The organism is Neisseria sp. WLZKY-1, from assembly GCF_046546535.1.
Lineage (GTDB): Bacteria > Pseudomonadota > Gammaproteobacteria > Burkholderiales > Neisseriaceae > Neisseria.
On the sequence record NZ_JBKGTW010000004.1, the window covers coordinates 54,855 to 112,525 of the forward strand.

Here is a 57,671-nt window from a genome sequence, read left to right on the forward strand (position 1 = left end):
GGCAAAGGCAAATACAGCACGCCGCCCACCGCCAACCTGTTTCTCAAAGGCGGCGTGTTCCGCCAGGTGGAAGGCGCGGCGGTGCTCGGCGGCGCGCAAGAGCCCGAGCTGGCGGCCAAGCTCGTGCAATACCTGCAAAGCCCCGCCGTGCAAAAAGCGATTCCCGGCGAAATGTGGGTTTACCCCGCCGTGAAAAACACCCCGCTGCCCGAGGTCTTCAAACACGCCCAAGCGCCGCAGCACGCCGACAACCCGCCCGAAGCGGCCATCGCCAAAAACCAGCGCCGCTGGGTCAACCACTGGATACGCGTCGTGCTCAAATAAGCCGCGAATCCGCCGACTAAGGCCGTCTGAAAAGACAGAACACCGTTTTCAGACGGCCTCCCCTTATCAGGACACATGCATGGACAACAAACAAAAACTGCAAGCCGGACTGGCCGAAATGGGCATCGCCCTCGACCCCGCCCGCCAGCTCCTGCTGCTCGAATACGCCGCCCTTTTGGGCAAATGGAACGCCGCCTACAACCTCACCGCCCTGCGCGACGAGAGCCGCGTTATCAGCCACCACATCCTCGACAGCCTCACCCTGCTGCCTTATATAGAAGGCGCGTCCTCCATGATGGACGTCGGCTCGGGCGGCGGCATGCCCGGCATCCCCGCCGCCATCTGCCGCCCCGATCTGCCCATCACTCTGCTCGATGCCAACACCAAAAAAACCGCCTTCCTGCAACAGGCCGCCATCGAACTGGGTCTGAACAACGTCACCGTCGCCTCCGGCCGCGTCGAAGCCATGCACGACAAAAAAGTCAACGTCGTCACCAGCCGCGCCTTCGCCGAGTTGCGCGACTTCGCCGCCCTCACCCGCCACCTGCTCGGCGAAAACGGCTACTGGGCGGCCATGAAAGGCGTCTACCCCTACGAAGAAATCGAACAACTCCCCGACAGCATCGAAGTGGTGAAAGTGGAAAAACTCCACGTTCCCATGCTCGACGCCGAGCGGCATATGGTGATCATGCGCCCTAGGGGCTGTTGACATTCAGCTTGCGAAGCGGTTTTTTGAGGAAAAATTCGCGGATGCAAGGAAAAAAGCACAGCAAGATTGGACATCTTGCGAGCATTTTTGACGCGGCAGGCGGGTATTTTTTGCCAAAAACACCGCCGCAAGGCTGATTGTCAACAGACCCTAAGGCCGTCTGAATATCGGTATTCCGCAGATTGGAAAACAGAATACAAAGAGGCCGTCTGAAAAGCCCGAAACAGGGTTTTCAGACGGCCTCTTCGCTATCAACAATCCTTAATCAAACTGCTTTTGCCCGTTGCGTACAAACGGCAGCTTCAACACACGCACGTCAAACTCTTTGCCGCGCATGATCACTTTGGCCGCGTCGCCGTCGAAATCTTTGGGCACACGGGCGATGGCGATGGATTGTTTGAGGCTGGGCGAGAACACGCCGCTGGTGGTGATGCCGCGTCCTGCGTCGGTAACGACTTCCATATGGTCGCGCAGCACGCCGCCTTTGGCGAGCAAGAGGCCGACCTGTTTTACCGCCACGCCTTTTTCTTTCAGGGCAAGGAGCGCGGCTTTGCCGACGAAATCGCGCGCTTCGTCTTTCAAATCCACTGTCCAGCCCATGCCGGCTTCGAGCGGACTCACGTCGTCGTCCATATCGTTGCCGTAGAGGTTCATGCCCGCTTCCATACGCAGGGTGTCGCGCGCGCCGAGGCCGCAGGGCTTCACGCCTGCCGCTTCGAGGGCTTTGAAAAAGGCCACGGCTTCGCTGCCGGGCAGGATGACTTCCACGCCGTCTTCGCCGGTGTAGCCGGTGCGGGCAACAAACCAGTCATTGCCCAAATCCGCGCCCTGGAAAGGCTTGAGATTGTTCACCACATCCGCCCATTCGGGTTTGACGGTCAGGAGTTTTTCAATGGCTTTGGGGCCTTGCACGGCGAGCATACCGAGGTCGTAGCGCGGGTTGAACGCCACGCCGAATTCCGCGCCGATTTTGTGGAACTGGGCGGTGTCTTTTTCGCGTGTCGCGCCGTTGGAGACGATGCGGTATTGCGTTTCGGCTTCGTTGGTGCGGTACACGATTAAGTCGTCAATCACGCCGCCCTTGTCGTTGAGCATGGCGGAGTAAAGAGCCTTGCCGACAAAAGCCAGCTTGGCCACATCGTTGGCAATCAGTTTGCGGAAAAAGGCTTTGGCATTGGCGCCGGCCACATCGGTAACCAGCATATGCGATACGTCGAACATACCGGCGTCGGTGCGCACGGCTTCGTGTTCGGCGATTTGCGAGCCGTAGTGGATGGGCAGCTCCCAGCCGGCAAAGTCAATGAGTTTCGCGCCTGCGTCGATATGGGCTTGATGGAAAGGCGTGGTGTTCAGGGTCATGGGTTTCTCCGTTTGCGGTTTCAGACGGCCTGATTATAGCGGCGCGCCCTGCGGAAACAAGCATTTCTTTACATTTGGCGGGCATGTGGCGGCAAATGCAGTGTTTTATGCGCCAAAGGCCGTCTGAACGGCATTTAATTTTTAAAGAGGGCAGGAATTTAATCTATTGTGCGTTAACGGAATTTACCTTATAGTTCCCCGGCGCTCCCAAGGCGGCCGACAACAGAAGAAAAAAGGAAAAACTGCATGACACAGATTACTTTGGACAAAACCGACCTGAAAATCCTGCAAGTGCTGCAAAGCAACGGCAGGCTCTCCAATGTCGAACTCTCCGAGCGGGTGGCGCTGTCGCCCTCGCCCTGCCTGCGCCGCGTCAAGCATCTGGAAGACACGGGCGTGATCCGCTATCACGCTGCGCTGTTGTCGGCGAAAACCCTGCAACTGGATTTGCAGGTGTTTATCCGCGTCGCCATCGACAAATCCGTCGACGCGCGGGCGCGGTTTTCGCAGGCCGTCAAAGACTGGCCGCAGGTGCTCAGCTGCTTTGCGCTGACGGGGGAAACCGATTATCTGCTGCACGCCTTTTTCCCCGACATGGCCGCCTTTTCTCATTTCGTGCTCGACACGCTGCTATCGCATCCCGGCGTTCAGGACGCCAAATCCAGCTTCGTGCTCGACGAGCTGAAAAACACCACCATCCTGCCGCTGGCACACCTCCAACCCGCGCAGTAACCGTTTTCCGATGCCGCCTGATTTTCTTTCAGACGGCCTTTTCAGACGGCCTCTTTCCCATAAGGAGCATTCCCATGAGCAGCAAAATCGTCTTTTTAGACCGCGGCACGCTGCCGGATGACCATGTTTTCCGTTTCACCTTTCCGCACGAAATTTCCGACTATGCGCAAACCGCCGCCGCCGACACCGCCCTGCGCCTGGCGGGTGCACGCATCGCCGCCACCAACAAAGTCCGCATCAGTGCCGAAGACATCGCCGCCAACCCGCAGCTGGAAATGATCGCCGTGTGTGCCACCGGCTGCGACCACATCGACCTGGCCGCCGCCCGCGCCGCCGGTATTGCCGTCTGCAACGTGCCTGCCTACGGCAGCGAATCCGTTGCCGAACACGCCTTTATGCTGATGATCGCCCTGATGCGCAACCTGCCCGCCTACCGCCGCGACATCGCCGCCGGCATGTGGCAGCAGTCACCCTTTTTCTGCCATTTCGGCGCGCCCCTGCGCGATTTGAACGGCAAAACCCTGGCCGTGTTCGGGCGCGGCAGCATCGGCCGCACGCTGGCCGGATACGCCCGCGCCTTCGGCATGGAAGTGCTGTTTGCCGAACACAAAAACGCCGCCGCCGTGCGCGAAGGCTACGTTTCCTTCGCCGAAGCCTTGCGCCGCGCCGACGTGCTGTCGCTGCACTGCCCGCTCACGCCCGACACGCGGCTGATGATAGGTGAAGACGAATTGCGCGCCCTGAAACCCGGCGCCGTCCTTATCAACTGCGGGCGCGGCGGACTGGTGGACGAAACCGCCCTCTTGGCCGCGCTCAAATACGGCACGCTCGGCGGCGCGGGCATCGACGTGCTCTCGCAAGAGCCGCCCGCAGAGGGCAACCCGCTCCTGTCGGCTAATCTGCCGCACCTGATTGTCACGCCGCACATCGCCTGGGGCAGCAGCGAGGCGCGGCGCAAAATGTGCGAAATCATCGTCGCCAACATCGAAGCCTTCGCCGCAGGCAGGCCGCAAAACGTTATCGCCTAGACAAAAGGCCGTCTGAAACCCTTTCAGACGGCCTTTTCGCATCCGCTTTTTGTTAAAATCGCGCCTTTCCCAACCATCCCTTTCAAAGCAGTCAAAAATGGACAACTCTTTGGCAAACGCATCCGAGAGCGAAAAACAGCGCAATTTCCTTTATCTGATTTACGCCCTGTACATCGTCACCATCTTCACCGCCGGACTGGCGGCGCTGATCGGCGTCATCGTCGCCTACGCCAAACGCGACACGGTTACCGACGCCGTTTATTCCACCCACATCCCCTATCTGATCCGCACCTTCTGGGGTTCGCTGCTCGGCTTTATCGGCGGACCGATACTGCTGGCGATTTTGAGTTATATGTTTGAGTTTCCTATGTTTTTCCTCTATCCGCTGGTCGGCCTCACCGGCCTGTGGTATCTCTTCCGCGTCATCTTCGGCCTGGTGCGCCTGATCGACAACCGCGCGGTCAACCCCTACGGCTGGCTGGCGTAAACCGCCTTTCAGACGGCCTTTCCCATGAACATCATCATCGCCGCCCCCTTCTGCTCGCTGCCCGGCGAGCCTTATTTCAACCGCTTCCGCTATCTGGCCGAGCGGCTTTCCGAGCGGCACGACGTCACCCTGCTCACCAGCCGTTTCCGCCATTTCGACAAGTCTTTCAGACGGCCTGAGGACGCCGCCGCCGCTTCGCAAGGCCGTCTGAAAGTCGTGTTGCTCGACGAAACGGGCTATGAGAAAAACGTCTCGATAGGCCGTCTGAAAAGCCACCACGCCTTTGTCCGCCACCTCGACCAATGGCTAGCGGCGCAGGCGGCGGGGGCGTTTGACGCGGTGTATTCCGCCTACCCGCTGATTGCCTCCAACCTCGTACTCGGGCGGCACAAAGCCCGTTTGGGCTATAAGCTGATTATCGACGTGCAGGACGTGTGGCCGGAATCGTTTTCCGCCGTGCTGCCCGCGCTGAAAAAACTGCCGCCGCGCCTGGTCCCCTTTGGCCGCAAGGCCGACCGCGCCTATGCCTGCGCCGACGCGCTGGCCGCCGTGTCGCACACCTATCTCGAACGCGCCCGCGCCGCCAATCCCGCCGTGCCGCACGAAGCCGTGTACATCGGCGCCGACTTTGCCGCCGTCGCCGCGGCGCCCGCGCAAACCTTCGCCGACAAGAAAACCCGCCTGTTCTACCTCGGCACGCTCAGCCACAGCTACGATGTGGAAACCGTCTGCCGCGGCGTGCGCCTGTGGCAGCGGCAGGGCGAAGCGGCCGAACTGCACATCTGCGGCGGCGGCGGCGATTTCGCGCGGCTGAACGCGGCCTACGCGGGCGGCGGCATCGTCTTCCACGGCTACCTGCCCTACGGCGACATGCTGTCGCTGGCCAAAGGCTGCGACATCGCCGTCAACGCCATCCACGGCTACGCGCCGCAAACCGTCACCAACAAACTGTCCGACTACATGGCGCTGCAAAAACCGATACTCAACAGCCAAGAAGACCCCGAAGTGCGCCGCCTGCTGCACCTGCTGCCGCACGAACACTACACATCGGGCGACGCCGAAAGCTTCGCCGCCGCCTTAGGCCGTCTGAAAAGCAGCACCGCCCCCGTGCAAGCGGCCGAAATCGCCCGCCTGTTCGACCGCGAACAGTCCTACCGCCGCCTGATCGGCCTGATAGAAGGAAGCCTGCCGTGAACGACGCCGCCAAACGCGCCTTCGACATCCTCGCCGCCGCCGCCCTTTTGCTGTGCCTCGCGCCGCTCTTCGCCCTCCTCGCCTGGCTGATCCGCCGCCGCCTCGGTTCGCCCGTGCTGTTTTGCCAAACCCGCCCGGGAAAAAACGGCCGCCTGTTTACCATGTACAAATTCCGTACCATGCGCGACGCGGCCGACGCACACGGCAAGCCCCTGCCCGATGCCGAACGCCTCACCCCCTTCGGCCGCAAACTGCGCGCCGCCAGCCTCGACGAGCTGCCCGAGTTGTGGAACGTTTTGAAAGGCGACATGAGCCTGGTCGGCCCGCGCCCGCTGCTGCCCGAATACCTGCCGCTCTACAACGCCGAACAGCGCCGCCGCCACGAAGTGCGCCCCGGCATCACCGGCTGGGCGCAAGTCAACGGCCGCAACGCGCTTTCCTGGCCGGAAAAATTCCGCCTCGACGTGTGGTATGTCGACCACCGCTCGTTTGGACTCGACCTGAAAATCCTGCTGCTGACGGTGAAAAAAGTCTTCGCCCGCGACGGCATCAACGCCGAAGGCGAGGCCACGGCGGCGAAGTTTGAGGGCAACGGCGAAGAGGACTGAATCCCGAATCATGAGGTAGGGTGTGTCGCCCCGCGACGCACGCGGATACGGAAACAGGCTCAAGTGATGCTTGCGGTCTGATGGGGGAGATGGTATCTACGTGCCTTCCCAAACCTGTTGGGTCTCGACCCAAGCTACCAGTTCTGAAACTGCGCTTTCTTTTTCAAACCAATCAATTGGAGTCTGTGTAATGACAAAATACAGCATGAAAATATATTCGCTGTTTGTGGTTTTTTTATTCGCCACACATGCGGCTGATGCAAAAGGCAGGTCTGCGGCAGCAGTTTCCCACAGCTGTAAAAATATCGCCTTGGTAAGCAGCACAGAGCATTTGCTGTATCAGCTTTATAGCAATTTGGATAGTGCGTGCCTGTTTGAAAGCCCGCCGGATGCGCTGGAGAATGCCTGGGGAATCTATGTAACCGATCTCAGAGATGAAAAACGCAGTTCGTTTTGGGATAGGGTGCAGTCCCACAAACTCCCCAGATACTCAAAATTAAGCAAAAACATCGGTGTGCTTATCAAAAAGTTGGAGAATGGTAAGCTGTGGCTGACGGTTAATCCGATAGCGCAAGGAGAGATACTGCCTGGTTCCATTTTATCGACACAGGATAAGTTCCCAGACCTGCTTCCACCGCCGGAACGGGAATATAACCCCGTCATGATTGTCGGAAAGCCGTGGTTGAAGCCCAGAACTGTTGGCGTATATAGGGGAGACTATTCTTATTACTGGAAAGGGAAAAAACTTACTCTATTAATGAAATCTGCTTTTTTCGGATATGTGGATCGTTTTGAAGTTTTTTTTAATTAATCGTGTAACTGCTATTTACGTAAGCACAGTTTGGTTTACCCAACCCAACGCAGTCTAAAGCAGCCTGAAACCCTAAGCCTCAGGTCGGGCATTTATGCCCGACAAGAAACGGACAATAAAACCAGCAAATGTCGGGCATGAATGCCCGACCTATGGCAATCGCGGGAACGGCCTTCTGCCCCGACAGACAAACAGAGAAGCGTTTTATGGACAGCAAAAACCTCGTCATTATCGGCGCGGGCGGCCACGGCAAAGTGTTGGCGGCCACCGCGCTGGCTGCCGCGCAGTGGGCGCGGATTGTGTTTCTCGACGACGCCCGCACCGCAATGGACAGCAAAAACCTCGTCATTATCGGCGCGGGCGGCCACGGCAAAGTGTTGGCGGCCACCGCGCTGGCTGCCGCGCAGTGGGCGCGGATTGTGTTTCTCGACGACGCCCGCACCGCAGGCGATACCGTTATCGGCCTGCCCGTTTTGGGCGGCACGGAACTGCTCGGCAGCCGCGTTGCCCCCGACGCATACCAAGCCGCCGTGGCCGTCGGCGACAACGCGGCGCGGCGGCGGCTGTTCGGCCGTCTGAAAACGCTGGGATTCGAATTGCCCGACATCGTCCACCCGAGCGCCGTTGTCGCGCCGTTTGCCGAACTGGGCGGCGGCTGCGCCGTGTTCGCCCAAGCCGTCGTCCAGCCCGGTAGCCGCTTGGGCGAAGGCTGCATCGTCAACACCGCCGCCACGGTCGACCACGACTGCACGCTGGGCGCATTCGTCCACATCAGCCCGGGCGCGCATCTGGCGGGCGGCACGGCGGTCGGCGAAGATAGTTGGATAGGCATAGGCGCGTGCACCCGCCAGCAGGTGCGTATCGGCAGCGACGTCACCGTCGGCGCAGGCGCGGCGGTGGTGGGCGATGTGGCAGACGGCCTGACTGTCGCCGGCGTGCCCGCGCGGGTGCTGCGCTGAATATTAAAGAGGCCGTCTGAAAGTATTCAGACGGTCTGTTAGAGAAAAACCCGAAATGTGACTGATTGATGTATTGCTGACTTTGGCCGAAGCGGCCTTGCAGGTTTTCGATATTACGCCGTCTGACAAAAACGACGGATAGGCCATCTGAAAAAAGAAAGAACCTTATGCTGAACACTTCCCTCTCCCCCTGGCCGAGCTTCACCCAAGAAGAAGCCGATGCCGTATCGCGCGTTTTACTGTCCAACAAAGTCAACTACTGGACGGGCAGCGAATGCCGCGAGTTTGAAAAAGAATTCGCCGCCTTTGCCGGCACGCAATACGCCGTCGCCCTCGCCAACGGCACGCTGGCGCTGGACGTTGCCCTCAAAGCGGTAGGCATAGGCGCGGGCGACGATGTGATTGTTACCTCGCGCACCTTTCTCGCCTCCGCCTCCTGCATCGTTACCGCAGGCGCCAACCCTGTGTTTGCCGATGTCGATTTAAACAGCCAAAACATCACCGCCGACACCATTCAGACGGCCTTAACCCCCAACACCAAAGCCGTCATCGTCGTCCACCTCGCCGGTATGCCCGCCGAAATGGACGCGATTATGGAATTGGCCGAAAAACACAATCTGTGGGTCATCGAAGACTGCGCCCAAGCCCACGGCGCACGTTACAAAGGCAAACCGGTAGGCTCTATCGGCCACATCGGCGCGTGGTCGTTCTGCCAGGACAAAATCATGACCACCGGCGGCGAAGGCGGCATGGTCACGACCAACAATAAAGAATTGTGGGAAAAAATGTGGTCGTACAAAGACCACGGCAAAAGCTACGATGCGGTGTACCACCGCCCACACCCGCCCGGATTCCGCTGGCTGCACGAGAGCTTCGGCACCAACTGGCGCATGATGGAAATGCAGGCCGTCATCGGCCGCATCCAGCTTCGCCGTATGGGGCAATGGACGGCGCGCCGCCGCGAAAACGCCGCAAAGCTGGCCGAAACGCTAACCCAGTTTGACTGCATCCGCCTGGTAAAAATCCCCGACTACATCGAACACGCGCAATACAAGTTTTACGCCTTTGTGCGCCCCGAAAAACTCAAACAGGGCTGGACGCGCGACCGTATCATGAACGAATTAAACGAGCGTAAAGTGCCCTGCTATCAGGGAAGCTGCTCGGAGGTTTATCTGGAAAAAGCCTTCGACGGCACGCCGTGGCGGCCCGAAGGCCGTCTGAAAAACGCCGTCGAATTGGGCGACACCAGCCTGATGTTCCTCGTGCACCCCACGCTCACCGACGAGGAAATCCGCTTCTGCTGCGACAACATCGCAGCCGTTTTGGCCGAAGCTTCGGCCTGAGGCCGTCTGAAAATAGAGGCCGTCTGAAAAGCCGTAAAACCGGTTTTCAGACGGCCTTTCGCTCCTTGTGGCAAAAGCGCGTACAATCCGCGCCTTTCTTTTTTGCGAACAACCCTTTTCAGACGGCCTCCATCCCAAACAGAGGCCGTCTGAAACCCCGAAAGCACACCTCCAAATGTCCACCATTGTTTACCCCAAAACCTACGACGTCATCATCGTCGGCGGCGGCCACGCCGGCACAGAGGCCGCGCTGGCTGCCGCACGCATGGGCGCGCAAACGCTGCTGCTTACCCACAACATTGAAACGCTCGGGCAGATGTCCTGCAACCCGTCGATCGGCGGCATCGGCAAAGGGCATCTGGTGCGCGAAGTCGATGCGCTCGGCGGCGCGATGGCGTTGGCGACCGATATGTCGGGCATCCAATTCCGCCGCCTCAACGCCAGCAAAGGCGCGGCGGTACGCGCCACCCGCGCCCAGGCCGACCGCATTCTCTACAAAGCCGCCATCCGCGAGATGCTGGAAAACCAGCCGAATTTGGACTTGTTCCAGCAAGCGGTGGACGACATCCTGCTTGACGGCGGACGCGTGTCGGGCGTGAAAACCGCGATGGGCGTGGTGTTCCAAGCCCGCGCCGTGGTGCTGACCGCCGGCACGTTTCTTGCCGGCAAAATCCACATCGGTTTGGAAAACTATTCCGGCGGACGCGCGGGCGACCCTGCCGCGCAGTCGCTTTCAGGCTGCCTGAAAGAGCTGAAGCTGCCGCAAGGCCGTCTGAAAACCGGCACGCCGCCGCGCATTGACGGGCGTACGATTGATTTTTCCCAACTCACCGAGCAGCCGGGCGACACGCCGACTCCCGTGATGTCCGTGCGCGGCAACGCCGCCATGCACCCGCGCCAAGTGTCGTGCTGGATTACGCATACCAATTTGAAAACACACGACATTATCCGCAGCGGCTTTGACCGCAGCCCGATGTTTACCGGCAAAATCGAAGGCGTCGGCCCGCGCTACTGCCCGTCCATCGAAGACAAAATCAACCGCTTTGCCGACAAAGACAGCCACCAGATTTTCCTCGAACCCGAAGGCCTGACCACCCACGAATACTACCCCAACGGCATCTCCACCAGCCTGCCGTTCGACATCCAAATCGCGCTCGTTCGCAGCATGAAAGGCTTGGAAAACGCCCATATCCTGCGCCCCGGCTACGCCATCGAATACGACTACTTCGACCCGTGCAACCTCAAAGCCAGCCTCGAAACCAAAACCATCCAAGGCCTCTTCTTCGCCGGACAAATCAACGGCACCACCGGCTACGAAGAAGCCGCCGCACAAGGCTTGCTCGCGGGTGCCAACGCCGTGCAGTATGTGCGCGAACAAGCGCCGCTGATTCTGCGCCGCGAACAGGCGTATCTCGGCGTATTGGTTGACGACTTGATTACCAAAGGCGTGAACGAGCCGTATCGTATGTTCACCAGCCGTGCCGAATACCGATTGCAACTGCGCGAAGACAACGCCGATATGCGGCTCACCGAAGACGGCCACAAAATCGGCTTAATCGGCGAAGCCCAATGGCGCGCGTTCAACGAAAAACGCGAAGCCGTCGAGCGCGAAATCCAGCGGCTCAAATCCACCTGGTACACCCCGCAAAAGCTGCCCGAGTCTGAACAACTGCGCGTGTTCGGGCAAAAATTGAGCCGCGAAGCCAACCTGCACGACCTGTTGCGCCGCCCCAATGTGGACTACGCCGCCCTAATGACCCTGCCCGATGCCATGCCGTCTGAAAGCCTTGCCGACGACGTGGTGGAACAAGTGGAAATCCAAGTCAAATACCAAGGCTACATCGACCGCCAGCAGGAAGAAATCAACAACCGCCGCGATATTGAAACCTTAAAGCTGCCCGACGACATCGATTACAGCAAAATCAAAGGCTTGTCGGCAGAAGTGCAGCAGAAACTCAACCAACACCGCCCCGAAACGCTGGGGCAGGCATCGCGCATTTCGGGGGTAACGCCCGCCGCCGTCGCGCTGTTGATGGTGCATTTGAAACGCGGGTTTAAAGACGCTGAATAAGGCAAAAAGGCCGTCTGAAAACGTTTTCAGACGGCCTTTTTATGCCGCTCCTTAGCGGATGCGCTTTACCAGTAGCCCAGCACTTTCCACCAGATGCCGCCGACGATGGTGAACACCAGCAGATTGGCAACGCTCATGACGAAGCCGGTTTTCCACCATTCGCCCAGCGTGGTGTAGCCCGAGCCGAACACCACGGGGGCGGTGCCGGTGGCGTAGTGGGTGAGCGTCATCATCAGGCTGGAAGCGGCGGCCATCATCAGGCCGAACACTATCGGCGGCGCGCCCAGCGCCAAGCCCGCGCCGTAGAAGGCGGCGAACATGGCGGTGATGTGGGCGGTGGTGCTGGCGAACATATAGTGCGCGTACAGATACACCAGAATCAGCAGCGCCGATGCGCCCGCCCAGCCCATGCCGGTTTGCTCGATGCCCGTTTTGAGCGCGTCGGAAAACCAGGCAATCAGGCCGAGCTTGTTGAGGAAGGTAGCCATCATCACGAGGGCGGCAAACCAGGTAATCGTGTCCCACGCGCTTTTTTCTTTCAGCACGTCGTCCCAGCTCAACACGCCCGAGAGCAAAAGCAGCGAGAGGCCGATGAAGGCGGTGGCGGTGGGGTCGACGGCAAAGGCGCTGCCCAGCAGCATGGCGGGCACGCCCGCCCACAGAACGAGCAGCAGGGCGAAGATAGCGAGCATGATTTTTTCGCCGCGGTTCATCGGCCCTGTTCGGTCAGACGGTCTTTGGCAAACTGCGCCGCGTTGGGCGTGGCCTTGATTTCGGGCGGGCAGAGGAAATATATCACCAGCGGCATCAGCGCCATGGCGGCCAGACCCGGCAGCAGCATCGCCAGCGTCCAAGTGCCCCAGCTCAGATGAATGTCGTTGCCGGTAGCTTTGGCGATGATGTCCACCACCAGCGGATTGGGCGCGGTGGCGGTGATGAACATGGCCGAGGTGATGGGGTTGCTGTGGTAGTTCACCAGCGCCAGATATTTGCCCATGCGGTTTTGCGTGCCTTTTTCCGGGTCGGAATCGTAGCTCGAAGCGATGGCCTTCATCACGGGGTGGATGATGCCGCCACCGCGCGCGGTGTTGCTCGGCGTTACCGGCGCGAGTATCAGCTCCGAGAGCGCGAGGCTGTAGCCGATGCCCAGCGTTTTTTTGCCGAACAGGGATATGAAGTAATAGCCGATGCGCGCGCCGAGGCCGGTTTTCAGGATGCCGCGCGAAATCATGATGGACACGCCGATCAGCCAGATAAGCGGGTTGGCGAAACTCGACAGCGCGTCTTTGACCGCTGCGTCGGGCTTGTCGTTGGTTACGCCCGTGACCGCCACCAGCATGATGGCCACCATCGACAGCGCGCCGATGGGCATCGCCTTGCCGATAATCGCCGCAATCACGCCGACAAACATCGCCAAAAGATGCCATGCCTGCGGCGTCACGCCTGCGGGCACGGGAACGGCAAACCAAATCAGCAGCGCCAGCCCCACCGCCACAGCGGCGGGCAGCGGTTTGAAACCGAGCTTGTCCATAATGGAACTCCTTTTTTGCTTGGATGGCGCACGCGAAACGGCGCCTGTGGAAAGAAAAGAGACAGGCGGACTATACGCCTGCCGTGCCGTTTTTGTAATCGGATTACAAAAAAATGCGGGAAAACGGCGGCAAGCGTAAGAGTTGGGAAAGATAGTTACAGAAAATGCTGCGCGCGGCAGCAAGGCCGTCTGAAAAGCAAAAAGGCCGTCTGAAAACCTTTTAATCGGGTTTTCAGACGGCCTCTGTCTGCCGCGGTGTCTTGCGGTTTAGAACGTATGCTTCACCGAGAAGGTGTAGCTGCGCGGTGTGCCGTACACGTGGATGTCGGGCATGGTTTTGTATTTTTTGTCGAACACGTTTTCGGCGTACAGCGAGACGAACGTGCTTTTGCCCAAGCGGTATTTGGCGCTCAAATCCAAAGTGGCGTAGGCGCGTTGGGCAAGGGCGGCGCGGGCGGCCGGCTCTTTGGGGGCGTATTCGTCGATGGTGTCGATCTGGCTCTGCCAGTTGACGTTGCCGCCGAGCGTGAGGCGGTCGGTAACATCGTAGCTGGTGAAGAGTTTGAACAGGTGTACCGGGTACGAGGTTTCGATGCGATTGCCTTTGCTGTCGCGGGTTTTGGAGCGGGCGTAGGAAGTGTTGATGAGCCAGCGCTCGTTCAGACGGCCGCCGAGCGAGAGTTCCCAGCCTTTGTTTTTGGTGTGGTTTTCGGCGCGGTAGTAGTCGCGTTTGTCGATTTTGCCTGCTTTCACGGCCAAGCCGTCGCGGCGGTTGAGGAATACGGCGGCGGCGGCGTTCAGACGGCCTCCGTACCATGCGCCTTTGATGCCTGCTTCGTAGGTTTTGCCGCGCTGCGGGTCGAGCGGGTTGCCGTTGATGTCGAGGGCGTGTACCTGCGGGCGGAAAACGGTGGTGTAGCTTGCGTAGGCGGCGAGGTGGGGCGTGAAATCGTAAGTCGTGCCCAAATAGGGGATGAAAACGCGGCTGGTGCGTGTGTCGTCGGCAAATTTGTTGCGCCGCGTGGCGTAATGGTATTGCCAACGGGTGTAGCGGCCGCCGGCCAAGAGCGACCAGCGGTCGGTCAGGCGCAGGCGGGTGGCGGCGGAGGCGGTGAGGTTGCGGGTGTTTTCAAAGCCGTCGCTCTGGTATTCAAACTCGGGTTTGGCGATGTTGCCGTCAAAGCGGCGTAAATCTTTGATGGGCAAATCGATGTCGCGGTAAACCGATAATTTGTCTTTGCTTTGCAGATAGCCGATGCCGGCGCTGAAGTCGTGGCGGCGGCCGAAAAGGGGATAGCTGCCGTCGAGTTTGAGGCTGAAGTTGTGTTCTTTCAGACGGCCTTTGCCGAAATCGGCGTTGAATTCGCCGGAGAAGTCGCGGTTGATGACAAAGGGGCCGGCGATGCCGGAGAGCTGCTCGTAGCGGCCTTGCGTGTAGCTGTAATCGCCTTTGAGCGTCCAGCCGTTGTCGAATTCGTGTTTGACCGAGGCGAAGATTTCGCTGCTGTTGTCGCGGCTGTATGCCCAGCGGGCGGAGGAGTTGTTGCGCGGCGAGGCGTCAAAGGGGGCGAAGCCGTCGTCTTCGTTGCCTGCGATGGTGAGGTAGCTGAAGCGCGAGCTGCCGCTGCTGCGGTCGGCGTGGATTTCCGCACCGGTGCTCAGGCGGGTTTGCGGGCTTAGGTCGTAGGCCAACACGCCGTAAAGGGTGTGGTTGTGGCGCGAGGAGCGGGGCAGGTAGTCGCCGCCGTGGTCGCTCACGATGACGGCGCGGCCGAGCAGGGTTTTGCTGCTGTTGAGTGCGCCGTTGGCATCGAGGTTCAGGCGGGTGTGCCGCCATGAGCCGAGGTCTGCGCCGATGCTGACGGCGCTCTGCGTGCGCGGCTGTTTGCGCGTGAGGGTAATCGTGCCGCCGGTTTCGCCCATGCCGCCATTGGCAAGGCCGGACGCGCCGCGTATCACGGTGATTTCTTCGTAAAGCGCGCTGTCGAGATTGTTGGTGGCGCGGCGGATGTTGTTGGATTCGTAGAAGAATTTGGATTTTCCGTCCACCGTGATGCTGTCGATGGGAATGCCGCGCGAGGCGAAGTTGCTGTCGCCGGTGGCGTTGTTGCCCATTTTGCTGTGGTAGAGGCCGGGGGTTTGCTTCAAGGCTTCCTGCAGGGTGTCGAGGCTTTGGTCTTCAATCTGCCGCTCGGTCATTACCGAGAGCGATTGCGGCGTTTCACGCTGGGTGAGCTTCATGCCGGTGGCGGCCGAGCTGGCGGGCACGGTGTAGTTGCTGGTGTGTTGTTTGGCGGTTTCGCGCACATGGACGTGTTCGAGCGCGTCGCTTTCGACAACCGCGCCGGTGTCGGCGAGGGCTTGGGCGGGCAGCAGCAGAGCGGCGGCAACGGCGGCAGAGAGTCGTTGCAGTTTATTGCGTTTTGGTAACATATTTTTTCCGTTTAATTGCAAAAAAGCTCGCGATTTTAACCTAAACCGTCTGTTTGCTACATTGGAATTTGCAATGTATAACATTGCCGAGTAACGAAAGAGGCCGTCTGAAAACCCTGTTTTGGGTTTTCAGACGGCCTCTTATCTTGCCAAAGCCGAATGTCAGCCGACCATCTCCAAGGCCGTCTGAACGGCGGTGACGAGGCTGCCGCCGTCGGCTCTGCCCGTGCCCGCCAGATCGAGCGCCGTGCCGTGGTCGACGGAGGTGCGCACGAAGGGCAGGCCGAGGGTGATGTTCACGCCGCGCCCGAAGGAGGCGTATTTCAACACGGGCAGACCCTGGTCGTGGTACATCGCCAGCACCGCGTCGGCATCTTTGAGCATAAAGGGCTGGAACAGCGTGTCGGCGGGATAGGGGCCGCGCACGTCCAGTCCTTCGCCGCGCAGCTTGTCCAGCGCGGGGATAATGACGTCGTTTTCCTCGTGCCCCAAATGGCCGCCCTCGCCCGCGTGCGGGTTCAGCCCGGCCACCAGTATGCGCGGAGCGGCGATTTTGAATTTGCCGCGCAAATCGCGGTGCAGGATGCGCGCGGTTTCGCACACGGCGTCGAAGCTCACGGCGGCGGCAACGTCTTTCAGCGGCAGATGGGTCGTTACCAGCGCCACGCGCAGGCCGCCGCCCGCGAGCATCATCACCACTCGATCCGTGCCGCTTTTTTCCGCCAGATATTCGGTGTGGCCGCTGAAAAACACGCCCGTCGCCTCGTTGATGATGCCCTTGTGCAGCGGCGCGGTCACCATCGCGGCAAATTCGCCGCGCACGATGCCTTCGTATGCCGTGTCGAGCAGTTGCAGCACATAGGGCGCGTTGGCGGCGTTCAGACGGCCTGCCTGGCACGGTGCGGCCAGCGGGATGTGCAGCACTTCCAGCGTGCCCGCTTCGGCGCGGTTGTCCGGCGCGTAATCGCGCAGGCGCACGTTTTTGCCCAACTGCGCGGCGCGTTCGGCCAACAAATGTTTGTCGGCAAGGATGACGGGGCGGCAGGGCAGGTCGTGTTCCGCCAAACCGAGGCAGACGTCGGGGCCGATGCCGGTGGGTTCGCCCGAGGTGACGGCGAGAATGGGGAGGTTCATGGGATTTCCGTTTGCTTGACTGTCGAATCGTCGGCCACCGTGGTTTCAGACGGCCTCAGACACATTTACCAAAAGAAGGTTTGGGCGGGGCTGCCGTTACAGCGGCGCACGGTGATGCGGCTGTCGGAAGCGTCGAGGCACAGAGCCGGATTGGCGGCCGCTACCAGCGCGGCGCCTTCGTCATACCACTGCTGGTTGCGGCCGCCGTGGCAGCGGTAGAGGATAACGGGCGTGCCCTCGCGCTGCTCCCCGCCCGCCACATCGAGGCAGCCGCCGTTTTGGCGGATGGTGCCGCTTGCCGCGTCAAAACGGAACTGCTGGTTGGCGCGGCCGTGGCAGGCGTGGCGGATCAGGGTTTTGCCGTCGCCGCCGTGGACGTCGAGACATTCGCCGCCGCCCGTGCGAATCAGGCCGCGTGCGGGCGTTGCGTCGGGCAAAACAACCAGCGGCGCGCCGCCCGTTGCCGCCTGCTCTGGCAGATAGACGTTGCAGGCCGCCAAAAGCAGGGCGGACAGGATGGTTGCGATGGTTTTCATGGTTGCTCCTTTCATCGGATAAACGGGATGGCCGTCTGAAAAACCTGCGAAGCAGGTTTTTCAGACGGCCTCTTGTTTTTCCAAAAGCCTGAAAAACTCGTGTTTGCTGCGCGGGCGCGCACCCTGCCACAGCACGCGCCAGCCTGCGGGGGCGGCTTCGTCGGCCTGCTCGCTGCGGATCAGGCGGTAGCGGCAGGAGGCTTCGCCGCCGACGGCAAGCGGCAGGCTGCCGTATTCGCCCCAGGCGGTGCGCACGGCGTAGGCGTCGCGGGCGACGGCGAGGCACTCCGTGCCTGATTTGAGCGCGGCGGGCGCGGCGGCTTCCATGCGCTCCACCACAGGGCGGTAGCTTTTGGCCGCGTCGAGCCAGGGCAGAAACAGCGTCATCAGCAGCGCCCACACCAGCGTCATGCCCGCCGCCCAGTTTGTCACCGCCTGCCGCCCGCGCACCTTGCGCCGCCGCACCGCCAGCACCCACAAGGGCGTGAACAGCACGGCGACAATCATCGGCATCCAGTCGAAATCGGGTACGTAATACGGGCTGAAATAGGCCGAGCGTTCGGCCAACTTCGCCGGCCAGCCGAAATTCATCGCCAGCCAGCCCAGCCATAAAAACGCCGCCAAGAGGCCGAAAATCATGATGCCGAACCAGTTGAAAAACGCCGCCGCGCCGCGCCGCAGCGCATCGAGGCGCACCGCGCCCAAAAGCGAGAGCGGCGGCAGCAGCCAGATGAGATTGTCGGCGTCGTGTGCGGGCGTGCACGAGGCCAGCGCCAAGGCCGCCGCAGCCCATAACACGGCGGGCGCCGCCCAGTCTTCGCGCCAAAAGCCGCGGCGGCTGCACGTCCACAAGGCCAGCGGCCAGGCGGGGAAGGCAAACCACAGCAGGTTTTTCAGGTAATAGACGGGCGAAAACGACAGCGCAAACGTTTCCGTACCGCCGAACACGCCGAACGCGTTTTGCCGCAGCCACCAGTCGAAAGCGGCGGGCGAAGCGCGGTGCAGCGAGAGCGGATAGAGCGCCGCCAGCGGCAGCGCCAGCGCCGCCGCGCCCGCCAGCGCCGCTGCGAAACGGCGGCTGCGCCATTGCGGCGCCAGCGGCAGGGCAAAAGCCGAAAACATCAGCACCGCCGTCACCAGCCAGCCCGCCGACACCGACAACAGCGCCCAGCCCGAGCCCAAAAGCAGCGCGGCGAACATCGCCCGCCGCCGCGCCACCGACAGTCCGTACAGGCACAGCCCCAGCGCGGCAAACTGCACCGACACGCCGCCGAGCAGGTGCGCGTTGGTAATCAGCCCGGCGCAGCCGATCAAAATTAGCACCACGCTGCGCCCCTGATGCCGCCCCGCCAGATGGAAGCCCGCCATGCCGCAGCCGCTCAGCCCAATCACGGTGAAAAACACGCCCGCCAGCCGCATCGCCGAATAGGCGTCGGCAAGCCACGGCGAGAACAGCGTGCGGCATTGCGCCGCCAGCCAGACGTAAACAAAGGGCAGACCGGCCTCGGGTGCGCCGTCCAAACCCCGCGCCAGCCACCAGCCGCCGCCCGAAAGCGCGTGTTTCACCGCTTCGTTGGCCGCAATTTCGTCGGGTTTCCACAGGTCGTGCGAAAACACGCCCGGCCACAGCCAGGCGAAGACCAAAAGCAGCAGAATCCACGGTTTTTCATGCGTCGGCGGCGCGGCGCGCATCTCGGGCGGGGTGTAGGTCAGCATCGTTTTTCTATCGGGGGAAAACAACCCCTAGTGTAACAAAAACGGCGTGAGGCCGTCTGAAAGCCTCACGCCGTCGGAATTTCGCTTTCAGACGGCCTGACGTTTGCGCGGCCGTCTGAAAGCGGCGTTTCAAAGCCGGGTTTCGACAAAATCCAAACGCACCGCCCGTTTCGCGCCGCCTGCCGTTCGGGCTAAAATGGCGCGGCCGTCTGTGTTTCAGACGGCCTTATGTCCACAAGAAAAACGGAAGGAAGAAATATGTACCGACTGCATATCGGCAGCAAACACATCTCGTCATGGTCGCTGCGTCCCTGGCTGCTGATGAAGGCCTGCGGCATCCCCTTTGAGGAAGCGCTGCACCATTTTATCGACGACAAAGACGCGCAGCGGGCGCAGTGGCGGCCGTTTTCACCCACTTCGCAAGTGCCCGCGCTGCACGACGGCGGCACGGTGGTGTGGGACAGCCTCGCCATCGCCGAGTATCTGGCCGAGCGCCATCTGCACATCTGGCCGCAGGACGCCGAAGCCCGCGCCTGGGCGCGCTCCGCCGCAGCGGAAATGCACAGCGGCTTCGCCGTGATGCGCAGCGTCTGCAACTTCACCCTGCTGCGCGCCGACACCCCCGCCCTCACGCCCGGCCTGCGCCGCAACCTCGAGCGCATCGGCGCATTGTGGAACGAAGGCCTCGGCCGTTTCGGCGGAGATTTTCTCGCCGCAGAACACTTCGGCGCGGTTGACGCCTTTTACGCGCCCGTGGCGCTGCGTCTGGCCAACCACGGACTGGAAGACGCCCTCAGCGGCGCGGCGAAGGCGTATGCACAACGCCTGTTGGCGCTGCCTGCCATGAAAGAATGGCTTTCAGACGGCCTCAAAGAAATCGAAACCGCACGACAGGAGTAAACACATGAACAAGCAAGACGCACCAACCCGCACCGAACCGCAGGGCAGCCTGCTGCTGCGCACCATGACCCGCCCCGCCGACACCAACCCCAACGGTGACATTTTCGGCGGCTGGCTGATGTCGCAGATGGACATCGCCGGCGGCATCCTCGCCTGCGAAACCGCCCGCGGTCGCATCGTCACCGTAGCCGCCGACAAAATCGTCTTCCACCGTCCCGTCGCCGTCGGCGACATCGTCGGCTGCTACGGCACGCTGGTGAAAACGGGCAACACCTCGATGCAGATACACATCGAAGTGTGGGTGCACTCCGCATCCTTCGCCGATTTCGACGAACAGCGGCTGGTAACCGAAGCCCTGTTCACCTACGTCGCCATCGACGAAAACGGCCGCCCCCGCCCCGTCGGCCAAAGTGCCTGAGCGCGGCCGCAGGCCGTCTGAAAATCCATTGTTCCCGAAGGAAAAGCACCATGAAAACCGTCCTCCTGCTCAACGGCCCCAATCTCAACCTGCTCGGCACGCGCGAGCCGCAGATATACGGCAGCACAACGCTGGCCGATATCGAAAAACACATCGCCGCACTCGGCGCACAGCTCGGCGTGGCCGTTGCCTGTTATCAGAGCAACAGCGAAGGCGAGCTGGTCGGCCGCATCCACCGCGCGCGCGAAGAAGGCGCGGCCGCCGCCATCATCAATGCCGGTGCCTACACCCACACCAGCGTCGCCCTGCGCGACGCACTGGCCGGTACCGCGCTGCCCTTTGTTGAAGTGCATATTTCCAATGTGTACAAACGCGAAGCCTTCCGCCATCACTCTTATCTGTCCGACATCGCCATCGGCGTGATTGCCGGACTGGGCGTTTACGGCTACGAAGCCGCCCTGCGCTTTTTGGTAGAGACAAAGGCCGTCTGAAAGCGTGGTTGCCATAAAGCGCAAACCTTTTCAGACGGCCTTCCCGTCCTCATGGCAGGCCGTCTGAAAGCGGAGCTTCAACGAAGTGAAAACCACCACCGTCAGGAAAAACATGACCGACCAAACCCGCTACACTGCCCGCCTGCACAACCTTTTGCGGCAGGCGCTGGCCGATATCCCCACACAACTGCGCGGCGGCATTTACGCCGTTTCCCTTTATTTCCACTGTGAAGACGACGACGACCGCTACCCCTGCGTCGGCTTCAGTTACAACACCGAAAGCCGCTGCCGCGAACAGGCCGCGCAAGCCTCGTCGCCCGCCGAAGCACGCTGGAACTACGCCTACTGGTTGCAGGAAGACGCTCCGGCTTGGCGTATCATCGGCGGGGAAAACGATGCCGACCTTGCCGCATGGTTTGCCGCCTCGCCGCACTACTACGGCGAAGAAGAAAACCAAGCCGCTTTTGAGGACGACGATGACGAAGCCTTTGCAACCGTATCCGCCAAAGGCGATACCTTTCGCGCCGAATTTGTCGAAGCCGTGATTGCCGCCGTGCAAAAACTGTTCGCCGAAAATGCCGTTGCCGACACCTTCGGCCGCAATATTCCCGTGCTGGTGCATGAGCTTGAATATTATGATTTGCCCAACGGCTGGACAAAACGCGCCAACCCGCCGGGTGTGGCGGACGAATTTCTTGCTTGGGCGCAAAACGGCGGGTATGACGGCGAAGACGAAGACTAAGACTAAGACGCCCGCGATACGGACTACCGGAAAAACCTGCTTGCCGCCCGCCGCGCCGCGCAAAAACCTGCGCCTGTCGGCAGCGTCATTGATTTGGACAGCCCCGCAGAGGTCGAACCCATTATCGAGCAACTGGTCTTCCGCATCCGCGCCTACAAACGCACGCACGGTGCGCCCCAATCCTTCGGTTGGCTTTATGTGCGCGGCTTTGGGGAAGGCGCGTCCTTCGCATTCGGCGCGGGCGCGGCGGCAGACGATCCGCAAGGACTGCTTGCTTACCAAAACGGCGGCGAAGTGTGGGATTACGCCGATGCCTATGAAACCGGCGAAGCCGACGGCGAACCGCCGGGCAGCAGCGAGCCTGCGGGCGTGTATGCTTGGTATCTCGCCGAAGGCAGGTTAAACGGGCGCGGCAGCGTTACCCTGCAATACAGGGACTGGCAGATGGTTTCAGACGGCAGTCTGTGGCAGGCAGTCGGCTTTATGCCCGAGGGGTCGGCGGCAACCGTTTTCTCCCTGCGTTTCTACCGCGCCGTGCTGGCCGAAACCGTCCGCCGTTATCCCGACGAAATCCAAGGCTTCGTGCTGAAAAGCGACGATTGGGAGTATCCGCAGCGCGAATGGGTGGACGGGTGCACAAAGGCCGTCTGAAAACGACTTATGCGAAGCCGTAATCCGTCAGGCCGTCTGAAAGCTGCGCGCGTGCCGCGCCCTTGTTTCAGACGGCCTGAATTTTTCCGCTGCTGTGTTTGGGCGGACGCGGCGGCGCAGGCCGTCTGAATGCGTTGCCGCATCTGCTTGGCGGCAAACGGTAAAAGGCCGTCTGAAAACGTCGCATCCCGAAAGGGGCAGACGTTTTCAGACGGCCTTTTGTTTCGATTGGTTTAAAACCCGGCCTGTCTTTCGAGCTGTTCGACCAGTTGCGGGTCGAGGCGGAAGGCGTCGGCCAGTTGCGAGAGGAAGACGATTTCTTTGCGCGAGAGTTCGCCGCACACCATGCGGGCGGCAAGGTAGGCTTCGGCTGCGGCGGCGGTGTCGCCGCCTGCCAGGGCGGCCAGTTCGGCGGGGACGGCGGGGTTGCGGGTTTCGGCCAGCAGCCATTGGCTCTCTTCGCTGCCGCCGCTTTCCTGTTCGATCAGGCTGCGTTCGGTTTCGTCTATGCTGCCGTCGGCCGCGGCGGCGGCAATCATGGTTTTGAGGATGAGGCGGCCGCTGTCTTCGCTTTGCGTGCCCTGCGGCGCGAAGGCGTTTTGCGCGGGCGGGGCTTCGGTGTTGCGGCTTTGCTGCCAGCTTTGGTAGGCGTGGTAGGCCAGTGCGCCGAGGGCGGCGGACGAGCCGGTTTTCAGCAGGTTTTTGCGGGTTTTTTTACCCAGCAGCATGGAGGCGAGGCCGACTGCGGCCGCGCCGCCGCCGATTTTGCCGAGCAGGTTTTTGTCGCCGGCGGTTTTTTGTACGCCGTCGAGTACTTGGTTAAGCAGGTTTTGGAAGTTCATGGTGCTGTCCTTTCGGTTGGGTGGGAGGCCGTTTGAAAACCGGTTTGACGGGTTTTCAGACGGCCTCTGAGTGGTTTAGGCTTCGGCGAACGCGCGTTGCACTTCGTCGGCGATGGCGGCGATACCTTGTTCCAGCGTCTCTTCGCTTTGGGCGATGCTGATGCGGATGCATTCGCGGGCGTGGGGGTAGTTTGCAGTATCGAAGCCGATAAAGAAGGGCTCGCCGGGGATGATAAGGGTGCCACGTGCTTTGAGGCGCTGGTAGAGGGTTTGCGCGGGGACGGGCAGGCCGGGGAAGTTGAGCCAGAGGAAGATGGCGCCTTCGGGTTGGTGGATAAGCAGGCGCTCTTTCAGGCTGCCTGAAAAGTGTTTTTTAAGGATGGAAACGGCAAGATCGGCCTGTTTTTGGTAGAAGGGTTGGATTTCGTCGGCGGAGAGTTGTTGCAGTTTGCCGCTTTCGATTAAGGGGGCGGCGATGGCAGCGCCGAAGCGGGTGGGGGCGAGGTTGGTGATGGCGTTCAGGCTGCTAATGGCACGGATGACTTCGAGCGCGGCGACGACGATGCCGGTGCGCACGCCGGGCAGGCCGGTTTTGGACAGGCTGAAGCAGAGGATGATGTTGTCGTGCCAGTCAAGACGGGCGGGGACGTGGATGATGTCGGGGAAGGGCAGGCCGTAGGCGTTGTCGATGATAAGGGGGATGTGGTGGGCGCGGGCGAGCTCGTCGAGGCGTGCCATTTCGCTGTCGGTGAGGACGTTGCCGCTGGGGTTAGTGGGGCGGGAGCAGCAGATGGCGCCGATTTGGCCGTTTTGCAGCTCGGGCAGGTTTTCGAGGGCGGGGAAGTCGACGCGGTATTTGAAGAAGCCGTCTTGGCCTTGGTATTCGGTGCGTTCGATTTGCGGGGGGACGGCGATGAAGCGGGGGGCGTCGATGTGGGCGTCGGCGTAGCCGATGTATTCGGGGGCGAAGGGCAGGAGGATGGATTTGTCGCTGTTATCGTCAAATTGGCCGCCGAACAGGTTGAATAGATAGAAGAAGGCGTTTTGCGAGCCGTTGGTCAGGGCGATGTTTTCTTCGCCGATGTCCCAGCCGTATTGGCGGCGGAAGTAGGCGGCCAGGGCGGCGATCAGGCGGGCGTCGCCCTGGGGGGTGGAGTAGTTGGCCAGGCTTTCGATGGCGGCGCCGTTGTCGGCGATTTGGCGCAGGGTGTCGGCAAAGGCCTGCTGCACGGCGGGAATGTGGGCGGGGTTGCCGCCGCCGAGCATGTTGACGGGTTTGCCTTCGGACAGGGCGCGGCCGAGGTCGTCCATCAGTTGCAGGATGCCGCTTTGGCGGGTGAATTTTTGGCCGAATCGGGAGAATTGCATGGCTGGGCTTTCGTGGGTTGGCTTGCGGCGGATTATAACAAGGAGGCCGTCTGAAAGCCGCAAACGCGGTTTTCAGACGGCCTTTCGCTGCGGGATGCTTATTTCAGCGGGCTGGTCGTCCAGATGTTGCGGTAGGAGACGTAGCTGATAACGGGAAGCAGCGGAAACACGACTGCATAAAACAGCAACAGGCTGACCGCAAATATCAGGTTGTTGTGTTCGACTGTCATTTTGGCGGTTTTGAACAACAACAATGTCACTGCGCCATATCCCAGCACGAGCGTTATCAATAGAAAGACGCTAAGCTGGACAATATTTTTCAGGCTGCCTGTCAGGCTCATCCACATGGCTTTGGCAGCAGGCACTCCTTGCAGCATAATCAGCGGCAGCGACATCCAGTTGCACAGGAAAAACAGGGGGAAGATGCCGCCAAGCGCCCAAAAAATCCTGCTCTCGCCGGGATTTTTCAGATTTGCCACTGCCATCAAACAGGCCGTCGCTGCCAAGAACCAAAACAGATACAGCCTCACCAATACCCATTTCCGTTCGCCAAAGCCGCTGAACAGGCGGCCGAAGACAAACGATCGCTCTTCCGACACCCCCGCCGCTATCGAGACGAATCCGGCGGCAAAAAGCAGGGGCAGCATCTGTACAAATAAAAGAACCGCAAACGACAGCACATAAGCCCACCATTTATGCTGCGCTGCTGCCGTTTGTATATCCAGCGCGGCCATCGCAAAAAACGATCCCCATGCCATGACCACAATGCTGACCAGCATCAGCAGTATCGCCAAAATCCACTGGGGCAGCCTACCGCCGACCAGCAGCAGCGTATGTTTGAGCCATACTGCAATGTCGCCTATCGGCCGCCACGAAGGGGCATCGAGCAGATAGGGCGTGCCGTTATCGTAGTCGCTGCCGTAGCCGCCGTAGCCGCCGTAGCCGTAATAGTTTTCTGTGTCGTGCATGATGTTTTCCTTATTAATTGTTGATTGCTTTCGGGGCGTGCATTTTACAACGGAATATTTGGGAATCCGGTGTCCGCCGAGCGCAAAGGCCGTCTGAAAACTTTCAGACGGCCTTTTTGCTACAATGCCGCCTTTGCCCGCACCCGCATCCCTTATGAACCAACCTTCTTCCCGCCGGCGTTCCGCCCTTGCCGCCTACGCCGATTCCCGCGCCATTATCCTGTTTTTCCTCGGCATTTCCGCCGGCATGCCCATTTTGCTGATTTTTTCCAGCCTGTCGCTGTGGCTGCGCGAAGCGGGCGTGGCGCGGGATACGGTGACGATGTTCAGCTGGGCGGCACTGGCCTATTCCTTCAAATTCGTCTGGGCGCCGCTGGTCAATTCCCTGCCGCTGCCCCTGTTCGGCCGCCTGCTCGGACGGCGGCGCTCCTGGCTTTTGCTGGCGCAGGCGGGCGTGGTGTCGGCGGCGGCGGCGATGGCGCTAGTCAACCCCGTCGATCCGCAGGCTTTGCGGCTGATGGCGGCGGCGGCGGTGCTGCTGGGTTTTTCTTCGGCAACGCAGGACATCGTTATCGACGCCTACCGCATCGAGGCGGCGGCGGGCGATGCGGCGATGCAGTCGGTGATGTCGGCCACATACAGCGCGGGCTACCGCGTCGGCATGGTGCTGTCGGGGGCGGGCGCGCTGTTTCTGGCGGCCAAACTCGGCTCGGCGGCGGATCATTATTCTTACGAAGCGTGGCGGCAGACTTATCTGGCGATGGCGGCACTGATGGCGGCGGGCGTGCTGACGACGCTGCTGATGCGCGAGCCGGAAGCGGCTGCTGCCGCGCAAACGCCTTGCCCTCCGCTCGACCATCTGCGGCTGGTGCTGCTGTTTTTGGGCGCAGTGTCGGCCTTTGTCGCCGCCTTTGTTTGGGTCGGCAGCCTGCTGCCCGAGGGCGGCGGCGCGCTGGCCAAACTGGGCTGGGAAACGCTGCGCCTGGCCTCGGCGCTGGCGGCGGCGGGCGCGGCGGGTGCGCTGCTGGTGGCGGCGAAGGTGGCGCCCGCCGCCTTGGCCGTGCAAACCTGGGTGTCGCCCGTAACCGATTTTTTCCGCCGCTACGGCCGCTCAGCCCTGCTGCTTCTGGCCTTAATCGGCCTCTACCGCATTTCCGACATCGTGGCGGGCGTGATTTCCAATGTTTTCTATCAGGACTTGGGCTTCAGCAAAGAGGAAATCGCCTGGGCGGTGAAGACCTTCGGCGTGCTGATGGCGATTGCGGGCGGTTTTGTCGGCGGTGCGCTGTCGCAGCGTTATTCGCTGATGAAAATGATGATGCTGGGCGCGGTGCTGGCGGCGGCCACCAACCTGCTCTTTGTCGCCCTGGCCTACCAAGGCCGCGATCTGACGCTGATGTATCTGGCCGTCGGCAGCGACAATCTTGCCTCGGGGCTGGCGGGCGCGGTGTTCGTCGCCTTTTTGTCGGTGCTCACCAATATCCGCTTCACCGCCGTGCAATACGCCATTTTGAGTTCGCTGATGACCCTGCTGCCGAAAACGCTGGGCGGCTACTCGGGCACGATGGTGGAAAACATCGGCTACCCCGGCTTCTTCCTCTTCACCGCCCTGCTCGGCCTGCCGGTGCTGCTGCTGGTGTATCTGGTGGACAAAAAGATTTACCGCAACAATCAGGCCGTCTGAAAAGGCCGTTTCTGCAAAGGAAAACCCATGACGCAAACCCCGCTCTACGCCGTGTTCGGCAACCCGGTAGCCCACAGCAAATCGCCGCCCATCCACCAAATGTTCGCCGCGCAGGAAGGCGTGCAAATCGCTTACGAGCGCCGCCTGTCGCAGCCGGAAACCTTCGCCCGCGACATCGCCGCGTTTTTCGCCGCAGGCGGCGCGGGCGCGAACGTCACCCTGCCCTTCAAAACCCAGGCCGCCGAACTGGCGCACGAATGCTCCGAACGCGCCGCCGCCGCAGGCGCGGCCAACACCCTCATCCCCCTTTCAGACGGCCTTATCCGCGCCGACAACACCGACGGCCTCGGCCTCGTCTGCGACATCACGCGCAACCTCGGCATTTCCCTTTCTGGCAAACGCATCCTCCTCCTCGGCGTGGGCGGCGCCGTGCGCGGCGTCTTGCAACCCCTGCTGGCCGAAAACCCCGCAGAGCTTATTATTGCCAACCGCACCCACGCCAAAGCCGAAGCCCTCGCGCGGCAGTTCGGCATCGCTGCCGTGGAAACAGGCCGTCTGAAAAGCGGCTTCGACATCATCGTCAACGGCACATCGGGCAGCCTCTCCGGCCAAACTCCCGACATCCCCGCCGCCGCCTTCCAAAACTGCGCCCTCGCCTACGACATGGCCTACGCCGACAGCGCCACCGCCTTTCAGACGGCCGCAGCAAACGGCGGCGCGGCACAAACCGCCGACGGCCTCGGCATGCTCGTCTGCCAAGCCGCCGAATCCTACCGCCTGTGGCGCGGCTTCGCCCCCGACACCGCCCCCGTTATCACCGCATTGCGAAAGGCCGTCTGAAATGCTCAAATGGATACTTGCCCTGCCCTTTGCCCTCTTTATCCTGTTTAACGCCTACGTCTACGGCAGCATCCTCACCTTCCGCGCCGTCGCCCCGCACCACAGCGCCTTCATGACCGCCCGCATGGCCGAGTTTCGCCGCGAAGGGCGCGACATCCCCCTTGACTACCGCTGGCGCGCCTACCCCGACATCTCCGCCAACCTGAAAAAAGCCCTCATCGCCTCCGAAGACGCCGCCTTCGCCGAACACAGCGGCTTCGACTGGAACGGCATCCGCAACGCCATCAACCGCAACGAAAAAAGCGGCAAAATCAAAGGCGGCGGCTCCACCATCAGCCAGCAGCTGGCGAAAAACCTGTTTTTGAGCGAATGGCAGAGCTACATCCGCAAAGGCGAAGAAGCCGCCATCACCGCCATGCTCGAAGCCACCACCGACAAAGATCGCATCTTCGAGCTCTACCTCAACATCATCGAATGGGACTACGGCGTCTACGGCGCGGAAGCCGCCGCGCAGAAGTTCTACGGCAAACCCGCCGCCAATCTCAGCAAACAGCAGGCCGCCGCCCTCGCCGCCCGTGTCCCCGCCCCGCTGTATTACGCCGACCACCCGCAAAGCAAACGCCTGCGCAACAAAACCAACATCATCCTGCGCCGCATGGGCTCGGCCGCACTGCCCGAAGAGTAAGCGGGAAGAATAAGCGAAAGGCCGTCTGAAACGATTTTCAGACGGCCTTTTTGCATCTTATGGCAGGCGGTTTACAGACCCAGTTTTTCTTTCACATGGCGCACATAGCCGTGGTCGTTGCGGCGGATGTGCATGAAGAGCCAGGTTTCCAGAATGTCGAGCAGCTCCTGGCTGACGTCGTCGCCGTTGTCGAAGCGGCCTTTGTACATTTGCACTTTGTCGACGAAGTTTTGATGCACGCGGTGGTGTGCGTCTACCAGCGGATATTCGGCCATTTTCAGCAGGTCTTCTTCGTCGGAGAAGTGTTGGACGGTGTAGCCCAAGAGGTTGTCGAGGGCTTTGCCGACGCCGTTGCGGTCGTTGGCGGTGTGTGCATCGTGCATTTCGTTGATGTACTGCACCAAGATTTTGTGCTGTTCGTCAACCTGCTCAATGCCCGTGTCCAAATCGGAAGTCCAATGCAAAAAGGGTTCAGACATTTTTATTTTCCCGTAAGTGTGTTAATGAAAGCGGTATTATAGGGTGTTTTGTGTAAAGAAAAGATAACTTCGGCATAATATGAAAACAATTACCGCCAAATTTGATTTTTATCAAACGCTTATTCTGACTCGTTCTCAATCATCCGATTGCGCAGCCAGCGGGCGGCGGGGGCGATTTCGCCTGCGGTCAGGCCGCTTTCGCCGATGCCCGATGCTTTGAGCACTTCCGCCGCCGCGCCGTGCAGCCACACGCCCGCGCAGGCCGCTTCGAATGCGCTGACATTTTGTGCCAGCAGGCTGCCGATGACGCCGGAGAGGACGTCGCCGCTGCCTGCCGTGGCCAAGCCCGCGTTGCCGCTGTCGTTTTCGTAAAACGCGCCGTCTGCGCCGCACACCAGCGTGCGGTGTCCTTTTAAGACGGCCGTGGCGGCGAAACGCCGCGCCAGTTCGCGTACGGCCGTTTTTCTGTCGGCTTGGATTTCGGCGGTGGTGCAGCCGAGCAGCCGCGCGGCTTCGGCGGGGTGGGGCGTAATCAGCAATCGGGGGTAACGCGCGGCCGCGTCGGCCAAATCCCTGTGTTGCGCCAAGAGGTTGAGGGCGTCGGCATCGAGTAGCAGCGGGGTGTCGGAGGCCGTCTGAAACAGCCCGGCCAGCAGTTTACGCGCGGCTTCGTTTGTGCCCAAGCCGCAGCCTGCGGCGCGTGCGGACAGGTCGTGCCGCAGCGCCAGGCCGTCGGCGGTGTCGAGCATGATTTCGGGAAAGGCGGCGATAAAGGGCACGGGCAGGGCGGGCTGGTTGAAGCCCGCCCACACTTTGCCGCAGCCTGCGAGCAGGGCGGCGGAGGCGGCCAGCACCACGGCACCGCTCATGCCCGCCGCGCCGCCGAACACGGCCAGCGTGCCGAACGTGCCTTTGTGGCTATCGGCGGGACGCGGGGCAGACAGGGCGGGAAAGCGCCGCGCGGCGGCGGCGAGGGGGAAGTTTTCGGGCAGGCGGTACGCGGCGTGCATGGCGTGTCTCCTTATACATATGGTTTTCAGACGGCCTGTATTGTAAACGACAGCCCGTCCGAACGTTTGCACGGCGCGGCTTTCAGACGGCCTTTGCGCGGGCTTGAAGGCCGTCTGAACGCCGTGTTTGCCCCTTCTGCATGAATTATTTTAATATCGCGCCTTCGCAACCGCCGACGTGAAAGGCCGTTTTATGGAATCCATCATCGAACTGCGCCACCTCAAAACCCTGCTCGCGCTGGAAGAAACCGGCAGCGTGTCGCTGGCGGCGCAGCGCGTTTTCCTGACGCAGTCTGCCCTGTCGCACCAAATCCGCACGCTGGAAAACTATTACGAAACGCCGCTGTTCGAGCGCAAGTCCAACCCGCTGCGCTTCACGCCTGCGGGGGCGCGGCTGCTGAAACTGGCGCGCGAGCTGATGCCTAAGGTGGCCGCCGCCGAGCGCGATATGGCGCAGATTATCGAGGGCGAGGCGGGCGAGTTGCGGCTGGCGGTGGAATGCCACACCTGTTTCGACTGGCTGATGCCGGCGATGGGCGAGTTCCGCCCGCTGTGGCCGCAGGTGGAATTGGACATTGTGTCGGGTTTCCAGGCTGATCCCGTCGGCCTGCTGCTCAACCACCGCGCCGATTTGGCCATTGTGTCCGAAGCCGTGCCGCAGGCGGGCATCGCCTACCGGCCGCTGTTTGCCTACGGCATGGTCGGCATCTGCGCCCCCGACCATCCGCTGGCGGCGAAAGACGTTTGGCAGGCGGAAGATTTCGCGTCCGAAACGCTGATTACCTATCCCGTGCCCGACGATATGCTGGATTTGCTGCGCAAAGTGCTGCTGCCGCGCGACATCAACCCGCCGCGCCGCCACAGCGAGCTGACCATCGCCATCGTCCAGCTCGTCGCCAGCAGGCGCGGCATCGCCGCCCTGCCGTATTGGACGGTGATGCCCTATCTGGAAAAGGGCTACGTCGTTTCCCGCCAAATCACCGACGGCGGCCTGCAAAGCGAACTGTATGCCGCCATGCGCGGCGAAGACGAAGGCAGCAGCTATCTGGCCGACTTCTGCCAAATCGTGCGCGACCAGGGCTTTGCCACCCTGCCCGGCCTGAGCGTGCTCGACAAATAGGCCGTCTGAAAATGCTCGAACTCAAACACATCGTCAAACGCTACGGCGGCAAAACCGTCGCCGACGGTGTTTCCCTCACCGTCGGCAAAGGCCGCCTGCTCGCCGTCCTCGGCCGCTCCGGCTGCGGCAAATCCACCCTGCTCAACATCGCCGCCGGTCTCGCCGTCCCCGACGGCGGCGAAGTGTGGATAAACGGCGAAAACGTCACCGAAAGGCCGTCTGAAAAACGCCGCGTCTCGCTGATGTTCCAAGACTACGCCCTGTTCCCCCACCTCAACCTGCGGCAGAACGCCGCCTTCGGCCTGCGCATGCGCGGCGTCGCGAAAAAGCAGGCCGAAGCGGCGGCCGACGACATGCTGGCACGCGTCGGCCTCGCGGGCGAAGGCAGCCGCAAACCGCACACCCTCTCCGGCGGCGAACAGCAGCGCGTCGCCCTGGCCCGCGCCCTCGCCGCCGAACCAAAAGTGCTGCTCTTGGACGAACCCTTTTCCAGCCTCGACACTGGCCTGCGCCGCAGCCTGCGCGATCTGACGCTGGAACACATCCGCCGCCTCGCCATCCCCGCCGTCCTCGTCACCCACGACCCCGAAGAAGCCTTCCTGATGGCCGACGAAACCGCGCTGATGGCCGACGGTCGCATTATTCAACAGGGTGTTTCGTCCGAACTGGCCGCGCGCCCCGCCAACGCCGCCGCCGCCCGCCTCTTGGGCTGCCGCAACGTGACCGAACGTTTTTACCTGCCGCCCTCCGCCCTGTCGGCCGATGCAAACGGCACGCCCTGCGCCGTGCGGGCCGTGTACCGCCTGCCCGGGCAGACCCGCGCCGAAATCGTCCACCCGCAATACGGCATACTGGAAATGCCCGTGGCCGACGGCTTTGCCGCCGCCGAAATCCGCGTGCGTGCCGATACGGCGAAAATCGTTTTTTTCGACGAAGCCGACAAGGTTTCAGACGGCCTTTCAGACGGCCTCCAAACATACAAAGAGGCCGTCTGAAAACAGAGTTTGAACAAAGTAAAACCCGCTTTCAGACGGCCTCGAACAAAACAACCGCCCCGCCGCATCTTATTTTTTACCCGTCTCGCCGCCGCCCGCGGCAGATTTCGGAATCCTGCCATGCGCCGCCTTACCTCCACCCTCCTGCTCGCCCTGATCCCCGTCGGCTTCCTCGTACTCACCGTTGCCGCGCCGCTGTGGGCGCTGGCCGCTTACGGCGGGGATTTGGCCTGGGCGGAGGTGCTGGGCGACGACTACATCCGCCGCCGCATCGCCTGGACGGCGGCGCAGGCGGGCATCACCTGCGTGCTCACCGTGCTCTTGGGCGTGCCCGTGGCATGGACGCTGGCGCGGCTGGATTTTCGCGGCCGATCGTGGGTGCTGCGGCTGCTGATGCTGCCCTTCGTGATGCCGACGCTGGTGGCGGGCATCGGCGTGCTCTCGCTCTTCGGCGCGCGCGGCCTGCTGTGGCCGGGCTGGCAGGACACGCCCTATCTTTTGGTTTACGGCAACGTGTTTTTCAATCTGCCCGTGCTGGTGCGCGCGGCCTATCAGGGCTTGCGCGCCGTGCCTGCGGCGCGGCTGGCGGCGGCACGCACCTTGGGCGCGGACGCGTGGCGGCGCTTTTGGCGGGTGGAATGTCCCGTGCTGCTGCCGTGGCTGGCGGGCGGCGCGTGCCTGGTTTTCCTCTACTGCTTTTCCGGTTTCGGCCTCGCCCTGCTGCTCGGCGGCACGGACTACGCCACGGCGGAAGTGGAAATCTACCGGCTGGTGACCGTGGAACTCGACATCGCGCAGGCGGGCGTTCTGGTGTGGCTGGTGCTGGGCGTTACCGCGCTGGCGGGCGCGGCCTATGCTTATTTCGGCCGAGCTTCGGCAGCGGGACGGCAGGTCGCGCCGCAGCCTTTGGCCGCCGTGGACAGCACCGCCCGCCGCGCCATGCTGTTTTTTTCGCTGGCCGTGCTGGCGTTTTTCTGCGTGCTGCCGCTGGCAGCGGTGGCCGCGCAGGCCGCGCGCTCGGGGGAGTCGTGGCAGGTGCTGTGGGCGGAGGACACGCGGCTGGCGGCCTGGAACACGCTGCGCTTTACGGCGGCGGCCACGGCGGCGGCGCTGCTTTTGGGCGCGAGCCATGCGGCGTTGGCGCGGCGGCTGCCGTGGATACGCGGCATCACCTTTCTGCCGTTTATGGTGTCACCCGTGTGCGTGGCCTTCGGCATGCTGCTGCTTTATCCCGAATGGACGGCGTCGCTGCCGCTGCTGATTACCGCCTATGCGCTCTTGGCCTATCCCTTTGTCACCAAAGACCTGCTGGCGGCTTGGGACGCGCTGCCGCCGCAATACGCCGCCGCCGCCCGCAGCATGGGCGCAAGCCGTTTTCAGACGGCCTTTTTCGTTACCGTGCCGCTGCTGCTGCCCGCCCTGCGCCGCGGTCTGACGCTGGCCGCCGCCACCTGCATCGGCGAGTTTGCCGCCACGCTGTTTCTGTCGCGCCCCGAATGGCTGACGCTGACGACATTGGTCTACCAATACCTCGGCGCGGCGGGCGCCGACAACCACGACCGCGCCGCCGTGCTCACCGCCGCGCTGATGCTGCTGGCCTCGCTGGTGTTCGTGCTGCTGGACGCGGCGGAAAAACGGGAAACGGCACGGTAACGAAAAAGGCCGTCTGAAACCTTGAGTGGAATTTTCCGGGCTATCTGGGACAAGTCCTTACTTTTTATACGCACGCATAAATTGTTAAAGTTTCAACACACAGCCGCCCGAAGGCGGCTGGCTGGGTGGGGTCATCGCGGCGCAGCCCAAACCGCGTTTCAACACACAGCCGCCCGAAGGCGGCTGGGACGGCCTCTATAATCCCTACCGCCGACAAACGGCAGTTTCAACACACAGCCGCCCGAAGGCGGCTGGTTCAGCGGCACGTCCTTGGGCATCCGCCGCAAGCTCGTTTCAACACACAGCCGCCCGAAGGCGGCTGGCCTCATGTGCGCCGAAGGGGGCAACGCCGATTACGTTTCAACACACAGCCGCCCGAAGGCGGCTGGGTAACCTAGCTCTTCAAGTTGAGATTCAATTTCTGTTTCAACACACAGCCGCCCGAAGGCGGCTGGGTTTTGGGAAAATATTGGTTGATTTCTTTCTCGGGGTTTCAACACACAGCCGCCCGAAGGCGGCTGGCGCAGCGAGACGTTCAAAACCTTCACGGCCCGCCTGTTTCAACACACAGCCGCCCGAAGGCGGCTGGGCAGCGAGACGTTCAAAACCTTCACGGCCCGCCTGTTTCAACACACAGCCGCCCGAAGGCGGCTGGAGCCTCTCTTAAAAGCCTTGCTCCGTCAGGTTTCGCAGCCCCGATTTCGCTAAGCTCCCAAGAAAAGCGCGAACGCGAGTATAACACAGCCTTTTCCGTTACACCCGCATTCACAATATCCTGATTGTTAAAGAACAATCCCAGTTCGCCAACCTTGCAGCATTTTCATGAGAACCGTAGGTTGGCGATTCACACAATCAACGTATCCTTAAACACATCCACCGCCGGTTTTGCGCCGTGGTGTTCCACTTTGCGCCGCCATTTGCTGCCCAGATGGTAAAAGCGCAGGCTGTCGGTTTCGGGGTTGTAGGTTTTCAAAAGTTTATCTTTTAAAACAACCCACTGGTCGGGCGCGATGTCGCATTCGAATACCGAATACTGCACGCGCACGCCGTAGTCCAGACACAATTTCGCCACGCGCCGCAGCCTTGCCTGTCCTTCCGCGTCTTCCAGCGAAATATCGTAAGTAATCAGCATCAGCATTTTGTATTCCCATGTGCAGGCTGCTTTAGAGGTCGTCTGAAAACGTCCAGCCTGTTTTCAGACGACCTGCCAGGCCTATCTCATCAAAAACGGCGGATATTCTGCCAAATCCCCGCGCAAATGCCGCGCCAACAGCATCGCCTGAATATACGGCAGCAGCCCGATTTCCACTTCCTCACCCAAAAACGGATGCACGATTTTCTCCTGCTTTTTCGCCTGCAAAGCTTGGAACAACAGCTTACGCGCCTCCGCTTTCAGGCTAACCGCGCCGCTTGCTTCGGTAACAAAATCCTGCGGTTTGATTTGCCCGCGGTTAATCAGCGACAGCACCAACCTGTCTGCCCACCATGCGCGGAATTCTTCCAAAATATCTTGCGCCAAACTGTCGCGCCCCGGCCGGTCTGCGTGCAAAAAGCCCACCTGCGGATCCAGCCCCACACCTTGCAGCGCACCGCTGATGTCCTTGCCCAAGATGCTGTATACAAACGATAACAGCGCATTCACCCCGTCTCTGGGCGGACGGCGGTTGCGCCCGTCAAAAACAAAGCCGCTTTTTTCGCTCAAAAGCTGTCCGAATACGCCGAAATAACGCGCCGCCGCGTCGCCCTCAATGCCGCGCACCACGTCCAGCTCCGCCGCGCCCTTCAACTGCCGCAGCGAAATATTCAAAGAATCGACCGCACTTTGAATCGCCGCATTCTCGCCGTAATTGCGAATCTGCCGCTGAAGCACCCGCTTACTCGCTTGAATCTTCGCCGCAATGATATTGCTCGCAATCGGCACGGGATTTTGCTCCGACACCCGATACTGCGCCCGACGCAGCAGCACATTGCCGCTCTGCCGCCCCTGAAGCCGCGCCAAGAAACGTCCGTTTTCCGTAAAAAACGCCAAATTCACATTATTTTCACCGCAAAACCCCAGCAAAAACGGCGACACCAACACATTCCCAAAACAGAAAATATGCCCGATGGAATGCACCGGCAACTGCGCCACCTTCTTACGCTCCTGCTCCACCACCAGCGTCTCCCGATCCTTATGCAGATAGCTGCCTTGGGTGGTGATATAGAGCGTGTTTTGCAGTTTGCGCATGGGGAAACTCCTTGGATTTTGACCGCACTTTTTGGGGCGATTGGGCTACCTGAAAAACGGTAGGTCGGATTCTCGAATCCGACATTTTCAAAATTGCAGCAACAATTTCAAATCATATAAATATCAAACAGTTGTCGGATACAAGTATCCGACTACACAAACTAGTGTATGCATACCGTACACGGTTGGTGGGGATACAGGCTACGGTTTGGTATTTTTATTTATATGTATTCCACATATTAACAGGTTGCCCATTCGGGACCCATTGACTTACCTCAGTTTCACTTTCTAAATTTTCTAACTTTTTAGGAATAGTTAGTCGCTTATTTGATTTCTTATCAAAAACCTTCCCAATATATTTTTTATTTTTTAAATCAACTAAATATACCTTATCAAATGGACATCCTTTATCAATACAAAAATGATTTAGATGAAATCTAGTCGCTTCGGACAAAGAAACATCTGAATAACTTTCTGTATGTAGCAATAGAAATACCTCTTTAAAATTTTCATACCCTGCATGCAAATTAAATTTTTTCAATAAAACTCCTTCCCAAGCATCCCTCTTGATACTTGTTGTTTGATTCACGCTTGTATATGGCTTACCATTTAGAATAGCGTTAATTTTTTTTCTTTTGGCATTATTTGGTTTAGATGAATTATGTACATTTCTACTTTCAAGTAATTTACTGTTATCAATTGAACACACCTCAATTCCAATTCTTATCCCCTTCATTACAAAACCAAAATCTGGTTTATCTACTTGATCTGGAATCATACAAACATTTTTATCTACTTTTTTTGCTCGACGAAGTTGTCCATCTAATAAAAATTTAAGAGCTTTCAATTCTTTTATAGTGTGTGATTTTCTCGACATGTTTTCTTATCCAATAAAAATATAAAACACAATTTGTTATTCCCCAAACAACCCCGCCACATACCCCACACTCCTATCCCGTTTCCCCAGCAACTCCGGCTGGCAAATTTCCACCAGTGAGCAGGCTTTGCAGCGTTTACCGTAGTCGGGCGGCGGGGTTTGTCCGCTGTTTAGAAGTTCACGCACGGCGGCGATGGTGGAGAGTGTTTGGGCGCGCAGGTCGTCTGAAAACACGACGGGAACGCGGTGGCGGGTTTGCATATACCACAGCGCGCCCTCAGAGACGGTTTGCCCCGTCATTTCTTCCAAGCACAAGCCTTGGGCGCAAAGCTGGATTTCGTCCATTGGGTCGGGTTTGGGCTTGCCACGTTTGTATTCCACGGGTTTCAGACGACCTGTTTTCGTTTCCACTTCCACCAAATCCAACACGCCGCTGATGCCCAGTTTCTCTGCCGACACATGCACCGTCCGCTCAAAGCGCACGCCTTTGCGCGTTTCCGGCTCGCCCGAATCCACCCGCTCATGCAGCGCCTTGCCCTGCGCGGTCAAATAATTCTCCGCCCACGCCTGCTCGTTGTGAATCAACGCGCATTGACGCGGGCAGAAGGCGTAGTGTTGCAGGGCGGAAAGGGGAATCAGGCGCGAGTCCTGATTTTCCCCTTGGGTTTCGGTTAAAAGTGCGGTCATCTTTTTAAGTGTTTTTAAAGCAGTTCTTCCACACTCACGCCATTGAGGCCGTCTGAAACCACGCTGATTTTGTAATCGCCAAAACCGCTTGCGGGCGTACCTGATTCGCCGTTTACGCGTTCGACTTTTACGGCATCAAACAATTTATGTGCAGGCTGGCTGCCGAGTGCGCTATCATGTTTGAAAACAATCAGTTTGCGTGCCGCCATTTCGCCACGGGCGGCGGAGCGGTCGTGCTCAAACATCAGTTGCAGGGCTTGCCAGAGTTTGGCTAAATCGCCGTCTGAAAAACCGGTTTTAGCGGCAAGGTTGGCGGAGATAAAGCCGTGCACGCGGTAGAGCGCGTAAGGGACGATGTATTTGCGCCCCATAGTGCGTTCTTTTTCCAAGTCTTTTTCGTTGGTTACCGCCATGCGGGTGATGGAAACTTCCAGCGGTACAATCGGGTCGATGGATTGGGCGAACGCCAGTTGTACCGGGCCGCGCACTTGTCCGCTGTTGACTTCGGTGGTCATCACGGCGCCAAAGGTGCGGATATCAAAGAAGTTTTTACACATCCAAGCGGTGATGTCGCGGGCTTTGGCTTCGTCTTTGGGCAGTTTTTTGGCTTCAGATTCAATGCCAAGCGCTTCATAAGCGCGTTTGTTTTGTAGGTTTAACACGCTTTTTTCTTTGACGTAGATTTCGTAACCGGCTTCGTTTTCGCTGCTGATTTCGACAAAATTACGGATTTTGCGTTTCAGGCAGACATCGGTTACTAAACCTTTGCTGGATTCGGGATCAAGGCGCGGCATATTGCCCGCATCGGGATCGCCGTTGGGGTTGCCGTTGGTAACATCAAAAAAGTAAACAAATTCATAGCGGTTTTGAATGGCAGACATTTTCTGGCTCCTTAGTTTTCAATAGTTTCAGCGGTTTCTTTTTTAGCAAAATAGCTTTGTTTTTGATGGTAATAGCCGATGGCGAAGCGGCCTTGCTCGTCAATGCTCAAATGGCGCGGAAAGGTTTCGGGCAGTTTGGCAATGATTTCGCCCAAATCTTTATCCAAATTCACCGCCATGCCGGCTTTGTCTTTACGCAAGCGCGACAAATGGTGTTTTGCACCCGACAAAAGGCGCGGAAAAACCGAAAACGGCACGGCGGATGCAGAACCGTAATAGCGGTCGGCAATGCCGGCGTTTAATTCGCCCAACGCCTGATATTGAATGCGCTCCAACACGGCAAACAGCCGCCCTAAAAGATAGGCGCGATTCGGGCTTTCATTGTTCAAACTCATAGGAACTCCTTCTTCGATAAAACCTTTTCTAAAACGCCGCTCTAATACGGCTTTCATCATTGCCACGCGCAGACCGTTCACGTCGCCGTCGGCGCGGATTCGGGTAATCAGTTGCGACAGTAAACTCAAGGGATACGGCGTGCCGCAAATCACGGCGCGGGTCATTTCACCAGCTAATACGGGCGAGATGTTTTCACTTTTGCCCAATACGGCAGTTTGCAATAAGAGTCGCCAAATAGACGGTGGCGTTTTCCATGCGCAAGGCTCAAGGGCTAAATCTTGCCAATGCTGCGCCAAATTTTCCGCCAGCTGCCCAAAGGTGGTGTCCAGCCAAAACCGAACAGAAATCCGCGCGGCATTAGGGGCAAGCCCTAAGATATAAAAACGGGTATTGGGGGATAATTCAGGCGCAATTTCTTGTAGCGGGCGACCTTTGCTGATTTGTTCCAATACGTTGAAAATTTTGGCACTTTCTTGTTCGTCATCTGGCGGCGTGAATACGTGCGCGAAGAAGCCTTCGGCAGCCTGCGCCGTCGCATTATTATCCGCTTCCGCCCAAAAGACCGTGCTGGCATCGCCGATGGTCAGACAGTGATTATTTTCGCGGCGCAACAGATAGTTCAGCGCAGTGGTGTAGGCAAAGGCGGATTGTTCGGAAACGGGCGCATTTGCGCCTTGCTCTTTACCAAAAGAGGCAAAGGCTTCTTTGTTGAACGAGATAATCGACCCACCGGAGCTTTGCCCACCAAACACGCCTTTAATCGCCGGATGCAGCCGCGCAATCGGGGCAGTGTCGCCGCTAATAAGGCACAAGCCTTCGATCGCTTCATCGCTTTTCAGGCAGCCTGCCCACAAAGTTTGCGCGGCTTCGCGTTTATGGATAAGTGCGGTCGGTTTTTCAAGAGAAAATGCGATGTTGGCATCGAGCATTTCGGCAGGCAGATTTTCGGCAGCGAAATGTGCAGGCTGCCAGTTTTGCAGAAAACGGCACAAGGCTTGCAAGCCTTCATCTTCGCTATTTTGCAGTAAATCGAGATGGTATTGCTTGAAGGCGTCAAAGGTTTTTTCAGACGACGTAAACGGCTTTTCTTTGGCTTCGGCTTTGTTTTTATTGGCTTCTACGCCAAGCGCGTAGGCGGTTTTATCCCACAAAAAATTCGGCTTGATACCCGACGTGCGTTTTTCAGGGCGCGGCACGCTCATCAGCTTCGGTTGCGGCTTTTTATCGGCAGTCAGATTCGGTACAACGGTTTTCAGACGACCTTCTTTATCCAACACCAAAATCCAGCCGATTTTCTCCTCGCTAAAGCCATAAGGCGGCACTTTCGGGTTGCCCATTTCATCGGTTTCTGCTGCCAAACGGCGGTAATAGCGGGCAAGGGATGCAAGAATCATGCTTTCACCTCCTCGGCGTAAAACGGCGGCACATCAATCACGCCGTCTTTCATTTGCGCGCGGAAAAAATGCGGCGTGTTGCCGTGGTCAAAATCAATATCATGCAGCATCCAGCCCAAATCGCGGCTTGCCTCGCTTTCCGATAACGCCGACGACGGCAGCGGTTCGCCTTCGTCAATCAACGCAAAATCGGCAGGAAATTCACGCACGCCCAAACAAGGCTGCTGGAAACATTGCCCCTTTTTCGCACGGCGTTTGAACATCTCAATATGCTTGGTAACGGTCTCATCCGCCCCCGCTTTTGCCGTCAGCACCGCATGGGCTTCAATCACATAAGCCACGTCTTTAAGCACCGTCGCCGCGCGCTGCTGGCGATCGTCTTCAATCAGCGTATATAAATCGGCAACATTCTTGCGCTTCATCGCGCCGCTGACCTTACCCGCCGAAATCTTGCCACCCAACTCATTGCGCCGCACCGACTCAAACCGAATCGGCTTCAACACATAAATCCGGTCAATCACCCACCGAATCGCCGGCTTCCAATGCACCGCCGCCAAAATCCCGCGCGCCGCCGACGGCGTGATGACATCATAAGACACCCGCTCCACCTTCATCTCCGGACGGGTAAAACAGGCATAATCGCCCCAAATATGTAGGCGGATTTGATTTGCCATATAAACTCCTTAACACACAGCCGCCCGAAGGCGGTTGATTTTTACTGATAACCTATAAATTTTAGTTTCAACCCACGCACTTGATAAGTGCGATCCGTTTTAGACAGACTTTTTCTCAAACCTTAAAAAATCTGCCAATTTTTTTGATTCAGCAACTTCATCATGCGGAATCAGCACATAACGCCAATGCTTACCATTGTGCTGCAACGCATAATCCGTAGCATGTTTACACCATTCAAAAGCTGCATCAGCTTTTGCCAAAACTTCAGGATCTTTTAAATCTTTGCCTGCTTTGGTTTCAACAAGCCAGATAGAATCTTTGGTCTCTACAACAAAATCAGGGATATATTCTTTAGAATCCAAACCTGATTTCCAGTAGATCTGGAATTGTCCTTGAGCAGGTTTGAACCATTTTTGCGCGTCTCGTTCCAGAATCACAGCAAAACGGCGTTCAGTATCAGAGTCGAATTTTTGTAAGGGATACAGACATTTGGAAAAGCTGCCAAACAGCATTTGCTTAATACGGCTGACATCTTTTGGTGTTCGTCGCACAGAATGAATCGCTTCATCAGCTGAAACAGTATAGTTGCATGGTTTGAGCGTACTAAATCCTTGACTGACGCGGGCTTCATAACTTGCCGCTTTTTCCCAAAAATATGCCATCATTTGGGCATGGATTTCACGGGCAATCAGACGGCGTTCTTTATCCAACACGCTCAAAACTTCCTCTTCGGATAAATAAGTGCGTAGGTGCGTCACCATCTGCCCCGCCAAATCGTAAAGTAAGTCGGCTTGGGTGAAATAGTCGATATCGTCGAAATCCATCAGCGAAAAAACAATATAGTCTTCAGGGCGTTTTTCCTTCATACCCAATTCAGCAGACAGGCTACTTTGCTCGTTGGTGTGCAGGTTGTGAATAGTGATTTCACGTTCACTCGGTTGTAGATTCAGGCTGCTTAAATCGAGTTTGAACGGATGGAATCCTGTGCTGACTTCCCCGCTGGGTACAACTGTAATTCTAGGAATATCGATGGTTTGATTCACCATTGTTTCTGTGGTTTTAGCAACAATCTCGACTATATCCAGCTCATCCACTAATAATTCCCCTTGAGCCGGTTGTAATGCCGTCTGAACTTCTTGAACGATTTTTTCGCGGATTTCCACTGTCAATAATGCTTGGGAAGTTGGCGCTTCACTTGGACGGGAAGCATATTTTGCCGCAGCTTCCATTACCTTTCGGGCAATGCGTTTTTCGGTTTCAGTTTTAAAAACAGGCTGATAATCGACTGAAGAATTGGTTTCTGAAATACCTTGTTTTGTATTTTCAGACGACGTTTCCGCCAATCCCAATTTCGTTTCCACTCCGCTATACACCTGCACGCTGACTTTTTTATCGTCCGCACTTGGTGCATCCAAAATCACCTGTTTCAATTTCAGCACTGAATCACCTTTATTGGCTTCATCGATGATTTCCTGAAAGCGGTCGTGGGCGATAATGTTCAATCTATCCACCACTTCCACTCCCGTACGTTTTCCGTAAGGCAGACGCAAACCGCGTCCGATAGATTGCTCGATCAGTGTTCTAGCATTGGCAGCGCGCAGCGGTACGATGGTATAAAGATTGGTAACGTCCCAGCCCTCTTTGAGCATATTGACATGAATTACGATTTCCGTCGGCTCATCCACGCTCTCCACCGCTAAAAGTCGTTCAATCATTTCTTCTTCGTCTTTGCCTGATTTACTCGAATCCACCTGAATCACTTTGCCCTGATAACGCCCGTTATAAAAGTTGTCCGACTCCAGTAAAGACAATAATTGCGCCGCGTGCGTGGTATCACGGGCAATCACCAGCATAAAAGGCTTCACTACAGCAACATTATTTTCCCGAGCATAAGTTATAAGCTCGACCTTGGTGTTTTCATGCACACGCACGCCATCTTCCAACTTGATTTTCTCAATTTCTGCGGGCGTATAATTTTTCGCATCAAAATTGCGCTGCGTAACTACCGCAGGCATTTTGACAAAACCATCGTCCATTGCACGAGCCAGCGGATAATCTACAATCACGTTTTTGAACGGAATAGGAGCTTTGGTGGATTCCACAAATGGCGTGGCAGTTAACTCCAAGCCAAAAAGCGGATTTAATTCATTAATCGCCCGCATCCCCGCCTGCGCCCGATAGCGATGTGATTCATCCATCAGCAACACTAAATCAGGCAGATTCGCCAGATAATTGAAATAACTATCGCCCAGCACTTCACGCATTCGCTTGATTTTTGGTTCTTTGCCGCCGCGCACCTCGCTGTTGATTTTGGAAATGTTGAATACATTAACGGTAATCTCACCAAAAAGATTATCCATTCCCATACTCAAATTCTGCTGTTCATAGTTGTCTCCACTAATCAGCTTGGGTGGATTCACCGCAAATTCACTGATACCTTTAAACACATATTTCGGTGTATTCGGGGTAAAGTCGGCGATCAGCTTGTTATAAATCGTCAGGTTCGGTGCAAGTACAAAAAAATTATTGATACCGTGTGCCAAATGCAGATAGGCGATAAAAGCTCCCATTAGGCGGGTTTTCCCCACCCCCGTTGCCAAAGCAAAGCACAATGACGGAAATTCCCGCTCAAAATCCTGCAAGGTTGGGAATTCGGCTTTCAAGGTATTCAACACCGCCGTTACATCACGATCTTTCTGCGCCATTTCCGGTGCAGCATCCAACGCCTGCTTTAACTTCGCCAAACTTTCTGCTTGCGGTGCACGCAAAGACAAACGTCCGTTGATATAGTTTTGAGTTCTGATGCTCATGGTTTTATCTCTTATCTTTTGTTTTCAGTTTGTTGTGTGTCTTTCACTTTGTCAATCAAGGTACAAAGATGGAACCACGGCAATTGTCCAACAGCCTGTTGGACAATTTCAAAATCAGTCCAAGCTTCAGCAAAAGCCCGCATATACATAAGGTTGGCGCGGGAAAACCCCTTCATTTCAGGAAACGCCTCGCGCAAATCCCGCCCCAAGCGATCAATCACTTTACTACCCCAGCCTTGCGCAGCCTGCCGCTGCAAAATATCCCGCCCGATATGCCAGTAAAGCGATACCAGCTCGGCATTTACCGCCAAAATCGCTTTGTGCCGTGCGGTCAGCACCCGATTTTTAATGTCTGCCAACCATTGCACATAATCGGCGGGCATCATCGCCATTTCCTTACCCATCACTATCCTCCCCATCAAACAATCCGCCCTGATTTTCGACCGCACTTTTGCGTTTCACGGGTTTGGTTGTGGCGGCGGGTTGGTTTTCAGACGACCTTGGTTCAGGCTCTTCTTCTGCCATCGGAAGATTGGCGACGTTCAAGCTGTAATCATCGTGTCCCCATTCGCAGCGTTTCAAAATCATTTTGGGGATTTTTTTTAAGGAAAGATTCGGGAAACGCTCTGCCGTCTGATCTGCCGTAATCCCACGCCAAGCGGAGCAGCAGATCAGCAGGCTGCGACCTGCTCCAACCTCGTCTGAAAGCACTTGCAACTGTTCAACAGATAGGCTTTGGGTGGTAACGTAGATAAAATCGTTTTCGCTGGAATAACCATGTTGCCACCAAAGGTTTTCAGACGGCATATAAGTAAAGCCTTCCAGCTTCGCCAAGGCTTCCGCCAGCATTTCAGGGTTGTAGTCAGGATTGATGATTTGATTGCCCCATTTGTCGTTGACAATCAATGTCGGCGCAAGGCGGAAATAGCGGAATCCGCCGCCGCCTTGCCAGTTCACCGCTTTGGAAATTCCGCCTTGGTCTTCGCCGTCAATGACTTTTTGCAAACGTGGGATAATGTGGGTATGGCAATGCTCGCCCAGCTCGACCATGATCCAGCGCCGCCCCATTTTATGGGCAACTGCGCCAGTAGTGCCTGAGCCTGCGAAAGAATCTAGGACGAGGTCGCCTCTATTTGTTGCCAGATGAATAATCCGTTCCAGTAATTTTTCAGGTTTAGGAGTTGAAAATGGATCCACTAGATTAAATTTTTTTACTTCTTGTCTGGCATTTCTATTTTCACCAACCTCTTCGTATAACCAAACGGATTTAGGAACAATTTTAGACTCTTCAACTTCTGTTAAAAATCTTTTTATGCAAGGTTTATTGTTACCATTTTTCCCAAATGTAATTCGGTTATCTCTGCATAATTCATCAAATTTTTCTTTGGAATAAACCCATGCTCTACCGTCAGCAGGTTTAACCACTCTACCTGATGGCGTTGTAATTTCATAAAGTGCATTTTCACTAATCGTTTTTACAGTCATATCACCAGCAAACCACGGTCCTCTACCATAAAAGTTCCCTTTTTCATCTACACCATCAAATTCATCTGAATTTTTATAAATCGCATTTTGAGCTTCTGATCTTTCAAGTTTTACAGGTCGCCAAAGATCCTTATTTTTAGCAAAAACAATAATATGATCATGATTATCTGAAATCCATTTTGCATCATTTGATGGAGATGATTTTTTCTGCCAAATAACATTGGCTACAAAATTCCCCCGCCCAAAAATTTCATCACACAACACCTTCAAATAATGCGCTTCGTTATCGTCGATGGTAATCCACAGTGAGCCGTCGTCTGAAAGCAGGCGTTTGATAATCTCCAGGCGGTCACGCATCAGCCCCAGCCAAATAGAATGCTCCAGCCCGTCGTCATAATGGGCAAAGGCACTGCCTGTGTTGTACGGTGGATCGATAAACACACATTTAACTTTGCCCGTAAATTCCTGCTCTAAGGCCTTAAGTGCAAGCAGGTTGTCGCCGAAAATCAATCGATTGTCAAATGCAGCCGATTTCGACTGCTCTTTGGCATGATAGGATTTTTCAGGGTCTTCGAGCAAAATCCGAGCTTCTAACTTCGGACGTTTATGTTTGCCTATCCAGGTGAGTTCTAGTTTTTGTTTGGTCATTTTATATTTCACTTAATTAATTGAGTCTAAATCTTCAAGTATCCGTTTATAACGCTGGTAGAATGCGATTCTACCGCCTTCCATAATGTTACAGATCCGTTCACGTACAGCTCGTTCTTGTAACCCGCCAGCATCATTTTGTTGAATTTGCCCACCAGTAAATACCATTGGCAATACCAATTCAGCATCTCCATTAACAACAATATTTGGGTTATGAGTCACAATGATTATTTGGCGGCGAAACTTATTACTACGAATTTGATCAACAACCAATTCCGAAATTAATGCATTATCAAGGTCATCCTCAGGTTGATCTAGTAATAATGGCTCCTGACCATGTGATAACACAAAAGACAAAATTGAAGATGTTTTCTGTCCTGCAGAAGCACGCTCCAGTGATTGGAATGCATCACGCTCACTGCGCCTAAATTCTACTTTTACCAAATCGTGTGGAAACCATTCTAGCAACGCATTCTCATCATCATGACTAAGTTTGCCTATTGCGGTGATAAACTTGCCATGCATGACTTGCCCTAGGATATTATTGCTACGTTCCAAAAGACCCAATTTTAAGTTTGTAACTCTTTTATGTACGGGATCATGAATATCATCACTTACCAATCGGCTAAGCAATCCTGTTTTATGTCCATTAACATCATCAACTACAAGAATATTGTCTGAGAATGTAGTCCCCTGTAATCTTAGAATTGAGCGAAATTCATCATTAGATTGTTCTATATCTGCCTGCCCATAAATTGTGATTTTCAAATTTGGGTTAGAAGCAAGAACATTATTCACAAAATCTTGACGCAATTTTGTCAATTTTCTGCGGTGCATATCTAGTTGAGCATACGCCTTAACAATCTGTTTATGAAGATTAATTCGTTCCTCTTGTCGCTCACTTATTCTATTTATATCAGCTTCCAATTCTTGCTTTCTTCTTAAGGCTCTTTCAGCCTCTTGTGCGGTACCCACACCTACTTCTTTTAATCGTTCTACTTCATTTTGATAATTAGAAATCGCTAAACTTGTTTTCTGAAGATATTCAGTAACAGGTTGACTTTGCTTAAATATATCAACTTGATGCTGCATCTCCTCTGCAATCTGAATTATATTTTGATATTTTATATTTAACTCATTTACAACTAATTCAGCTTGTCGTTGAACCTCTGAAGAGTCAGGATCTCGCAAGGAAATATCCCCCAACCTAATCTGTTCATAAATATTTTGTTGCAATACTGAATGAAGCCTAATAATAGGAAAGAAAAGCTTCTCAACAAAATTATTAACTATACTCTGCGCTTCCTGATTTTCTTGATATTGTTTAACCTGCTCAGCTATATTGGATTGTTGATACGCAAGTGTCTTGCGAGATATTTCTCGATATTCTGTTTCCAGCTCTGCTTTTTTTCAATAAACGACGCCAATGTACGCTCTCTAAGACGCAGATCTCTTAAATTTCGACATAATCTTTCATATTCTTCTTTCCAAGAAGAAAACCCAACCTCAGGTGCTCTGTCAATATAATTAAGCAAAGCACTAGGGCGTTCTGCCAATTCAAAAATCTGTTTTTGGCTAAAAATTTTAACAGGGAAAATTTTTGCTGCTTGTTCAACACTCAATCCGGTATCTTGCCACATATCACCTTCTAGCCGTTGTGCTTGAAATTCACTAGGCGTCCATGTGAAGGAATATGTTTCCTTAGTACCTGCCAATGGGTCGTACTTTTCTACAGTGGCTTTCAATACTGTATCTTGCCGCACCATGCCAAAATTGCCTCTTACTCCCCCTGATGCTCTGAATCTATTAAATGCACGAACGACATCACTCTCATCTGAAGTGCCAAGTTCCTGAATGTCTACTTCGCGTGCAACAGCCAATCGAAGCGCTTCTAATAATGTTGATTTACCACTTCCCCTACCTCCAATAATGGCATTAAACCAAGGACTAAAATCAATGCTCAAAGATTGCCGTCTTAAGTGAAGTTGCTGTATCTGCAAAGAAGTAATTCTGCACAAAGGTGCTTTAGGTTCTTCTCCTGCCTGTAACAAAGAACTTTCCGGATCTAATAAAGCAAGCTTTAATCCTTCAATACTGGGCTGCGCCATTTTCAACCAAGCCCATCGTGTACCTGCATTACTTGTTTTATGAGCATCTGAGCCATTAACAAGCGCTTTTCCTTTGAGTTTATCTTGAAAATGTACGACTGCCTGAGAGGCCATATTATGAATCTCAATAGCATCTGATTTATCTAAAACCTGTTCAATTGAACGAACTGATCTAGGTGTAAATCCTCCTGCCGTGGTTGTTGCATTAAATAACCCATTTATTTCTTCTGCATGAGCTAAAACAACAATACCTCCATGATTATGAATATGGTCGCAAATAGCAGACGCTCCCATATTGCACATACCATGGGCATTATTCGTATCGTCATTGTATTGACTCAATGCCAATATCCCGTGAATCCTAGATTCTGATTCTGCTGGATCAAAAATTGCAAGAATATGAATCCCATCTGAACTTGTTAATTCAACCCCTGGGAATAAATACAAATCACGATAGTCTGGATGCCGAGGTTGCTCGTTCTTCATGCTATTTAATTCATTTTTTAGACTATCAATCCAATTAGCACAGTTATGATCAGTAATAGCAACACAATCCATACCTGAACGCATGTAGGCAAGCAACCAATTACGTGGCGTTAAACTACATTCTCTGTAATCACTTGATGCTGGCGTATGATTATGGAAGTCAAATTTCCACCAATTAGATCCCGGATACTTCATTACTTCATCTCCCATTCAATAAAAAATAACTCTTCCTCTTCAACCTTCTGTTTCAGACGTTCTTCCAAATCCTCAATCAGCTGGTTACGCTGCGCTTCGATTTCATCTTGTTTATCAAAAAGTTCTCGGCGTTGGCGGCTGCGCTTATTTTCTAATTCGCGCTGCTTTTTCTGCCAGCTTAGTTTTTCTTCCAACGTAGCGGAAGTGGCGGCGGTGCGGCGGACTTCTTTGATTTCACGATCGGTTTCTTTAATGTCTTGTTCCAAACCTTGTTTTAAATCATCCGCCCAATCGTCCAGTTTCTGCACTTCCTCCTCAAAATAACCCAAATTACGTTCGGTGGCTTGGTTTAATAGCGTTTGGCGGCGTTCAGTCATATTGTCGGATAAGGTCGTCTGAAATCCCATTTTTATTGTGGTTTCGGCAATACGTGCAGGCAGGCGCAGAAGTTTTTCTGGATCGTCAGCTTGTAGGACTTCACCGTTTTCAGTTATGGCGGCAATCAGTATATGTTGTTCCATATCATCCAGTGCGCTGATGCTGATGAGTTTGGCAATAAGTTGTCCGCTTCGTCCACGATAGGGTTCGAGTGTACTGATCCTGCCGTTATGCTCTTGATAATCAAAAATTAGACGAGCTGGTAGACAATCGCGTTTTTTGGCGCGATCGATGATAGCCTGTGCCAAGGGATGGGTGATGCGATAGAGATAGGCTTCGCCACTTTTTCTCGGCAGTTCATATCGCCCTGTTGGAATGCCAAGGTCGTCTGAAAGATTTTCAGGTAGCTTATTGAGTATAAAACCACCGTCATAGAAGTCTGAGCTATCACCAAGTTCGCTTCGGGTTAACTCCATTAAGATTTTTTCGTATTTGTTGAGTGCTACTTGGCTTTCTTCAGCACGAACACGCAGTCTTTCGCGGACTTCTTCATCAAAATTTTCCAGCAGGGTTTGACGGGCTTTCATCATGTTCTGGTTAATTTCGTCCGATAGTTCACTTTGCAGGCTATCAAAGGCAGTTTTGATGTCTTCGGACTGGCGGCATTGGCGGTAGATTTCAGCAATGCGTCGTTCGATATCTACGCCGCTACCGATTGCTCCCAATACTTCGTCGCTGGCACCAAATACACCATCAAAAAGCTTAAATTTTTGCTCAAGCAATTCGTAAACACGTTGGTCGGCTTCATTGGTTTCATCAACAAAGTTCACCACAACGACATCATGTTTTTGCCCATATCGGTGACAGCGTCCAATGCGCTGTTCGACACGTTGTGGATTCCAAGGCAGATCATAATTGATAATGAGTGAGCAAAATTGTAGGTTAATGCCTTCTGCACCTGCTTCAGTGGCAATCATGATGGTACCGCGCTCTTTGAAATGCTCTACTAAAGCGGCACGGGTATCGGCAGTTTTGGAACCGGTGATTTTATCGCTGCCTTCATGCCGTTTGAGCCAGTCTTTATAGATTTTTTGTGCTTGAGGATCACTGTTTGTACCATTGAATAACACGATACCGTCACCATTCTCGCCTGCGTAGTCGGTTTGGGCAAGACATTCTAAGAGATAGGCTTGGGTGCGTTTGGATTCGGTAAAAATAATGGCTTTTTGCGCCGCACCAAGTTCTTTCAATTTGCCAAAGGCTGTGGAAAGCGCGGTCAATAATGCACGGCTTTTTGCGTCTTCTCGAATGTTTTCGGCAAGTTGTTTAAAATGTTTGAGCTCTTCAATTTCATCAGCAATCGCTTGATATTCATCAGCAGTCAGAATGTTCGATTCGTTTTCCTCTTCCCATTCTTCTGCAGTTTCATCTAAGCTTTCATAATCTTCGTCCAGAGTTTCGACCAGGTCTTGCGTGGTTGACTCTGCCAATACGCCTTGTAGGCGCTTGGTCATAGTATCCAGTGCACCTGCAATAGCGCGGCTACTAGAGGCTAAAAGTTTCCACAACACTAGGGAAATAAGCTGTCGTTGTCCTTCTGGCATTGCTTGCAGATTTGGACGACGAAGGTATTCGGCAACCAAATGAGAAAATTCTCGTTCTTGGTCGGATGGAGTAAATTTTTGCAGGATGGCAAGGCGATGAGTATAGGGAACATAAGCCTGTACTTGACGACGTAAGGTACGTCGGCAAACAGGGCTGAGTCGCTGGCGCAGATGAGATAAGGTCTGTTCTGTGGCCTTTGCACCGAATTGAGCACGAAAACTATCTAAGTCGCCAAAAACACGGTCATCTATCATGCTGACCAAGCCGTAAAGTTCAAGCAAAGAATTTTGCAAAGGAGTAGCAGTTAATAGGACTTTGCTGGATACGTTTTCCAAAGCTTCTTTTAAAGTTTTACCGATAACATTGTTTTTCTTATAAACATTGCGTAGACGATGAGCTTCATCTAATACAACCAAATCCCATCCAATTTGTTTAATATCATCCGCTTTAGATTTAGCAAATTGATAGGAGCAGATAACGGGATTTTCTTGACGAAAAGGGTTTTTGCCTGTTTTTTTTATGGCATTGTAACTTTTAGCCTCCAAAATCATGCCCTGTAAGCCAAATTTTTCCTGTAACTCTTGATGCCATTGTTTGCGTAAGTTGGCCGGGGTGATAATCAGAATTTTACGTTTGCGTTCTGCCCAATGCTGCAATATTACCAAGCCCGCTTCGATGGTTTTTCCTAAACCTACCTCATCTGCCAAAATCACACCTTTCGACAAGGGATTTTTGCAGGCAAACAAGGCTGCATCAACTTGATGCGGGTTTAAATCGACTTGGGCATCAACCAATGTTGTTGCTAACGAGTCCATACTTCCGCCCTCGGCTTGACGAGTTAAAAGCCAGGAGTAGTATCGAGCTTGATGTGGTGTCAGTTGAGATTGGGACATGGTCTTAATTTTCTCCAAATTACTTTTTAGGCCATACGAAGGATATGCCTTTTAAAGGTAAAAATCAAATTAATATTCTATAAATTATAAGTTCAATTAAAACACCAAACTCTCCCCCTTCAAAAACGCCGTATCCTCCCAAGAAAGCCCTGCCACATCATCATACAAACCCAGCCCGATCAGCGTATAAAACTGTTTGCCGAAATTTTTCTCGTTAATTGGTTCGATGCGCCCTGCTTTATACAAGGCAGTGAGGGCTTTTTCGGGGATTTGGACGGTGTAGGGTTGCAGTTTGCGTAAGAGTCCGCCAATGTGGTCGGCGTGGTGCAGGCTGCTAATGAGGCTTTCAGCCTCAGCATCAAACGGAATAATCAGCGGCTGCATGTGGCTTTCGATCATGCGGAATTTGTCGGCGATGGTTTGGAATGGGAAATCGAGGCTTTGCCCTGTATCGTTGTGCATTTTCAGGATTTTTTTATTGTCCAGTTCACTGCCTTTTAATTGATAAAGCTCGGCGAAGTAGGCGGCGACGGCTTGGGTGGATAAGAGGTCGTCTGAAAAACTGTCGGCGGTCAGGCGCATAACGGCGGCTTGGGCGGCAAGTTCGGGCGGGGCTTGCCATTTATCTTCGGGCGCGAATATCCAGACAAAGCTGTTTTCAGACGGCCTTTTGCCTTCGCGGTTGCAGCGTCCTGCGGCTTGGGCAACGCTGTCTAAGCCTGCTTCGGCGCGCATTACCAGAGGGAAATCCACATCAACGCCGGCTTCGATTAAGGAGGTGGCGATGACGCGGCAGGGTTCGCCGTTTTTCAGACGGCCTCGAATTTCGTCCAGTTTTTGGCTGCGGTGTTTGGCGCACATTAAGGTGGTCAAGTGGAACGTGCCGTCAAGGTGTTTGGCTTGGTCATACAGGCTGCGGGCGTGGCGGCGGTTATTGACGATGACGAGCATTTGCGGGTGTTCGGCAAATTTGGCAAGCAGGTCGGCGTCGGTTTGTGTGCCGATGTGTTGCACGGTGGTGCGGCGCAGTTTGTCGAAAAGTGCGGTCGGTTTTGGAGCTATTTCGCGCACGTTTTCAAAGCCGCGATAGAAGCCGTTTTCGGCTTGCACGGCTGGCTGGGTGGCGGTGCACATGACGACACTGCAGCGGTAGTTTTGCGCCAATTCTTTGATGGCTTGCATGATGGGCAGCAACAAATTGAGCGGCAGCATTTGCGCTTCGTCGAGGATGATGACGGAGCCTGCGATGTTGTGCAGCTTGCGGCAGCGCGAGGAGCGGTCGGCAAAGAGGGATTCGAAGAATTGCACGGCGGTGGTCACGACAATCGGCGCGTCCCAGTTTTCCGAGGCAAGGCGCAATTTGTCTTTGGTGGCCTCATTTTGCAGTTTGCCGTCGTCGAAGGTGCTGTGGTGTTCCAACACGGCTTGTTCGCCTAATTCGCCAAAGGCTTTGCGAAACTCGGCGGCATTTTGTTCGATGATGCTGGTGAACGGGATGACGTAAATCACGCGCCGCATTCCGTGCCGTTTGGCGTGTTCCAGCGCAAATGCCATAGAAGTGAACGTTTTGCCGCCGCCGGTCGGCACGGTGAGCGTGAACAGCCCTTGCGGTTGTACCGCTTGTTCTACGGCATAATCGAGAATTTCGCTGCGCAGGCGGTTTAAGGCGGCATTGCGTTTTTCGGCTTCGGTTTGCTCTGGAGCTTGGGCAATGTGTCGTCTGAAAGCGTTGATGAATTGATTGAAATTGTGTTGTAAGGCGTTTAGATCGGGATAACCGCCGCGCTCGACACCTTTGTTTTCTAGGTTTAAATAAAAGGCTTCGGTGTCGAGATAATCGGCATCCACCAAGCAGGAATAGAGCATTCGGGTGAAGAAGGCGTAGGAGAAAAAAGGATGATGCGCGTCGGCTTTGAGTGGCGGTGCGGACAGGTTTTGAGGGAGCTTGATTTCTTGTTGCCACAGGTTATCGAGAGCGGGAATATCTGCGCCGAATTGCAAAGCCAAACGCTGTTTCAATGTGCGGCGGTTATCACCTTCACCGCTCCCGTTGGCTAGCCCTGCATGATGCCCCGCAATGCAAAACGCCATCAGCTTGCCGATAACACCTCCCCAATGCTCGACTGCAATTTTCGCTCCGGCAGTGGAATGATCCACAAATTTTATCTCTCCTTCTAAACGCTTTTGAAAGAGTAAACTGTATTTCCCCGCGTCATGAAGCTGTCCGGCATGGCGGGCAATTTCCTGCGCATCAAATACCTGGGCAAACTCCGCCGCTATTTTCCCAACATTGACTAAATGACTTTGCAAGATTTGCCAATGTTCATAAGGCAAGAGATTGCCGAGTTCGTCTTGCGCGGAATGGGCGTAGTAGGTTGTCATCTAAATCCCCTTGGGTATTTTCACAGCTGGGCTATTTCTGTTTTCTGCTACTTGTCTTTGCAAAGACAGGCTGCGGTTGTCCGTCTGCTTTAAGATTATGGGCACTCTAGTCAGAATTCATTGTTTGCCAAATCAATAAAATAAAAATGATTCTATATCATCATGAAAATGCCTTCAATAAATAAATAGATATAAAACAATACACTTATCGATTGCCATAAAACTGCTTTTCAGCCATTTTCCCTTCGGGCAATATGCCTCAGACACAATATCGAAAATGAAATTACCGCACAATCAATCAGGCGGATTGTTTGTGTGGCAGCATGACCTAACGGTACGGGAGCAATGATTTGCCAGATGGAAAAACCAAGGAGCGACAGTATGGTACAGAGAATCCAAAAACGGTATTTTTGTCCAATGGTTTGACGAGAGCGGTATGGCCGGCGGCGGACGGTGTGGAATATAAAGTACAGGCAGGCGGTTACGCCTATTACACCGCCGCCGTATTGCAGCCATTTAAAGATTGGCAGAAACAATACGGTTTGTTGCAGCACGGGGAAATGCTGTACAAACCAGCCGGTGGGGTGGGTAAACGCATCAAGGAATAGGTGGGTGCCCATGCCGAATAAGGCACTCGGTATGAAGGCCAAGGCCACCGCTTTGATTTTATGAAAATCTACATTTTCAGACGGCCTATAAGGGGCGGCATTCAGGCAATTTGGTAAAAAATCAGACAAAGTGTCCCGCCACAGGGCAAGATAAAGCCAATAAACCGCGAAGCACAACGGCAGGTTCGGCCACAGCAATCGGCCAAACCATGTCCGCCGGATACGGCACGTCCATGCAGAAAATAGACGAAATCAGGAGAAAGGCTTCCGATGACCAATGCAGGGAAATAGCAATAGCGGCAGCGTGAAAACGGCAAAATGGCAATCGGGTGGGCAAGGGTAAACGGCATATTTTGAAATCCGATGATGATGCGAAACCGCGATTTTAACGCAGCGGGCAAGAGGAAAGACATTAGATTTTATGGCGGACAAACCTGTTAGGGGTGCTGTGTGCCGATGCCGTCGATCTTATACGGCACGTTCTAACTGAAATAGCATTCTCCTTAATGATGTACATCGGTTCTATTGTTAAAAAGCAGCCTGCACACCCCAAAATACAAAATACGCGCCAAACTTACGCCCAATACTGTGCCAACTGCAACGACCATATCGGCTTTTATCTTAGCTAAAACATATCAGTAAATGCGTAGCAACTGTATTTTTCACCCCGTCGGGCAAAAATACCAAAACTCAAATCAAGCCGTTTGGATACCATTTTCTGCAAAGTAATCACGCATCCGGGCATTCAATATCGTCAGCAGTTTGCGCATACATGCCGTAACGGCAACCTTATACGGCTTACCCTTGGACAGCAGGCGTTGGTAGAAATCCCGAATAAACGGTTCGAACCGCATCGCCACTACGGTGGCCATATACAGCGCCTTACGCACCGCAGACCTTCCGCCGAAGCAGCGGCTTTTGAATTTGGTTTCCCTGCTCTCCCTCGGGTGTGGGGCAATACCGACCAGACTCGCTATCCGTTTGTGGCTCAGCCGTCCCAATTCGGGCAGCATTGCCATCAGCGTTGCCGTCGTTATCGAACCGATGCCTTTGATTTGCTCCGCCACTTGGGCTTTGCCATCAAAATGCGTGTGGGTGTGTCGTCGATTTGTTTGTCTAATTCGTCAATCAGCCGGTCAAAATGGGCAATCAGTTGTTTGACGCTTTCGACTTGCGTTTCATGAACCTGATACAGACGGTTTTTCTCGGCAGTCCGCATATCCACCAGTTGGTTGCGGCGGTTAACCAATGCTTCCAACACTTCTTCCGCTTCGGTGGGCGGGTGGCAGAGCATGGTTTGCCAACCTTCTTTCTGCGTCATCATCTGTGCGAAGAAGGCGAGCATTTTTGCATCTTTGGCGTCGGTTTTGGTCAGCGACTGCGATTGGGCAAACTGATGCGTCTGACGCGGGTTGGCGATGATGACGGCTATGCCTGCGCGGTGGATGGCTTTGGCGGCGGGGACTTCGAGACCGCCGGTGCTTTCCATGACGACGAGAGCGACCTTGTGTTTTTTAAGGTATTCGACGGTATGGGCGATGCCTTTGGGGTTGTTGGTTTCGGTTTTGGTTTTAGACAAAGACGAAACGGCGATGACGAAGTTTCGTTTGGCGATGTCGATGCCTGCGTAATTGTGTTGGGTACTCATCATAAACCTGCCTTGCATTCGGTTGTGTTGTCCGGCAACTGTCCGGTTGTGTCGATGGGTTGCCCGACCGCTCCCTGAGCTACACAACGGTTGTTTGCCTTAGTCGGATGCGGGCAGCGGCGGGCGGTTTGTTGCTATGATACGGAAGTTCCGATATACAAGGTCGGATACTCGTATCCGACACTTTTCAGACCGTCTGAAAGCCTAAAAAGGCAGCCTGAAAAACTACACGACACGGCAAATCGCAAAAACCGTTTCGCCGTTTGTATAAAATACAGCCTTGCCGCCCATACGGTTTTCAGGCTGCCTGAAACCCGCCCGCGCCGTAGATAGCGGTTTGGAATACTTTGTCGGGCATCAATGTCCAACCCACAAGCCCAAATTAGGAGAAGACCATGGATCAAAAAGTGAAAAATCTGCTGAATGATTGGCAAATTAGTAATCCTGCCTTGTATGAAATTGCCAATAGTGTGCGCACGAAAATATGGCAACTGGTAGATACAGTAGGCGAAGAAGTGAAATATGGCGGTATTTTGTTTGCTGCACCCGAACCGTTTTGCGGCATTTTTGTTTATAAGCAGCATGTAACTGTGGAATTTGGTCATGGTGCCGAGATGGCAGACCCGCACGGTTTATTGGAAGGCAAAGGTAAAGGCCGTCGTCATTTGAAATTACATACGCTTGAAGATATAGAAAATAAGCATTTGGCGGAGTACTTACGGTTGGCACAACAAGCAGCAGAATAAAATGCCGGGCTGAAAAAGCAGCCTGAAAACCGGTTTCCCGTTTTCAGGCTGCCTTTGTTTAATTCTTCAAGCAAGCTTTTCAGGCTGCCTATGTCTATAATGTGATGCCGTCTGAAAACCGCACACCGCATCTAGAAAAGGAACCCCATGCCCGCCGAAATCCGCATCACCAATGCCCGTCTAAAATCGCTGCTGGTGTCGCTCATCTCGTTCGCCATCGCCGCTGCCGCATCGCCGCTGCTGTTTGTTGGCAGCCTAAAATCTGTCCTAAGCGGAGCTTTTATCGTTTTGTTCTGCTTGGTGTTTGCCGCCCTTTTGCTCTACCACGCCGCCGATAGCCGCACCAAACTGGTGTTAAACGCCGACGGCATCCGCATTGTCCAAGCATTTGTTGAAAAAGAACTCGACGGGGTCGACGCGAAAAGCGGCAACAAAACCAAGCGCGAAAACGTTTTCTATCCGTGGGAACTGATCAACAGAGTGGTTTTTGTGTATCCGTTTCCTGCCACCCTGTACCTGAGCAGCCGCCCTTTACGCGAAATCGAAGCCGAGCTGGAAGAACTGGAAGCCGACCAGCCGCTGCCCGATAACGCCACGCTCGACCAAATGGAAGCACGCGTCACCAAGCATCTGCGCCTGTCGGAAAGCCTGAACCGCCTGCGCGACTTCACCATCCGCCTGCCCGTAATCCCCCTGCGGCACGGCAAACACCTGCCCGATT

50 protein-coding genes, 2 pseudogenes and 1 CRISPR repeat array (2 of these 53 cut by a window edge) are annotated in these 57,671 nt (G+C 55.7%); of the genes and pseudogenes, 24 read left to right on the forward strand and 28 right to left on the reverse strand.

Annotation, left to right across the window (positions count from 1 at the left end):
- Together ACLD9W_RS02350 and rsmG are read left to right on the forward strand one after the other, a co-directional pair.
- Positions 1-324 carry the 3' end of a thiamine ABC transporter substrate binding subunit gene (locus ACLD9W_RS02350; RefSeq protein ID WP_410840514.1) on the forward strand. The gene continues 684 nt to the left of window position 1, outside the view, so 324 of the gene's 1,008 nt are visible here — the last part of the coding sequence; its start codon lies beyond the left edge, outside the window; the stop codon is at positions 322-324.
- A gap of 79 nt (positions 325-403) precedes the next feature.
- Positions 404-1,033: a 16S rRNA (guanine(527)-N(7))-methyltransferase RsmG gene (gene rsmG, locus ACLD9W_RS02355; RefSeq protein WP_410840515.1), complete on the forward strand. Its 630-nt coding sequence runs from the start codon at positions 404-406 to the stop codon at positions 1,031-1,033.
- Between the two features lie 261 nt (positions 1,034-1,294).
- Here rsmG and gcvT read toward each other — a convergent pair whose 3' ends face one another.
- Positions 1,295-2,392 carry a glycine cleavage system aminomethyltransferase GcvT gene (gcvT, locus tag ACLD9W_RS02360; RefSeq protein ID WP_410840516.1) on the reverse strand — a complete coding sequence of 366 codons (1,098 nt, stop codon included), beginning with the start codon at positions 2,390-2,392 and terminating at the stop codon, positions 1,295-1,297.
- Between the two features lie 246 nt (positions 2,393-2,638).
- On the opposite strand from gcvT, the gene ACLD9W_RS02365 reads away from it, so the two are divergent.
- From ACLD9W_RS02365 to mnmG, 9 genes are all read left to right on the forward strand, one after another.
- Positions 2,639-3,124 (forward strand): Lrp/AsnC family transcriptional regulator, encoded by a 486-nt coding sequence (locus tag ACLD9W_RS02365; RefSeq protein ID WP_410840517.1) that lies wholly within the window; start codon positions 2,639-2,641, stop codon positions 3,122-3,124.
- Positions 3,125-3,198: 74 nt separating this feature from the next.
- Complete coding sequence (locus ACLD9W_RS02370) at positions 3,199-4,152, forward strand: D-2-hydroxyacid dehydrogenase (protein WP_410840518.1); 954 nt, start codon at positions 3,199-3,201, stop codon at positions 4,150-4,152.
- Positions 4,153-4,249: 97 nt separating this feature from the next.
- Positions 4,250-4,639 carry a hypothetical protein gene (locus ACLD9W_RS02375; protein WP_410840519.1) on the forward strand — a complete coding sequence of 130 codons (390 nt, stop codon included), beginning with the start codon at positions 4,250-4,252 and terminating at the stop codon, positions 4,637-4,639.
- Between the two features lie 24 nt (positions 4,640-4,663).
- Positions 4,664-5,833 (forward strand): glycosyltransferase, encoded by a 1,170-nt coding sequence (locus ACLD9W_RS02380; protein ID WP_410840520.1) that lies wholly within the window; start codon positions 4,664-4,666, stop codon positions 5,831-5,833.
- On the forward strand, positions 5,830-6,441 hold the full coding sequence (locus ACLD9W_RS02385) for a sugar transferase (RefSeq protein WP_410840521.1): 612 nt from the start codon (positions 5,830-5,832) through the stop codon (positions 6,439-6,441). Before ACLD9W_RS02380 ends, ACLD9W_RS02385 begins: the two co-directional genes overlap by 4 nt.
- 190 nt (positions 6,442-6,631) lie before the next feature.
- Complete coding sequence (locus ACLD9W_RS02390; protein WP_410840522.1) at positions 6,632-7,252, forward strand: hypothetical protein; 621 nt, start codon at positions 6,632-6,634, stop codon at positions 7,250-7,252.
- 206 nt (positions 7,253-7,458) lie between these two features.
- Complete coding sequence (locus ACLD9W_RS02395; RefSeq protein ID WP_410840523.1) at positions 7,459-8,211, forward strand: acetyltransferase; 753 nt, start codon at positions 7,459-7,461, stop codon at positions 8,209-8,211.
- 167 nt (positions 8,212-8,378) lie between these two features.
- Positions 8,379-9,554 carry a DegT/DnrJ/EryC1/StrS family aminotransferase gene (locus tag ACLD9W_RS02400; RefSeq protein WP_410840524.1) on the forward strand — a complete coding sequence of 392 codons (1,176 nt, stop codon included), beginning with the start codon at positions 8,379-8,381 and terminating at the stop codon, positions 9,552-9,554.
- A 175-nt stretch (positions 9,555-9,729) separates the two neighbouring features.
- A complete protein-coding gene (gene mnmG, locus ACLD9W_RS02405) occupies positions 9,730-11,625 on the forward strand; it encodes a tRNA uridine-5-carboxymethylaminomethyl(34) synthesis enzyme MnmG (protein ID WP_410840566.1) in 1,896 nt (631 codons plus the stop codon).
- A gap of 65 nt (positions 11,626-11,690) precedes the next feature.
- Here mnmG and ACLD9W_RS02410 read toward each other — a convergent pair.
- From ACLD9W_RS02410 to ACLD9W_RS02430, 5 genes and pseudogenes are all read right to left on the reverse strand, one after another.
- Positions 11,691-13,156: pseudogene (locus ACLD9W_RS02410) on the reverse strand (DASS family sodium-coupled anion symporter).
- Between the two features lie 267 nt (positions 13,157-13,423).
- The gene (locus tag ACLD9W_RS02415) at positions 13,424-15,589 is read right to left on the reverse strand and encodes a TonB-dependent siderophore receptor (RefSeq protein WP_410840525.1); all 2,166 of its coding nucleotides are present in this window, start codon (positions 15,587-15,589) and stop codon (positions 13,424-13,426) included.
- 162 nt (positions 15,590-15,751) lie between these two features.
- A complete protein-coding gene (gene pdxA, locus ACLD9W_RS02420; RefSeq protein ID WP_410840526.1) occupies positions 15,752-16,723 on the reverse strand; it encodes a 4-hydroxythreonine-4-phosphate dehydrogenase PdxA in 972 nt (323 codons plus the stop codon).
- Between the two features lie 65 nt (positions 16,724-16,788).
- Positions 16,789-17,259, reverse strand: a complete 471-nt coding sequence (locus tag ACLD9W_RS02425) for a ricin-type beta-trefoil lectin domain protein (RefSeq protein WP_410840527.1) — start codon at positions 17,257-17,259, stop codon at positions 16,789-16,791.
- Between the two features lie 60 nt (positions 17,260-17,319).
- On the reverse strand, positions 17,320-18,975 hold the full coding sequence (locus tag ACLD9W_RS02430; RefSeq protein ID WP_410840528.1) for an ArnT family glycosyltransferase: 1,656 nt from the start codon (positions 18,973-18,975) through the stop codon (positions 17,320-17,322).
- Positions 18,976-19,233: 258 nt separating this feature from the next.
- On the opposite strand from ACLD9W_RS02430, the gene ACLD9W_RS02435 reads away from it, so the two are divergent.
- The 5 genes from ACLD9W_RS02435 to ACLD9W_RS02455 all read left to right on the forward strand — a co-directional run bounded on the left by ACLD9W_RS02435 (position 19,234) and on the right by ACLD9W_RS02455 (position 22,177).
- Positions 19,234-19,875 (forward strand): glutathione S-transferase family protein, encoded by a 642-nt coding sequence (locus ACLD9W_RS02435; RefSeq protein WP_410840529.1) that lies wholly within the window; start codon positions 19,234-19,236, stop codon positions 19,873-19,875.
- Positions 19,876-19,879: 4 nt separating this feature from the next.
- Positions 19,880-20,293 carry an acyl-CoA thioester hydrolase YciA gene (yciA, locus tag ACLD9W_RS02440; protein WP_410840530.1) on the forward strand — a complete coding sequence of 138 codons (414 nt, stop codon included), beginning with the start codon at positions 19,880-19,882 and terminating at the stop codon, positions 20,291-20,293.
- Positions 20,294-20,343: 50 nt separating this feature from the next.
- Positions 20,344-20,784, forward strand: a complete 441-nt coding sequence (aroQ, locus tag ACLD9W_RS02445; RefSeq protein WP_410840531.1) for a type II 3-dehydroquinate dehydratase — start codon at positions 20,344-20,346, stop codon at positions 20,782-20,784.
- Between the two features lie 112 nt (positions 20,785-20,896).
- Positions 20,897-21,526: a hypothetical protein gene (locus ACLD9W_RS02450; RefSeq protein ID WP_410840532.1), complete on the forward strand. Its 630-nt coding sequence runs from the start codon at positions 20,897-20,899 to the stop codon at positions 21,524-21,526.
- 93 nt (positions 21,527-21,619) lie between these two features.
- Positions 21,620-22,177, forward strand: coding sequence for a hypothetical protein (locus tag ACLD9W_RS02455; protein ID WP_410840533.1), 558 nt, complete (start codon positions 21,620-21,622; stop codon positions 22,175-22,177).
- A gap of 233 nt (positions 22,178-22,410) precedes the next feature.
- On the opposite strand, the gene ACLD9W_RS02460 is transcribed toward ACLD9W_RS02455, so the two are convergent.
- The 3 genes from ACLD9W_RS02460 to ACLD9W_RS02470 form a co-directional block, all read right to left on the reverse strand.
- Complete coding sequence (locus ACLD9W_RS02460; RefSeq protein ID WP_410840534.1) at positions 22,411-23,019, reverse strand: tellurite resistance TerB family protein; 609 nt, start codon at positions 23,017-23,019, stop codon at positions 22,411-22,413.
- Between the two features lie 75 nt (positions 23,020-23,094).
- Complete coding sequence (locus ACLD9W_RS02465; protein ID WP_410840535.1) at positions 23,095-24,387, reverse strand: valine--pyruvate transaminase; 1,293 nt, start codon at positions 24,385-24,387, stop codon at positions 23,095-23,097.
- Positions 24,388-24,485: 98 nt separating this feature from the next.
- Positions 24,486-25,355, reverse strand: a complete 870-nt coding sequence (locus ACLD9W_RS02470) for a hypothetical protein (RefSeq protein WP_410840536.1) — start codon at positions 25,353-25,355, stop codon at positions 24,486-24,488.
- Positions 25,356-25,509: 154 nt separating this feature from the next.
- On the opposite strand from ACLD9W_RS02470, the gene ACLD9W_RS02475 reads away from it, so the two are divergent.
- The 3 genes from ACLD9W_RS02475 to mtgA are packed head-to-tail and all read left to right on the forward strand — an operon-like array spanning position 25,510 to position 28,564.
- A complete protein-coding gene (locus ACLD9W_RS02475; RefSeq protein ID WP_410840537.1) occupies positions 25,510-27,039 on the forward strand; it encodes an AmpG family muropeptide MFS transporter in 1,530 nt (509 codons plus the stop codon).
- A 27-nt stretch (positions 27,040-27,066) separates the two neighbouring features.
- On the forward strand, positions 27,067-27,879 hold the full coding sequence (gene aroE / locus ACLD9W_RS02480; protein WP_410840538.1) for a shikimate dehydrogenase: 813 nt from the start codon (positions 27,067-27,069) through the stop codon (positions 27,877-27,879).
- Position 27,880: 1 nt separating this feature from the next.
- On the forward strand, positions 27,881-28,564 hold the full coding sequence (mtgA, locus tag ACLD9W_RS02485) for a monofunctional biosynthetic peptidoglycan transglycosylase (protein WP_410840539.1): 684 nt from the start codon (positions 27,881-27,883) through the stop codon (positions 28,562-28,564).
- A 71-nt stretch (positions 28,565-28,635) separates the two neighbouring features.
- Here mtgA and ACLD9W_RS02490 read toward each other — a convergent pair whose 3' ends face one another.
- Together ACLD9W_RS02490 and ACLD9W_RS02495 are read right to left on the reverse strand one after the other, a co-directional pair.
- On the reverse strand, positions 28,636-29,043 hold the full coding sequence (locus tag ACLD9W_RS02490) for a bacteriohemerythrin (protein WP_009425526.1): 408 nt from the start codon (positions 29,041-29,043) through the stop codon (positions 28,636-28,638).
- A gap of 119 nt (positions 29,044-29,162) precedes the next feature.
- Positions 29,163-30,053 (reverse strand): NAD(P)H-hydrate dehydratase, encoded by an 891-nt coding sequence (locus ACLD9W_RS02495; protein WP_410840540.1) that lies wholly within the window; start codon positions 30,051-30,053, stop codon positions 29,163-29,165.
- Positions 30,054-30,246: 193 nt separating this feature from the next.
- On the opposite strand from ACLD9W_RS02495, the gene ACLD9W_RS02500 reads away from it, so the two are divergent.
- The 3 genes from ACLD9W_RS02500 to ACLD9W_RS02510 all read left to right on the forward strand — a co-directional run bounded on the left by ACLD9W_RS02500 (position 30,247) and on the right by ACLD9W_RS02510 (position 33,821).
- Positions 30,247-31,173 (forward strand): LysR family transcriptional regulator, encoded by a 927-nt coding sequence (locus ACLD9W_RS02500; RefSeq protein ID WP_410840541.1) that lies wholly within the window; start codon positions 30,247-30,249, stop codon positions 31,171-31,173.
- Between the two features lie 11 nt (positions 31,174-31,184).
- The gene (locus tag ACLD9W_RS02505; RefSeq protein WP_410840542.1) at positions 31,185-32,168 is read left to right on the forward strand and encodes an ABC transporter ATP-binding protein; all 984 of its coding nucleotides are present in this window, start codon (positions 31,185-31,187) and stop codon (positions 32,166-32,168) included.
- A gap of 120 nt (positions 32,169-32,288) precedes the next feature.
- Positions 32,289-33,821 (forward strand): ABC transporter permease, encoded by a 1,533-nt coding sequence (locus ACLD9W_RS02510; RefSeq protein WP_410840543.1) that lies wholly within the window; start codon positions 32,289-32,291, stop codon positions 33,819-33,821.
- Between the two features lie 89 nt (positions 33,822-33,910).
- A CRISPR array of direct repeats spans positions 33,911-34,476; the repeat unit is 32 nt; unit sequence GTTTCAACACACAGCCGCCCGAAGGCGGCTGG.
- Between the two features lie 189 nt (positions 34,477-34,665).
- On the opposite strand, the gene cas2 is transcribed toward ACLD9W_RS02510, so the two are convergent.
- From cas2 to ACLD9W_RS02595, 17 genes and pseudogenes are all read right to left on the reverse strand, one after another.
- Positions 34,666-34,959 (reverse strand): CRISPR-associated endonuclease Cas2, encoded by a 294-nt coding sequence (cas2, locus tag ACLD9W_RS02515; protein ID WP_003685729.1) that lies wholly within the window; start codon positions 34,957-34,959, stop codon positions 34,666-34,668.
- A 75-nt stretch (positions 34,960-35,034) separates the two neighbouring features.
- The gene (gene cas1c / locus ACLD9W_RS02520) at positions 35,035-36,048 is read right to left on the reverse strand and encodes a type I-C CRISPR-associated endonuclease Cas1c (RefSeq protein ID WP_410840544.1); all 1,014 of its coding nucleotides are present in this window, start codon (positions 36,046-36,048) and stop codon (positions 35,035-35,037) included.
- 217 nt (positions 36,049-36,265) lie between these two features.
- Positions 36,266-36,925 carry a hypothetical protein gene (locus ACLD9W_RS02525; protein ID WP_410840545.1) on the reverse strand — a complete coding sequence of 220 codons (660 nt, stop codon included), beginning with the start codon at positions 36,923-36,925 and terminating at the stop codon, positions 36,266-36,268.
- 36 nt (positions 36,926-36,961) lie between these two features.
- On the reverse strand, positions 36,962-37,612 hold the full coding sequence (gene cas4 / locus ACLD9W_RS02530) for a CRISPR-associated protein Cas4 (RefSeq protein ID WP_410840546.1): 651 nt from the start codon (positions 37,610-37,612) through the stop codon (positions 36,962-36,964).
- Between the two features lie 14 nt (positions 37,613-37,626).
- Entirely contained in the window at positions 37,627-38,493 is an 867-nt protein-coding gene (gene cas7c / locus ACLD9W_RS02535; protein WP_410840547.1) for a type I-C CRISPR-associated protein Cas7/Csd2, read from the reverse strand.
- Positions 38,494-38,504: 11 nt separating this feature from the next.
- Positions 38,505-40,283 (reverse strand): type I-C CRISPR-associated protein Cas8c/Csd1, encoded by a 1,779-nt coding sequence (cas8c, locus tag ACLD9W_RS02540; RefSeq protein ID WP_410840548.1) that lies wholly within the window; start codon positions 40,281-40,283, stop codon positions 38,505-38,507.
- Entirely contained in the window at positions 40,280-40,957 is a 678-nt protein-coding gene (gene cas5c / locus ACLD9W_RS02545) for a type I-C CRISPR-associated protein Cas5c (RefSeq protein WP_410840549.1), read from the reverse strand. The genes cas8c and cas5c overlap by 4 nt, the downstream gene beginning before the upstream one ends.
- A gap of 99 nt (positions 40,958-41,056) precedes the next feature.
- Positions 41,057-43,768, reverse strand: a complete 2,712-nt coding sequence (locus tag ACLD9W_RS02550) for a DEAD/DEAH box helicase family protein (protein WP_410840550.1) — start codon at positions 43,766-43,768, stop codon at positions 41,057-41,059.
- An 11-nt stretch (positions 43,769-43,779) separates the two neighbouring features.
- On the reverse strand, positions 43,780-44,154 hold the full coding sequence (locus tag ACLD9W_RS02555; RefSeq protein ID WP_410840551.1) for a DUF1016 N-terminal domain-containing protein: 375 nt from the start codon (positions 44,152-44,154) through the stop codon (positions 43,780-43,782).
- A gap of 10 nt (positions 44,155-44,164) precedes the next feature.
- Positions 44,165-45,901: a site-specific DNA-methyltransferase gene (locus ACLD9W_RS02560; RefSeq protein ID WP_410840552.1), complete on the reverse strand. Its 1,737-nt coding sequence runs from the start codon at positions 45,899-45,901 to the stop codon at positions 44,165-44,167.
- 12 nt (positions 45,902-45,913) lie between these two features.
- The gene (locus ACLD9W_RS02565) at positions 45,914-47,137 is read right to left on the reverse strand and encodes a hypothetical protein (RefSeq protein WP_410840553.1); all 1,224 of its coding nucleotides are present in this window, start codon (positions 47,135-47,137) and stop codon (positions 45,914-45,916) included.
- 101 nt (positions 47,138-47,238) lie between these two features.
- On the reverse strand, positions 47,239-48,705 hold the full coding sequence (locus ACLD9W_RS02570; RefSeq protein ID WP_410840554.1) for an AAA family ATPase: 1,467 nt from the start codon (positions 48,703-48,705) through the stop codon (positions 47,239-47,241).
- Entirely contained in the window at positions 48,690-51,566 is a 2,877-nt protein-coding gene (locus ACLD9W_RS02575) for an SNF2-related protein (protein WP_410840555.1), read from the reverse strand. Before ACLD9W_RS02575 ends, ACLD9W_RS02570 begins: the two co-directional genes overlap by 16 nt.
- Before the next feature lie 96 nt (positions 51,567-51,662).
- Positions 51,663-53,948, reverse strand: coding sequence for a CRISPR-associated helicase Cas3' (cas3, locus tag ACLD9W_RS02580; protein ID WP_410840556.1), 2,286 nt, complete (start codon positions 53,946-53,948; stop codon positions 51,663-51,665).
- Between the two features lie 230 nt (positions 53,949-54,178).
- A complete protein-coding gene (locus ACLD9W_RS02585) occupies positions 54,179-54,754 on the reverse strand; it encodes a DUF4184 family protein (protein ID WP_410840557.1) in 576 nt (191 codons plus the stop codon).
- Positions 54,658-54,969: a DUF4184 family protein gene (locus ACLD9W_RS02590; protein ID WP_410840558.1), complete on the reverse strand. Its 312-nt coding sequence runs from the start codon at positions 54,967-54,969 to the stop codon at positions 54,658-54,660. The genes ACLD9W_RS02585 and ACLD9W_RS02590 overlap by 97 nt, the downstream gene beginning before the upstream one ends.
- A gap of 282 nt (positions 54,970-55,251) precedes the next feature.
- Positions 55,252-56,204: pseudogene (locus ACLD9W_RS02595) on the reverse strand (IS110 family transposase).
- 395 nt (positions 56,205-56,599) lie between these two features.
- Between ACLD9W_RS02595 and ACLD9W_RS02600 the strand changes: the two are divergent.
- On the forward strand, positions 56,600-56,950 hold the full coding sequence (locus ACLD9W_RS02600; RefSeq protein ID WP_410840559.1) for a DUF1801 domain-containing protein: 351 nt from the start codon (positions 56,600-56,602) through the stop codon (positions 56,948-56,950).
- A 147-nt stretch (positions 56,951-57,097) separates the two neighbouring features.
- On the forward strand, positions 57,098-57,671 hold the 5' end (the start) of the coding sequence (locus ACLD9W_RS02605) for a hypothetical protein (RefSeq protein ID WP_410840560.1). Its footprint extends 680 nt past the window's final position; 574 of the gene's 1,254 nt are visible here — the first part of the coding sequence; the start codon lies at positions 57,098-57,100; its stop codon lies off the right edge, out of view.

Bases quoted from the DNA above. Each gene is read 5' to 3' on its own strand.
- mnmG (WP_410840566.1), top strand. From the start codon at position 9,730: ATGTCCACCATTGTTTACCCCAAAACCTACGACGTCATCATCGTCGGC.
- aroQ (WP_410840531.1), top strand. From the start codon at position 20,344: ATGAAAACCGTCCTCCTGCTCAACGGCCCCAATCTCAACCTGCTCGGC.
- cas5c (WP_410840549.1), bottom strand. From the start codon at position 40,957: ATGGCAAATCAAATCCGCCTACATATTTGGGGCGATTATGCCTGTTTT.
- ACLD9W_RS02450 (WP_410840532.1), top strand. From the start codon at position 20,897: ATGACCGACCAAACCCGCTACACTGCCCGCCTGCACAACCTTTTGCGG.
- ACLD9W_RS02425 (WP_410840527.1), bottom strand. From the start codon at position 17,259: ATGAAAACCATCGCAACCATCCTGTCCGCCCTGCTTTTGGCGGCCTGC.
- ACLD9W_RS02365 (WP_410840517.1), top strand. From the start codon at position 2,639: ATGACACAGATTACTTTGGACAAAACCGACCTGAAAATCCTGCAAGTG.
- ACLD9W_RS02590 (WP_410840558.1), bottom strand. From the start codon at position 54,969: ATGTCTTTCCTCTTGCCCGCTGCGTTAAAATCGCGGTTTCGCATCATC.
- pdxA (WP_410840526.1), bottom strand. From the start codon at position 16,723: ATGAACCTCCCCATTCTCGCCGTCACCTCGGGCGAACCCACCGGCATC.
- ACLD9W_RS02525 (WP_410840545.1), bottom strand. From the start codon at position 36,925: ATGTCGAGAAAATCACACACTATAAAAGAATTGAAAGCTCTTAAATTT.
- ACLD9W_RS02400 (WP_410840524.1), top strand. From the start codon at position 8,379: ATGCTGAACACTTCCCTCTCCCCCTGGCCGAGCTTCACCCAAGAAGAA.
- ACLD9W_RS02430 (WP_410840528.1), bottom strand. From the start codon at position 18,975: ATGCTGACCTACACCCCGCCCGAGATGCGCGCCGCGCCGCCGACGCAT.
- cas4 (WP_410840546.1), bottom strand. From the start codon at position 37,612: ATGACCGCACTTTTAACCGAAACCCAAGGGGAAAATCAGGACTCGCGC.
- ACLD9W_RS02510 (WP_410840543.1), top strand. From the start codon at position 32,289: ATGCGCCGCCTTACCTCCACCCTCCTGCTCGCCCTGATCCCCGTCGGC.
- ACLD9W_RS02600 (WP_410840559.1), top strand. From the start codon at position 56,600: ATGGATCAAAAAGTGAAAAATCTGCTGAATGATTGGCAAATTAGTAAT.
- rsmG (WP_410840515.1), top strand. From the start codon at position 404: ATGGACAACAAACAAAAACTGCAAGCCGGACTGGCCGAAATGGGCATC.
- ACLD9W_RS02490 (WP_009425526.1), bottom strand. From the start codon at position 29,043: ATGTCTGAACCCTTTTTGCATTGGACTTCCGATTTGGACACGGGCATT.
- mtgA (WP_410840539.1), top strand. From the start codon at position 27,881: ATGCTCAAATGGATACTTGCCCTGCCCTTTGCCCTCTTTATCCTGTTT.
- ACLD9W_RS02555 (WP_410840551.1), bottom strand. From the start codon at position 44,154: ATGATGCCCGCCGATTATGTGCAATGGTTGGCAGACATTAAAAATCGG.
- cas8c (WP_410840548.1), bottom strand. From the start codon at position 40,283: ATGATTCTTGCATCCCTTGCCCGCTATTACCGCCGTTTGGCAGCAGAA.
- yciA (WP_410840530.1), top strand. From the start codon at position 19,880: ATGAACAAGCAAGACGCACCAACCCGCACCGAACCGCAGGGCAGCCTG.
- cas7c (WP_410840547.1), bottom strand. From the start codon at position 38,493: ATGTCTGCCATTCAAAACCGCTATGAATTTGTTTACTTTTTTGATGTT.
- ACLD9W_RS02415 (WP_410840525.1), bottom strand. From the start codon at position 15,589: ATGTTACCAAAACGCAATAAACTGCAACGACTCTCTGCCGCCGTTGCC.
- ACLD9W_RS02465 (WP_410840535.1), bottom strand. From the start codon at position 24,387: ATGCAATTCTCCCGATTCGGCCAAAAATTCACCCGCCAAAGCGGCATC.
- ACLD9W_RS02435 (WP_410840529.1), top strand. From the start codon at position 19,234: ATGTACCGACTGCATATCGGCAGCAAACACATCTCGTCATGGTCGCTG.
- gcvT (WP_410840516.1), bottom strand. From the start codon at position 2,392: ATGACCCTGAACACCACGCCTTTCCATCAAGCCCATATCGACGCAGGC.
- cas2 (WP_003685729.1), bottom strand. From the start codon at position 34,959: ATGCTGATGCTGATTACTTACGATATTTCGCTGGAAGACGCGGAAGGA.
- ACLD9W_RS02500 (WP_410840541.1), top strand. From the start codon at position 30,247: ATGGAATCCATCATCGAACTGCGCCACCTCAAAACCCTGCTCGCGCTG.
- ACLD9W_RS02380 (WP_410840520.1), top strand. From the start codon at position 4,664: ATGAACATCATCATCGCCGCCCCCTTCTGCTCGCTGCCCGGCGAGCCT.
- ACLD9W_RS02395 (WP_410840523.1), top strand. From the start codon at position 7,459: ATGGACAGCAAAAACCTCGTCATTATCGGCGCGGGCGGCCACGGCAAA.
- ACLD9W_RS02505 (WP_410840542.1), top strand. From the start codon at position 31,185: ATGCTCGAACTCAAACACATCGTCAAACGCTACGGCGGCAAAACCGTC.
- ACLD9W_RS02375 (WP_410840519.1), top strand. From the start codon at position 4,250: ATGGACAACTCTTTGGCAAACGCATCCGAGAGCGAAAAACAGCGCAAT.
- cas3 (WP_410840556.1), bottom strand. From the start codon at position 53,948: ATGACAACCTACTACGCCCATTCCGCGCAAGACGAACTCGGCAATCTC.
- ACLD9W_RS02570 (WP_410840554.1), bottom strand. From the start codon at position 48,705: ATGGGAGATGAAGTAATGAAGTATCCGGGATCTAATTGGTGGAAATTT.
- ACLD9W_RS02560 (WP_410840552.1), bottom strand. From the start codon at position 45,901: ATGACCAAACAAAAACTAGAACTCACCTGGATAGGCAAACATAAACGT.
- ACLD9W_RS02495 (WP_410840540.1), bottom strand. From the start codon at position 30,053: ATGCACGCCGCGTACCGCCTGCCCGAAAACTTCCCCCTCGCCGCCGCC.
- ACLD9W_RS02370 (WP_410840518.1), top strand. From the start codon at position 3,199: ATGAGCAGCAAAATCGTCTTTTTAGACCGCGGCACGCTGCCGGATGAC.
- ACLD9W_RS02390 (WP_410840522.1), top strand. From the start codon at position 6,632: ATGACAAAATACAGCATGAAAATATATTCGCTGTTTGTGGTTTTTTTA.
- ACLD9W_RS02550 (WP_410840550.1), bottom strand. From the start codon at position 43,768: ATGAGCATCAGAACTCAAAACTATATCAACGGACGTTTGTCTTTGCGT.
- ACLD9W_RS02460 (WP_410840534.1), bottom strand. From the start codon at position 23,019: ATGAACTTCCAAAACCTGCTTAACCAAGTACTCGACGGCGTACAAAAA.
- cas1c (WP_410840544.1), bottom strand. From the start codon at position 36,048: ATGCGCAAACTGCAAAACACGCTCTATATCACCACCCAAGGCAGCTAT.
- ACLD9W_RS02575 (WP_410840555.1), bottom strand. From the start codon at position 51,566: ATGTCCCAATCTCAACTGACACCACATCAAGCTCGATACTACTCCTGG.
- ACLD9W_RS02470 (WP_410840536.1), bottom strand. From the start codon at position 25,355: ATGCACGACACAGAAAACTATTACGGCTACGGCGGCTACGGCGGCTAC.
- ACLD9W_RS02475 (WP_410840537.1), top strand. From the start codon at position 25,510: ATGAACCAACCTTCTTCCCGCCGGCGTTCCGCCCTTGCCGCCTACGCC.
- aroE (WP_410840538.1), top strand. From the start codon at position 27,067: ATGACGCAAACCCCGCTCTACGCCGTGTTCGGCAACCCGGTAGCCCAC.